The sequence below is a fragment of the Chromobacterium sp. Ag138 genome, assembly GCF_055181315.1.
Genome location: NZ_JBUPWA010000001.1, coordinates 3,530,593 through 3,583,132, shown reverse-complemented (window position 1 = coordinate 3,583,132; position 52,540 = coordinate 3,530,593). Strand labels below are relative to the sequence as shown.

Here is a 52,540-nt window from a genome sequence, read left to right as displayed (position 1 = left end):
AGCCAACTGCCGAAGGTTTCCGGATCGTGCGGGCCGATGTCCTGCACCATGCCCAGCCGCCAGGCCTGGCGCGCGCCGATGGGCAGGCAATCGCCGCACAGCCTGGCAGCCGTCTCGCCGCCCACGGCGCGCGGCAGGGTATAGGTCCAGTATTCGGAGCCGTACAGGCCCATGGTGGCATAGTGCGGATTCAGCACCACGCCCTGGCGCGCCAGCACCACGTCGGCGGCCAGCGCCAGCATCACGCCGCCGGCGCCGGCGTTGCCGGCCACGCCCGCCACCGTCAGCTGCGGCGCGGTGAGGATTTCCAGGCAGACGTCGTCTATCGCCTGGATGTTGCGCCACGCTTCCTCGCCCGGATGCTCCGCCGCCTGGATCACGTTGAGATGGACGCCATTGCAGAAGCTGCCGCGGCCGCTGCGTATCAGCAGCACCCGGGTGTCCTGCCGCTTCGCCCACTGCAAGGCCCGCACCAGCCGCTGGCAGTGCTCGGTGCTGAGCGCGCCGTTGTAGAACTCGAAGGTCAGCTCGCCCACCCGGCCCACCTCGCGGTAGCGGATGGGCTGATAGCTCTCCTCGCAGTGCGGGTGGGTATCCACCGCCCACTCCAGCCGGGGCGCGCCGTCCAGCAGGCCGCCCAGTTCGTGGCGGGCCGGCCGCTTGAAGGTTTCCTCGCCCGGCGCCGGCTGCCGCCGCACCGATCCGATCCACAGGCTGGCGTCGCCGCAGGCCACCAGCACCGCGTCGTCGTGCACCGCCAGGATGCGGCCGGGCTCGCCGGTCCGGTGGTCGAGATGGGCGTCGCACAGGAAATAGCGGCCGCCGGCCAGATCGGCCAGCACGCCGGGCTGGCCGTCGGCGGCGTCGATGCGGCGCTTGATATCGGCCGCCGGCTGGCGCCAGTCGAAGGCGCGGTCGGACTGCTTCATGTTCGGCTGCAGCCGGCCGGCCACCTGCGGATCAGCGTAGTCGACGTCCTGCGGCGGGTAGCCGCCGGCGAATTTCTCCACCACGTCGCGGATGCAGTACATCGCGGCGTCGCTGACCGGCCCGTTGTAGAGTTCGGACTTGCGGATGCCCGGCGGCAGGTCGAACTCGCGGCTGGACCACACCGGCCCGGCGTCCATCTCTTCCACCGCCTGCAGCGCGGTCACGCCCCAGCGCTTCTCGCCCTTCATGATCGCCCAGTCCAGCGCCGACGCGCCGCGGTCGCCGACAATGCCGGGATGGACGATCACCACCGGAAACGGGCTGTCCCGCCACAGCTCGGCCGGCACCCTGTCCTTCAGAAAGGGGCAGATCACCAGCTGCGGCCGCGCCTCCCTCACTTGGCGCGCCACCTCGTCGGCGTCGGTGAACAGCACCACGCTCGGCTTGTGGCCGGATTCGCGCAACTCCAGCCAGGCGCGTTGGGTCAGGCCGTTGAAGGCCGTGGACAGCAAAACGATTCTCAAGGCTTGCACTGCATTCTCCCGCGTATGGGCTCGGACAAGCGCCGCATGCTACGCAGCCCATCGGGGGAACAATTTGACTCAAAACAATTTAAATGCAGCCGTCATCGCATGCCTGACCCAAGGATCAGGTGCCGCCCACAGACGCCGATCTCGCCTCCTCCAGCCCGCCCTCGCTCCGCAGCCGCGCCGCCATTTTCATGAATGCCCGCGCCGGTCAGCGCAAACGGCGCCGCGCGCGCCTCGCCGATCGTCGCGCTCAATCCGGCCATGATCGCGCTGGCCTCCTGCCTGCTGCGGAAGGAGGCCTTGCCGCCGCTCAAGCTGGCCGGCGCGGCTGGCGGCGACCTGCTGATCCTGGGCCGCGTCGCCTGCTGGGCGGCTTACAGCGTCGGCTCGCGCAGCCTGTCGCAGGCGCAGGGACCGCTGCAGACGGCCACCTGATCCATCTTGCTGGGCACGGCGATGCTGTGGCTGGCCGCATGGCTGCGCGGCGACGCCAGCCTCGCCGCCATCGGCAAGCTGGGTGCCCTCCCGTTCAACCTGAGCCTTGTTTCCGTTGCCAGCCCGCCGGCGGCAACGGATAATCGCCGTCCGTTTGACAGGGGGTGGACCAATGGATGAGACAAGCGTGCGCCTGTCCAAGCGCATGGTGGAACTGGGCCTGTGCTCGCGACGCGAGGCCGACGCCTGCATCGAACAGGGCTTGGTGAAAGTGGACGGCAAAGTGGTCAATACGCTGGGCGCGCGGGTGCGGCCGGAACAGCAGATCACGCTGGCCGGAACGCCCCAGGCTCTGGCGACGCTGCCGGTGACGATGCTATTGAACCGCCCGGCGGGCGAGGACGCGCCGCCGGCGCAGCTGCTGGGGCCGGACAGCCGCTCGCCGCAGGACGGCGCGGAACAAGTCTGGCTGGCGCGCCACCGCCAGCACCTGAGCGTCCTCGGCGCCGTGGATGAGCGCTGCCACGGCCTGCTGGTCCTGACCCAGGATAAAAAACTGCCGCGCCATCTGGCCGAGTGCGAGATGGAATTCCTGCTGCAAGTGGAGCGGGCGCCGGCGGCCGACGAGCTGAAAGCACGCGTCGCCGCCATCCGCCTGGACGGCAAGCCCTTGCGCCAGTGCAAGATCAGCCGCCAGAGCGACCACCAGCTGCGCTGCGCGGTTTACGCGCCGCGCCTCGGCTTCTTCGCCGAAATCAGCCGCCAGCTCGGCGTCAGCCTGCAAAGCGCGCGCTGCATCCGCATCGGCCGCCTGGCCCTGGCCGGGCTGCAGCCGGGACAATGGCGCTATCTGCAGCCGTTCGAACGCTTCTGATCCTTGCCCGCGCCAGCCCGCCGGACACCCCCGCGCGGGCTGCCCGCCTCCGGTTTTCCATTCGACGGCGATGCGCATTGCCCCGTCGGCGCGGGCGCTTCATACCGAGCAGATCAAGGCGCGCGGGACGGCTTCGTGCCAAAATGAAAGTTGAATAAAAATAATAAATTTATCGGAACTCGGTTCCCGATATTCCGTCTTTATACCATCCAGCCATTCAACCGGAATTCCGCCCATGCCCCACGACACTCCCTTGATCACCACCATCGTCGGCGGCCTGGTCTTCGCCTTCGCGCTGGGCGCGCTGGCGCTGCGCCTCAGGCTGCCGCCGCTGGTGGGCTATCTCTGCGCCGGCATCCTGGTCGGCCCGTTCACCCCGGGCTTCCAGGCTGACACCGCGTTGGCGCCGGAGCTGGCGGAATTGGGGGTGATCCTGCTGATGTTCGGCGTGGGCCAGCATTTCTCGATCAAGGATTTGATGGCGGTGAAGGCCATCGCCGTCCCCGGCGCGCTGGTGCAGATCGCGGTGGCGACGCTGCTGGGCATGGGCCTGTCCCATTTCCTCGGCTGGCCCTTGGGCGAGGGCGTGGTGTTCGGCCTGGCGCTGTCGGTGGCCAGCACCGTGGTGCTGTTGCGCGCGCTGGAGGAGTACGGCTGGCTGGACAGCGAGGACGGCAAGGTGGCGGTGGGCTGGCTGGTGGTGGAGGACCTGGTGATGGTGCTCACCCTGGTGCTGTTGCCGGCCTTCGCCGGCGCGCTGGGCGGCGGACAGGCCGCGCCGTCCTGGGGCCAGCTGGGCTGGACGCTGGCGCTGACCGTGGCCAAGGTGGCGGCTTTCGTCGCGCTGATGCTGGTCGTCGGCCGCCGCTTCATTCCGTGGATGCTGGAGCTCATCGTCCATACCGGCAGCCGCGAATTGTTCCGGCTGGGCGTGCTGGCCACCGCGCTGGGCGTGGCCTACGGCGCCACCCAGCTGTTCCAGATCTCGTTCGCGCTGGGCGCCTTCTTCGCCGGCATGGTGATGGCGGAGTCGCCGTTCAGCCACCGCGCCGCCGAGGAATCGCTGCCGCTGCGCGAGGCGTTCGCCGTGCTGTTCTTCGTGTCGGTGGGCATGTTGCTGGATCCGGAAGTGCTGCTGAAGGACACCCCGGTGCTGCTGGCCACCGTGCTGATCGTCGTGGTCGGCAAATCGGCGGCCGCCTACGGCATCGTGCGCCTGTTCCGCCGCAGCCACCACACCAGCCTGCGCATCGCCGCCAGCCTGTCGCAGATCGGCGAATTCTCCTTCATCCTGGCCGGCCTGGGCATGTCGCTGGGCTTGCTCAGCGCGCGCGGCCAGGCGCTGATCCTGGCCGGCTCCATCGTGTCCATCCTGTTCAACCCGATGATGTTCGCGCTGGCCGAGCGCTACAGCCGCCGCGCGGAAGCGGCGGCCTGAGCCAGATCGCCAACGCCGCCCAGGACGAGATCGCCGCTTGGCGCCGAACATTTGGCCGGCTCGGCCGCCGGCTATGATAGAATCGCGCGCAACGCGTTCAATTTGCTATGAAAAAACTCATCGCCACGCTATGCCTCTTCTGCCTCGCCCTGCCGTCGTCCGCCGGCCGCTTGCTGCCCGACGGCCTGGTGATGGGCAGGCTGGCCGGCGTCGACGACTCGGGCATCGAGTTCGTCCGCTCCGACCGCACGCTGCTGCAACGGCTATCGGCGCTGATCGCCGTCGAACCGCAGCATTTCGCGCTCGCCGCCGGCCTGCGCGTGTTCGATGAGCACAACCGCTTCCTGCTGAGCGGGCAATTGAACGCTCTGCAAGGCCGCGCCATAGGCGTGACCTTCGATCAGCAAGGCAACATCAACCGCATCTGGGCGCTGGGCGACGACGAGATCGAGGCGCTGAAACAGCGCCAGGCCCAGATCCGACCCTGAAACCGAATATCAGCGGGAAACCGAGTAGCAATGAAGAAGGTATACATCAAGACCTTCGGCTGCCAGATGAACGAGTACGATTCCGACAAGATGGCGGACGTGCTGGGCAGCGCCGAAGGCATGGTCAAGACGGACAACCCGGAAGAAGCCGACGTCATCCTGTTCAACACCTGTAGCGTGCGGGAAAAGGCCCAGGAGAAAGTGTTCTCCGATCTGGGCCGCATCCGCCCGCTGAAGGAAGCCAACCCCAACCTGATCATCGGCGTCGGCGGCTGCGTGGCCAGCCAGGAAGGCGACGCCATCGTCAAGCGCGCGCCCTTCGTCGACGTGGTGTTCGGCCCGCAGACGCTGCACCGGCTGCCGGATCTGATCGAGAGCCGCAAGCAGAGCGGCCGCTCGCAGGTGGACATCTCTTTCCCCGAGATCGAAAAGTTCGACCACATCCCGCCGGCCAAGGTGGACGGCGGCGCGGCCTTCGTCTCCATCATGGAAGGCTGTTCCAAATACTGCTCGTTCTGCGTGGTGCCGTACACCCGCGGCGAGGAAGTGTCGCGCCCGTTCGAGGACGTGCTGACCGAGATAGCCGGCCTCGCCGCCCAGGGCGTCAAGGAAATCTCGCTCCTGGGCCAGAACGTCAACGCCTACCGCGGCCTGATGAGCGACGGCGAGATCGCCGACTTCGCGCTGCTGCTGGAATACGTGCACGAGATCCCCGGCGTGGAGCGCATCCGCTTCACCACCAGCCATCCGCGCGAATTCAGCCAGCGCATCATCGACTGCTACGCCAAGCTGCCCAAGCTGGTCTCCCACCTGCACCTGCCGGTGCAGAGCGGCTCCGACCGCGTGCTGATGGCGATGAAGCGCGGCTACACCGGCCTGGAATACAAGTCCATCATCCGCAAGCTGCGCGCGATCCGTCCGGACCTGTGCCTGAGCTCCGACTTCATCGTCGGTTTCCCCGGCGAAACCGAGGCCGACTTCGAGCAGACGCTGAAACTGGTGCGCGACTGCGAGTTCGACTTCAGCTTCGTGTTCATCTACAGCCCGCGCCCGGGCACGCCGGCGTCCAACCTGCCGGACGACACCCCCCATGCGGAAAAGGTGCGCCGCCTGGAGGCGCTGAACGAGGTGATCGAAGCCAAGGGCTTCGAGATCAATCAGGCGATGGTCGGCTCGGTGCAGCGCGTGCTGGTGGAAAACGTTTCGAAAAAAGACGCCGCGATGCTGGCGGCGCGCACCGCCAACAACCGCGTGGTCAATTTCGTCGGCCATTCGCGGCTGCTCGGCCAGATGGTGGATGTCAGAATCACCGAAGCCCGTCCGCACTCGCTGGCCGGCGAGGTGGTGGTCAACGAGATCGCCTGACCGTGCGCGGAACCGGCTAGCTATGCAATGCGCATCGCGCGGCGTATGCTGGGCCGGTTCTGATACGAAGGATTTCAAGATGTTCGTCGTCTCGCTGACCTATACCGCCCCGCTGTCCGATGTCGACGCGCTGCTGGACGCCCACGTCGCCTGGCTGAAACAGGCCTACGCCGATGGCGCTTTCCTGGCCTCCGGCCGCAAGGTGCCGCGCGAGGGCGGCGTGATCCTGGCGCGCGGCGAGCGCGCGGCGCTGGAGGCCCGCCTGCGCGACGACCCGTTCGCCCAAGGCGGGGTCGCTCGCTACGACATCATCGAGTTCCTGCCCAGCATGACGGCCGCCGGGCTGGAAAGCCTGAAAGAAGCATGAGCGCGAGCGGCATCAAGGCCCTGCTGCTGGACCTCGACGACACGCTGTTCGACGACAGCCATGCCACCTTGCAGGCGTTTTCCGCCTTCATCAGGCCGCATGCCGCCCGCTTCGCCGAATCCGAAACCGAGCTGCTCCGCCGCTGGCGCGTCTGCGTCGACCGCCACTGGCGGCGCTTCGAGGCCGGCGAGCTGACGCTGGAACAGCAGCGCCACGAACGGCTGCGCGACTTTCTCGGCCTGCCGCACCTCGCCGAGGATGAAGCCGCGCGGCTGTTCCAGCCGTATATGGACGCCTATCGCCGCCACCGCCGGCTCACGCCCGGCGCGGCGGACTTTCTCGACGCCACCCGCCGCCTGATCCGCATCGTGGTCAGCAACGGCGGCGCCGAGCAGCAACGGGCCAAGCTGGCGCATCTGGGCATCGCCCACCACTTCCGCCACGTCGTCACCGTGGAGGACGCCGGCGCCGCCAAACCGGACCCGCGCATCTTCCGCCACGCGCTGGCGCTGGAAAGCCTCGCGCCCGAGCATTGCCTGATGGTGGGCGACGACCTGGAGCGCGACATCGAGCCGGCGCGCCGGCTGGGCATGGCCGCCTGCCAGGTTTCACACGGCCGCCACGCCGCCGTTTTTCAACAGTTAAGCCAACAATTGCACACGCATGAGCACTAGCGAATTCCTCAGTTTCAACCCGGTGGACAACGAGCGTCTGGCCCGCCTGTGCGGCCCGCTGGACGAGAACCTGAAACAGGTGGAAACCGGCCTGGACGTCGTCGTCCAGCGCCGCGGCGAAGCCTTCCGCGCGCAAGGCCCGGCCGCCAAGCTGGCGGTGGAGGCGCTGACCCGTCTTTACCTGCTGGCGGAAAAACAGGACATCTCGATAGACGACGTGCAACTGACGCTGGTGGAGCTGCGCCAGCAGCAATCCACCGCCGAGCAGGAAGAGTCGCCGGTGCTGGCCACCCGCCGCGGCGATCTGAAAGGCCGCACGCCTAACCAGGCCCGCTACATCAAGGCCATCCAGCAGCACGACGTCACCTTCGGCATCGGCCCGGCCGGCACCGGCAAGACCTACCTCGCCGTGGCCTGTGCGGTGGACGCGATGGAGCGCGACGCGGTCAAGCGCATCGTGCTGGTGCGCCCGGCGGTGGAGGCCGGCGAGAAGCTGGGCTTCCTGCCCGGCGACCTGGCGCAGAAGGTGGACCCATACCTGCGGCCGCTGTACGACGCGCTGTACGACCTGATGGGCTTCGACCGCGTGACCCGGCTGTTCGAGAAGAATCTGATCGAGATCGCGCCCTTGGCCTATATGCGCGGCCGCACGCTGAACCACGCCTTCATCATCCTGGACGAAGCGCAGAACACCACGCCCGAGCAGATGAAGATGTTCCTGACCCGCATCGGCTTCGGCTCGCGCGCGGTGATCACCGGCGACGTCACCCAGATCGACCTGGCGCGCCATCAGAAGAGCGGCCTGGTGGAGGTGGAGCGCATCCTCGGCCATGTGCGCGGCATCCACTTCCATCATTTCAACAGCAACGACGTGGTGCGCCATCCGCTGGTGCAGAAAATCGTCGACGCCTACGACCATTACCAAAGCAAGCAAGATGAAAAAAGCTAAACGCAACCCGCTGCTGGCCCGCCTGGCCGAGCGGCTGGAGCTGACCCTGGACGTGCGCAGCGACGCCGGCCTCCTGCCCGAGCCGGCGCTGATCCGCCGCGCCTGCCAGGCCGCGCTGCGGCGCGACGTCAAACAGGCCCAGATCAGCATCGTCATCGTCGACGCCGCTGAAGGCCGTCAGCTCAACAACGACTATCGCGGCAAGGATTATGCAACCAACGTCCTCAGCTTCGCGCTGAACGAGGGCGAGCCGGTAGCCGGCCTGCCGCTGTTCGGCGACCTGGTGCTGTGCGCGCCGGTGGTGGAGCAGGAAGCCGCCGAGCAGGGCAAGGACCTGATGGCCCACTACGCCCACCTGCTGGTGCACGGCATGCTGCACCTGCAAGGCTTCGATCACGAGGAGGACGAAGAGGCCGAAGCGATGGAAGCGCTTGAAACCGTAATCGTTAAACAGCTAGGATATCCCGATCCCTACCACGAGGAGCACATCTAAGAAATGGAAGACCCCAGTAAACCGCGGCCCAGTTGGCTTGAACGCCTGTCCACCATGCTCTTGCGCGAGCCGGAAGACCGCGAGGAGTTGATCGAGCTGTTGCACAACGCCTTCGAGCGCAACCTGCTCGACGCCGAGGCCCTAGGCATGATCGAAGGCGTGCTGGAGGTCAGCGAGCTGACCGTGCGCGACGTGATGATCCCGCGCAGCCAGATGCACGTGCTGAACATCGACGACCCGATCGCCCGCTTCCTGCCCACCGTGATCGACTCCGGCCACTCGCGCTTCCCGGTGATAGGCGAAAGCAAGGATGACGTGCAAGGCATCCTGCTGGCCAAAGAATTGCTGCGTTACTTCCATGCGCCCTCCACCTTCAATCTGAAGAACGTGCTGCGCCCGGCGGTGTTCGTGCCGGAATCCAAGCCGCTGAACGTGCTGCTGCGCGACTTCCGCGCCACCCACAACCACATGGCGGTGGTGGTCGACGAATACGGCGGCGTCTGCGGCCTGGTGACCATCGAGGACGTGATCGAGCAGATCGTCGGCGACATCGAGGACGAGTACGACATCGACGACGACGAAGACGACATCGTGCCGGTGCGCGGCAACGAGCGTTACCGCGTCAAGGCGCTGACCGAGATCGAAGACTTCAACCACTACTTCGGCACCGACTACGCCGACGACGACGTCGACACCGTCGGCGGCCTGGTGATCTCGCTGACCGGCCACCTGCCCAAGCGCGGCGAGAAGATAGAAGCCGCCGGCCTGCGCTTCACCGTGCTGCGCGCCGACAGCCGCCGCCTGGACACCCTGCTGGTGGAGCGCATCCAGCCCTCCCTCGACATGGCCGAATAAGGCTATGCTGAATGCAGCCGGCAGCCGCCGGCTGCGACTCCCGTCTTCAACTGCAACAAGCCCCATGCGAATCCTGATCCTGCTATTGGCCGCCGCGCTGGCCGGCGCCCTCACCCTGTTTGCCTTCGCCCCTTATCGGCTGTTCTGGCTGATGCCGATCGCGCTTGCCGCGCTGGTCGAGCTGCTGCAGCGCGAGCCGCGCCGCGCGTTCTGGATAGGCTATGCCTGGGGCCTGGGCGCCTATGTCAGCAACTTCCGCTGGATCTACGACAGCCTGCACGACGTGGCCGGCCTGCCGGCCTGGATCGCCGCGCCGCTGGTGCTGCTGCTACCGGCCTACCTGGCGCTGTATCCCGGCCTGGCGTCCTGGCTGGCCTGCCGCATCGATCCGCGGCCAGGCGTGCGCTGGCTGCTGGCCTTTCCCACCGCCTGGGAGCTGGGCGAATGGCTGCGCGGCTGGGTGATGACCGGCTTCCCCTGGGGCGCCGCCGGCTACTCGCAAATCACCGAAAGCCCGCTGGCCGGCTACGCGCCGCTCGGCGGCATCCATCTGGTCAGCTATCTGGTGGCGCTGTCCGCCGGCGCGCTGGCGCTGCTGGCGCGCGCCGGCATGCGGCAGCGGATCGGCATCCTGATCGCCGCCGCGCTGGTCTGGGGCAGCGGCGTGTGGCTGCGCGGCATCGAGTGGACCCATCCGGTCGGCAAGCCGATCACGGTGGCGCTGGGCCAGGGCAATATCGCCCAGGAGCTGAAATGGTCGCCGGAGAACCTGGAAAACTCGCTGCTCACCTATTACCGCCAGGTGGCGATGACCCGCGCCGACCTGATGATCCTGCCGGAAACCGCGCTGCCCTTGTTCCTTGACGATCTGCCGTCCGGCTATCTGTCGATGATCCGCGGCGAGGCGTCCCGCGCCGGCATGGCGCTGGCCACCGGCATTCCGCGCCGCACCAACGACGGCCGCGGCTACCTGAACTCGGTGGTGGCGCTGTCCGACCCCAAGATGCCCTACTACGCCAAGGACCATCTGGTGCCGTTCGGCGAATTCATTCCGCTGCCGGGCCTGATAGGCTGGATCTACCAGCACATGGACATGCCGCTGTCCGGCTTCAGCCGCGGCGGCGCGGACCAGGCGCCGCTGACGCTGGCGGGCCGCAAGGTGGCGTTCAACATCTGCTACGAGGACAGCTTCGGCGAGGAATTGATCGGCCCGGCCGCCCGCGCCGACATGCTGGCCAACGTCAGCAATCTGGCCTGGTTCGGCAAGAGCGAGGCGATGAGCCAGCACCTGCAGCTGTCGCAGGCGCGCTCGCTGGAAACCGGCCGCTACATGCTGCGCGCCACCAATAACGGCATGACCGCCATCATCCGCCCGGACGGCGAGATTTCAGCGGTGGCGGCGCCGTTCACCGCCCAGGTGCTGACCGGCTTCGCCCAAAGCCGCCAGGGCCTGACGCCTTACATGCGCGTCGGCAACCTGCCGGTCGTCATCGGCTGCGGCGCGCTGCTGCTGCTGGCCCTGCTGCTGGGCTGGCGCCGCCGCGGCCAGCACTAGGCCGCATTGATCAAAAAGCCCGGCGCGTCTCCGCTGCCGGGCTTTCCGCATCCCGTCCCGCGCGGCCGCCGCGCGCCGCTCAGCCCCTCACCGAGAAGCGCGACACCAGTTGCCGCAGATTGGCCGCCAGCTGGTGCATATTGTGGATCGCCTGCGACGCCGACTGCGACGCCGACGCGTTGCTGGTGGCGCTGTGGGCGATCTGCTCCACATGCTGGGCGATGGTCTGGCTGGCCGCGCTCTGTTCCTGCAGCGCGTGGGAAATGTCGCCGATCACGGCCACCACGCCGCTGGCGCTGTCCTGGATGCGGGCGATCTCGGAACCCGCCTGCTCCGCCCTTCACCCGGGACACGCCTCCTCCATGCCGCCTGCTCCGCCCCCTGCTGCACATCCTGGATCATGGAGGCGATTTCCTGCGTCGCCTGCGCCGTGCGCTCGGACAGCTTGCGCACCTCGTCGGCCACCACCGCGAAGCCCCGGCCCATCTCGCCGGCCCGCGCCGCCTCGATCGCCGCGTTCAAGGCCAGCAGATTGGTCTGGTCGGCAATGTCCTTGATCACCTGCATGATGCTGGAAATGGTCTGGGTCTTGTCCGCCAGGCTGGTGATGATGCCCGAGGTCTGGTCCACCGCGTCGTTGATGCGCCGCATTTCGCTGACTGCCTCGGCGATCACCGCGCCGCCGCTCTTGGACAGCGTGCCGGACTCGTTGGCTAGATTCCGCGCGTCTTGCGAGCGGTCGGAAATGTGATTGACGCTGACGGTCAGCTGCTCGATCGACGCCGCCATCGCCGTGGCCGCCGCGCTCTGCTGCTCGGAGCCGCGCCCCACCGCCTCGGCCTCGCCGGTCACCTTGCTGCTGACCTGTGACAGCTGGTTGGCGCCGTCTATGATGTCGCGCACCAGCCGCTCCAGCTCGCGCTGCATCGCGCCCACCGCCGACATCAGGCTGTCCTGGTCGCCCTCCCTCACCGCCACGTCCTGGTCCAGATGGCCGGCGGCGATGCGCTTGACCACCGCCACCGTCTCCTGCGGATCGGCGCCCAGCTGGCCCAGCACATTGCGCAGTATCATGCCGCCCATGCCCAGCAGCACCAGCAGCGCCGCCGCCAGCACGCCGCCCAGCCACAGCAGCTCCCGATGGAAGGCCGCGGACACGTCGTCCAGATAAATGCCGGTGCCGACGATCCAATGCCACTTCGGCGTGGTGGTGACATAGGAAATCTTCGGCTGGGGCTGGTCGAAGCCAGGCTTGCTCCACACGTATTCGCCATAACCGCCGCCGCCCGGCGATGAGATCGCGTTCTGGAACAGCGTCTTCAACTCGACGCCGTTCGGATCCTTCACTCCGGCCAGGTTCTTGCCGATCAGCTCCGGCTTGGCGCCGTGGGCGACGTAATTCCAATCGGCGTCGTAGGCGAAGAAGTAGTCCGCCTTCTCGTAATGCATCGAGCTCAGCGCCTTGGACAGCATGCGCTTGGCGTCGTCCTCGCCGATCTTGCCGCTTTCCACCAGCTTCTCGTAACTGGACACCAGGCCCACCGCGCTCTGCACCAGATTGCGCACCTTGTCCTGCCTGTCCTGCAGCATCACCTGGCGCTGGTTGTACACCGATACCACGCCCAGGCCGCACACCACGACCACGACCAAAGCCATCAAACCGACCAGCCGGGCCTTCAGGCTCATGCCTGCGTTTGCCATTTCCCGCTCCTTCCCCAACCCCGCACGTATTCGTGCTTGTTTTGATAGTTCGACTACAAAATTAGTCTAGAAACGGATGCCCTCCGCCGCCACGCCGTTTTGCGGATCCCGATCAAGCTCAAGGCTCGCAGGCATGAAAAAGCCCGGACATGCCGGGCTTGAGGAAAGGGTCGATCAGACGCGGAAGCTGGAGAACAGCTGCCGCATGCTGCTGGCCGACTGCGACAGCTCGGACAGCGTGTCGCGCACGGTCTGCAGCGCGTCGTCGCTGTCGACGATGCGGCCGTTGATCTGCTCGGTGCTCTGGGCGATCATCGTGGTGGCCTTGTGCTGTTCGCTGGTGGACAGGGTGATTTCGTTCATCTTGGCCATCACTTCCTGCATCGCCTGCTGGATCTGCTCGATGCGCTGCACCGCGCCCAGCGTCAGCTCCACGCCGCCGTCCACCGAACTGACGGTGCGCTGCATATTGCTGACCGCCTGGCTGGTTTCCTCGCGGATGGTGCTGACCATACCGGAAATCTCCACCGTGGCCTGCCCGGTGCGCTCTGCCAGCTTGCGCACCTCGTCGGCCACCACGGCGAAGCCGCGGCCCATCTCGCCGGCGCGCGCCGCCTCGATCGCCGCGTTCAACGCCAACAGATTGGTCTGGTCGGCGATGTCCTTGATCACATTGGTGATGCCGCTGATCTGCTGCGAACGCTGATCGAGCGAGCCCAGCATGGTGGACAGCCCCTTCACCGCCTCGACGGTGCTGTTCATCTCCTGCGAGATCTGCTGCATGCCGTGCGCGCTCTCGCTGGACACCTGGCCGGTATGGTTGACCAGGCCATCCGCCTCGCGGGCCGCGTCGGCGATGTGCGAGATGCTGACGGTGATCTCCTCCAGCGTGGCGGCATTGGAGCTGGACACGTCGGAAATCTGGCGCGAATCGTGCGCCACCTTGTCCACGGTATCGGTCACGCTCTCGACGCCGCCGGTCACGCGCTCGGCCTCTTCCTTCACCGCGATGAACATCTTCTGCAGCTGGCCGATGAAGCGGTTGAACGCGGTGGCGGTTTCGGCGATCTCATCCTGGCCGGTCACCTGGATGCGGCGGGTCAGGTCGCCTTCACCCTGGGAGATTTCCAGCATCGCGTTGCGCAGGCGGCCGAGGCCGGCCAGCATCTTGCTCAGCATCACGCTCGCCACCGGGATCAGGATCACCACGCACAGCGCGCCGATGCCGATCACCGTCAGCAGCAAGGTGTTCAGCGGACCGGTGACCACCGACTCGTCGGTCACCACGCCCAGCAGCCAGTTGGTGCCTTCCACCGGCTGCACCTCGATCAGCTTGTTGTCGCCGCCGATGCTGATGCTTTCCATCGAGGTGCTGGCCGCCAGCTTGGTCAAGCGGTCGCTGGTCAGCTCCGGCACTTTCTCGGACAACGGCTTCAACGTGAGGCTGGCGTCCGGGTGGGCGATCACCTTGCCGCTCTTGTCGACCAGAAACGCGTAGCCGTTGCCGCGCAGCTTCACCGACAGCACGGTCTTGACCAGATCGTCGATGAAGATGTCGCCGCCGACCACCGCCTTCAGCGTGCTGCCGTCCTTGACCGGCGACACAAAGGTGACCACCAGTTTCTTGGTGTCGAAATCAACATAGGGATCGGACACGCCGGGATTGCCGCTGGCCGCCGCCTGCTGATACCACGGCCGCGCCACCGGGTCGTAGCCTTGCGGCTGCGGCTTCATGTCGGAGCGGATCATCACATGGTCGGCGGTGCCGATATAGGTCATGTCGAAGCCGCCCGCCTGGCTCATCCTGGCCAGGGTCTGGCGCGGATCCGGCGTGCCCACCAGCGGATTCGCCGCGATCACCACGCCCACCTTGCTCTTGTACCAGCTGCTCACCAGGGCCGAGTAGCCCTTGGAGGTGCCGCCCAATTCATTATCGACGCCCCGCACGATCTCATTCCGCATCTGGCCGTAGACCAGCACGGTAATCACCATACCCAGCAATATCAGCAGCAGGGCAATCACTGCAATCAGCTTGACACGCAAAGAGCGCATTGTTCTTCCTCCTCATCCCCAATTACTTGCCAGGCCGCATCGGCCGCGGCTTGCGGCATCGGGCGCTGTTATCTTGTAAACCTCTACTCAGGTTTAGTCCGAATAAGCATAAAGCTCAACGAACAATTCCCTTATCGCGAACTTTGCCCTCCATTTTTCCCGATGGCATCAAACATCCACCCCATCGGCAGCGCCGGCCATCGCACGACAGTCCGACAATAAGCGGCGGGCATCTCAATGTAAATGGCCGGTCGCAGATATGCAATGCCCGCGTTACAACTTGCCGCCTTCATTCAGGCGCCATGCTTGAAAATCGGCATGCGCCCCTCCCTGAGCGCGCTTGCCGTGCTAGCATGCCGCCAATACGACAACGGAGATCTCCATGCATCTGAGCGCCATGTTCGTCCATCCGGTGAAATCCTGCCGCGGCATCGCCTTCGACCGCGCCTACGCGAGCAAGCTGGGCCTGCTTCACGACCGCGAATGGCTGCTGGTCACCCCGGACGGCCAACAGATCACCGCGCGGACGCATCCTCAACTGGTCACCGTCCGCGCGGAACTGTTGCCGGGCGGCGTGCTGCTTCACCACGCCGGCAAACCGCCGATCTTCGCGATGGCCACCGTCTACACCCGGCCTCATCCGGCCCAGGTGTGGAAAGACGGCTTCCAGGCCTGGCACGGCGACGAGCGCGTCGACGCCTGGTTCGCCGACCTCCTCGGCTGCGAATGCCGGCTGCTGTGGCTGGGCGCGCAATCCAACCGCGCGTTCAAGGGCGGGCCCGAGACGATGAGCTTCGCCGATGGCTACCCTTTCCTGCTGGTCAACCAGGCCTCGCTCGACGATTTGAACCGCCAGCTCTCCGAGCCCGTCACCCTGCGCCACTTCCGCCCCAATCTCGTCGTGACCGGCGCCTATCCCTGGGAAGAAGACGATTGGCAGGTGATCCGCATCGGCCAGGTTGAATTCGACGTGATGAAACCCTGCGCGCGCTGCGTGCTGACTACCGTGGATCCGGATCTGGGCGAAAAACGCGCCGACGGCGAGCCGCTGCAGACCCTGGTCCGCACCCGCCGCCTGGATGAGGGCGTCTGCTTCGGCATGAACCTGCGCGCTCGCAACGAAGGCGTGCTGGAACTGGGCGCTGCGGTCGAGGTGCTGGAGCAGCGCTACAGCTTCTAGACTGCGCGGCCGGCAAATGCTTACAATCTGTCAATGAATCTGCAAGCGCTCATTGAAGATATTCGGCAGCAAGTACTGCCGTTTTACGACCGCGGCCAGGTCGCCGACTACATCCCGGCGCTGGCCTCGGTGCCGCCGCATCAGTTCGGCTTCGCCATCCACACCCTGGCTGGGCAGGAATATGGCTGCGGCGACGCCGACATTCCTTTCTCGATCCAAAGCATCAGCAAAGCCTTCATGCTGGCCCTGACGCTGCAAGCCGACGGCGAAGCGCTGTGGCGCCATGTCGGCAAGGAACCATCAGGCAATCCGTTCAATTCGCTGGTGCAACTGGAATACGAGCACGGCATTCCGCGCAATCCCTTCATCAACGCCGGCGCGCTGGCGGTCACCGACCGCGCGATCCGCCACTTCGGCGACGCGCACGCGCAGCTGCTGGCCTGGCTGCGGAATGAGGCCGGCAACCCCGGCCTGTTCGCCGACGAGGCGATCGCCGCCTCGGAACGCGAGCACGGCGACCGCAACGCGGCGCTGGCCCACTTCATGAAGAGCTATGGCAATCTCGACCATCCGGTGGAGACGGTGCTGGATCATTATTTTCACAACTGCAGCATCGCGATGAGCTGCCGCGAGCTGGCCCGCTCCGGCCTATTCCTCGCCAATCACGGCGCCTCGCCCCAGACCGGACGACAATACCTGACCCGCAGCCAGGCCAAACAGGTGAACGCCGTCATGCTGACCTGCGGCACCTACGACGCCGCCGGGGAATTCGCCTACCGCGTCGGCCTGCCGGTGAAAAGCGGCGTAGGCGGCGGCTTGCTGGCGGTGATTCCGGGCAAGATGAGCATCGCGGTATGGAGTCCGCAGCTGGATGCCCGCGGCAACTCGGTGCTGGGCCTGGAGGCGCTGGACCGCTTCACCACCCGCACCGGCCTGTCCATCTTCTAGACGCGGCAAAGCCGGGCCCGCTAGGCAAGCCCAGCTTTCCGGACATGAAAAAAGCCAGCTCCGAGGAGCTGGCTTTTTCTTTCAACTTCGTCGATTAATCGGCGGAGTTGTCTTCTACGGCAACGGCGTCTTCCGGACGGTCCACCAGCTCTACCAGAGCCATCGGGGCGTTGTCGCCCTTGCGGAAACCATACTTCAGAATGCGCACGTAACCGCCATTGCGGGTAGCGTAGCGCGAGCCGAGCACGTCGAAGAGTTTAACCACGATTTCGCGGTCACGGGTGCGGTCGAACGCCAGACGACGGTTGGCGAGAGACGGCTTTTTGCCGAGCGTGATGAGCGGCTCGGCCACACGACGCAGTTCCTTGGCCTTCGGCAGCGTGGTCACGATAACTTCGTGCTTCAGCAGCGAGTTGGCCATGTTACGCAGCATCGCCAGACGATGGCTGGTCGTGCGGTTCAGTTTACGATTACTGTAACGATGACGCATTGTTAATGTCCTTTAGTCTCAAACTTACGGCTTTTCCAGACCAGCCGGAGGCCAGTTCTCAAGCTTCATGCCGAGAGTCAGGCCCTTGGAAGCGAGAACTTCCTTGATCTCGTTCAGCGACTTGCGGCCGAGGTTCGGAGTCTTCAGAAGCTCGGTTTCGGTGCGCTGGATCAGATCGCCGATGTAATAAATGTTCTCTGCTTTCAGGCAGTTGGCCGAACGGACCGTCAGTTCAAGATCGTCTACCGGACGCAGCAGGATCGGATCGATCGGCGGCGCCTTTTCAACGACTTCTTCAACCGCTGTGCCCTGGAGGTCAGCAAAGATCGACAGCTGATCCATCAGGATGCGGGCTGCGTTGCGCACAGCCTGCTCCGGCTCGATCACGCCGTTGGTCTCGATGTCGAGAACCAGGCGGTCGAGGTCGGTACGCTGTTCCACACGGGCGCTTTCCACAGCGAAGCTCACGCGGCGAACCGGCGAGAAGGAAGCGTCCAGTTGGATGGTACCGATGGAACGGTTGTCGTCATGGCTGGTGCGAACGGACACCGGCTGATAGCCGCGGCCCTTCTCCACCTTGACCTCCATGTCGATCTTGCCGCCGGAGGAGATGTGACAAATCACGTGTTCCGGATTGATCACTTCCACATCATGCGGCAGCTCGATATCGCTAGCCAAGACAGCGCCCTCGCCTTCCTTTTTCAAGGTCAGCACGACACTGTCGCGACCATGCAGCTTAAGCACTACGCCCTTGAGGTTGAGGAGGATGTCAACGACATCCTCCCGCACGCCGTCAAGCGCGGAATACTCATGCAAAACGCCAGCGATAGTCACTTCGGTCGGAGCATAGCCCGGCATCGACGACAGCAGGATACGACGCAGCGAATTGCCCAGAGTATGGGCATAGCCGCGCTCGAACGGCTCCATCGACACGCGAGCGTGAGTGGCGGAAACCGGCTGTACGTCGATCAGACGAGGTTTCAGAAATTCCGAAGCGCTGTTTTGCATAGTCATTCCCTAAGAGCTAGCGATTACTTGGAGTAGAATTCCACAACGAGTTGTTCGTTGATATCGCTAGACAGTTCGGAACGTTCCGGAGTGGATTTGAAAACGCCTTCCATTTTCTTGGAGTCAACAGACACCCAAGACGGGAAGCCGCCTTGCTCGGCCAGAGCCAGGCCTTCGACGATACGGGCCTGCTTCTTGGCCTTCTCACGGACGGTCACTACGTCACCGGCTTTAACCTGGTAGGACGGAATGTTCACAACCTGGCCGTTCACAACGATAGCCTTGTGGCTGACCAGCTGGCGCGCTTCGGCGCGAGTGGAGCCAAAGCCCATGCGATATACAACGTTGTCCAGGCGGGACTCAAGCAGCTTCAGCAGGTTTTCACCCGTGGAGCCCTTGCGGCGGACAGCTTCCGCAAAGTAGTTGCGGAACTGACGCTCGAGTACGCCGTAGATGCGGCGGATTTTCTGCTTTTCACGCAGCTGGACGCCGTAGTCCGACAGACGGCCGCGACGGGCGCCGTGCTGGCCGGGGGCAGCATCCAGTTTGCATTTGGAATCCAGTGCACGACGCGCGCTCTTCAGGAAAAGGTCGGTGCCTTCACGACGAGCGAGTTTGCACTTCGGGCCAATATAACGTGCCATGTTCTCACACTCTCCGAATTAGATACGACGTTTTTTGGGCGGACGGCAACCGTTGTGCGGTACCGGCGTCACGTCGGAGATGCTGGTGATCTTGAAACCCAGCGAGTTGAGTGCGCGAACAGCGGATTCACGACCCGGGCCCGGGCCTTTAATACGAACTTCGAGGTTCTTCACACCATATTCTTGGGCAACTTTACCAGCGTGCTCTGCAGCTACCTGAGCGGCAAAGGGTGTACTCTTGCGCGAGCCCTTAAAACCAGCGCCGCCAGAGGTAGCCCAAGACAGTGCATTGCCTTGACGGTCGGTGATAGTGATGATGGTGTTGTTGAACGAAGCGTGCACGTGCACGATACCTTCGCTAACAGACTTGCGCACTTTTTTACGTACACGGACAGCTGTGTTTGCTTTAGCCATTCTCTGTGTTCCTTAGTTTACTTCTTGCCGGCAATCGCCTTGCGCGGACCCTTGCGAGTACGGGCATTGGTGCGAGTGCGCTGACCGCGGCACGGCAAGCCGCGACGATGGCGGAAGCCGCGATAGCAGCCCATGTCCATCAGACGCTTGATGCTCATGGTGATTTCACGACGCAGATCACCTTCTACGGTGAACTTGGCGACTTGATCACGCAGAGTCTCCATTTCAGCTTCAGTCAGATCCTTCACCTTGGTGGAAGGATTCACGCCAGCTGCAGCACAGATTTGCTGAGCGCGAGTCTGACCGACGCCGAAAATTGCCTGCAGGCCGATAACGGCATGCGCATGATTGGGGATGTTTACCCCTGCAATACGGGCCATACTCTTTCCTTAAGCCTTAAGACCTTGAAAAGTTTGCGATTGTATCACGCAAATCGAGGTCTAACAAATGTTAGCCTTGTTTTTGCTTGTGACGCGGGTCCGTGCAGATCACGCGAACTACGCGATTGCGACGGATGATTTTGCAATTACGGCAAATCTTCTTTACAGAAGGCTGTACTCGCATGTTCAGATCCTTTCAAATCCAAAAAAGAGCGAATGCGTTACTTCGCACGGAACACAATGCGGGCCCGGGACAGATCGTATGGGGTCAACTCCACAGTCACCTTGTCACCCGGCAGGATGCGGATGTAGTGCATCCGCATCTTCCCAGAGATATGCCCGAGTACCACGTGTCCATTTTCGAGCTTGATCTTGAAAGTTGCGCTGGGCAAATTTTCCAAGATCTCGCCTTGCATCTGGATAGTGTCTTCCTTAGCCATATAACCCAGTGTCAACTCGTGTGTCAGCGGGTAAGGGCGTTGCCTTTGAAGTTGGCCTTCTTCAGCAAGCTCTCGTACTGATGCGACAACACGTAGGACTGCACCTGCGCCATGAAGTCCATCGTCACCACCACGATGATCAGCAGCGATGTACCACCGAAATAGAACGGCACGTTCCACTTCAGGATCAGGAATTCCGGCAACAAGCAGACCAGCGTGATGTAGATCGCACCGATCAGCGTCAGCCGCAGGATGATCTTCTCGATATAACGAGAAGTTTGCTCACCTGGACGGATGCCCGGAATGAACGCCCCGCTCTTCTTCAGGTTGTCCGCCGTTTCCTTCGGGTTGAAAACCAACGCCGTGTAGAAATAGCAGAAGAAGATGATCGCCGCCGCGTACAGCAGCACATAGATCGGCTGGCCCGGGTGCAGCTTGTCAGCCACGCCCTTCAGCCAAGCCATGTGCTCGCCCTGGCCGAACCAACCGAGAACGGTGGCCGGGAACAGGATGATGCTGGAGGCGAAGATCGGGGGAATCACCCCCGCCATGTTCAGCTTGAGCGGCAGATGCGTGCTCTGGCCTTGCATGACGCGATTGCCCACTTGACGCTTGGCGTAGTTCACCAGCACCTTGCGCTGGCCACGCTCTGCGTAGACAACGAGGAAGGTGACCAGGATCACACCGACAAACAGCAAGACGGCAAACAGAATGGGCAAAGAGCCCTGGCTGGTCAGAGTCAGGGTCTTACCGATCGCAGCCGGAACACCCGCGGCGATACCCGCGCAGATGATCAGCGAGATACCGTTGCCGATACCGCGCTCGGTGATCTGTTCGCCCAACCACATCAGGAACATGGTTCCGGTGACCAGAGACACCACGGTTGTCAGATAAAACTCCCACTGAGCAGTCATCACCAGGTTAGGCTGCTTGTACAACATCACCGCGATGCCGAAACTTTGGAAAGTTGCGAGCGCCACGGTGGCATAACGCGTGTACTGGGTTATCTTGCGACGTCCCGCATCGCCTTCCTTCTTCAGCTGCTTCAGGCTGGGCAGAACCTCGGCCGCAAGCTGCAGAATGATGGAAGCCGAGATGTACGGCATGATGCCCAGGGCAAATACCGTAAACCTCGAGAGGGCGCCGCCCGAGAACATGTTGAACATGTCGAGCAGGCCCGTCTGCGATGTGTGGAACAACTTCGCTAGTTCGGCAGGGTTAATACCCGGGACCGGAATATGGGCGCCGATGCGATAAACGATCAGCGCGCCAATCAGGAACCAGATACGACGCTTCAGATCACCAAACTTATTGGCATTGGCCACTAGAGAAGTATTCGCCACAAATTTATGCCTTATTCAATGCTGCCGCCGGCAGCCTCGATGGCAGCGCGGGCGCCAGCGGTAACGCTGATACCACGCAGTTTGACCGCGCGCTCAACCTTGCCGGACAGGACCACTTTGGCAACGAGTGCCTGGGCAGCCACCAGACCGGCTTGCTTGAGAGCCAGCAGATCGATTTCATCGACCGGCAGCAGGTTCAGTTCGGACAGGCGAACTTCGCATACGAAGCGAGCCGTCAGAGACTTGAAGCCGCGCTTCGGCAGACGACGTTGCAGCGGCATTTGACCGCCTTCGAAGCCTACCTTGTGGAAACCACCGGCACGGCTCTTCTGACCCTTGTGGCCGCGGCCGCAAGTCTTGCCCAGGCCGGAACCGATGCCACGGCCTACACGGCGCTTGGCATGCTTGGCGCCGACGCCCGGTTGTACGGTGTTCAGCAGCATCTCTTAGCCCTCGAATTTGAGCAGGTAGCTGATCTTGTTGATCATGCCACGGTTTTCAGGGGTATCGAGCACTTCAACAGTCTGACGAATCTTCTTCAGACCCAGACCGCGGGCGCAAGCCTTGTGAGACTCCAGGCGACCGATCAGGCTCTTTACCAGAGTGACCTTGACAGTCTTGGCGTTACTCATGACCCACCCCCAGGATGTCCTCGATGCTCAGGCCACGCTTGGCGGCGATTTGAGCCGGGGTATTGATCTTGCTCAGGCCGTCCAGAGTCGCACGCACCACGTTGTACGGGTTCGTGGAGCCATGGATCTTGGCCGAAACATTGTGGATACCCATTGCGTCGAAGATCGCGCGCATCGGACCACCGGCCTTCACGCCAGTACCATCCTTTGCCGGCTGGATCAGGACGCGAGTCGCGCCGTGACGGCCTTCAACGGTGTGCTTCACGGTACCGTTGTAGAGCTTGATCTTCACCATGTTGTGGCGGGCTTGTTCCATTGCCTTTTGTACGGCAACCGGAACTTCCTTGGAACGGCCCTTACCCATGCCGATACCGCCGTCGCCATCACCAACCACGGTCAGGGCGGAGAAAGCCATGATACGGCCGCCCTTAACCACTTTGGTGACGCGGTTGACGCTGATCATTTTCTCGACCAGACCGTCGCCGCGATCTTCCATTTCGTGCTTAGCCATTCTTTACTCCGAATTAGAATACGAGGCCGTGTTCGCGAGCGGCGTCAGCCAGTGCCTTCATGCGACCGTGGTATTTGAAACCGGAACGATCGAAAGCAACTTGCTCGATGCCAGCGGCTTTTGCCTTTTCGGCAATGCGCTGACCGATCACGGCTGCAGCTGCCACGTTGCCACCATTGGCCATTGCGGAGCGAACATCGGCTTCCAGCGAGGAAGCGCTGGCCAGTACCTTGTTGCCGGTCTCGTCAATGATCTGGGCGTAAATGTGGCTGTTGGTGCGGTGTACAGAGAGACGCACCATCTTGAGCTCCGCGATCCGAGCACGGGTTTTACGTGCGCGGCGGAGTCGAGTCTGTTTCTTGTCCATGTCAGTGCCTCAGTTACTTCTTCTTGGTTTCTTTCAGAACCACAACCTCGTCGGCATAACGCACGCCCTTGCCCTTGTAAGGCTCCGGCGAACGGTAAGCGCGAATCTCGGCTGCGACCTGGCCCACGAGCTGCTTGTCAGCGCCCTTGACCAGAATCTCGGTCTGAGTCGGAGTCTCAACTTTGACGCCAGCGGGCATCTTGTGAGCCACCGGGTGCGAGAAACCCAGAGACAGGTTCAGGGTATCGCCTTGGGCTTGGGCACGATAGCCCACGCCGACCAGCTGCAGCTTCTTCTCGAAGCCCTTGGATACGCCGTTCACCATGTTGTTCAACAGGGCGCGCAGGGTGCCGGACATGGCACGAGCGAACTTGCTGTCGTTCTTGGCGGCGAAAGTCAGCTGGTTGTTGTCCAGCTTGACTTCCACGTCGTTGCACAGAGCGGTGCTCAGGGAGCCCAGGGCGCCCTTGACAGTCACATCTGCAGCGCCGAACTTGACTTCGACGCCGGCCGGAATGGCTACCGGATTCTTAGCTACGCGAGACATTTGACCCCCTTACGCCACGACGCAGAGCAGTTCGCCGCCGATACCGGCAGCGCGCGCCTTGCGATCGGTCATCACGCCGCTGGAGGTGGACAGGATCGCCACGCCCAGGCCGTTCATGACCTTCGGGATTTCGGTGGAGCCCTTGTACACGCGCAGGCCAGGACGGGATACGCGCTCGATGCGCTCGATCACCGGACGGCCAGCGTAGTACTTGAGCTGGATATCGAGAACAGGCATCAACACTTCGCCGGCGACGGCGAAGTCTTCGATGTAGCCTTCTTCTTTCAACACCTGCGCCAGCGCAACCTTCAGCTTCGAGCAAGGCATGGAAACCTTGATTTTGGAAGCTTGTTGGCCGTTGCGGATGCGGGTCAACATATCGGAAATAGGATCGTGCATGCTCATTTATGTGTCTCCTATTACCAGCTGGCCTTCACAACACCCGGAATCTCACCCTTCATGGCGATCTCACGCAGCTTGTTGCGACCCAAACCGAATTTACGGAACACACCACGCGGACGACCGGTCACGGCGCAGCGGCGACGCTGGCGAACCGGAGAAGCGTTGCGCGGCAGTTGCTGCAGTTGCAGGCGGGCGGCGAAACGCTCTTCTTCCGAGAGGTTCTGGTTGTTGATGGTGGCGATCAGGGCATCACGCTTGGCGGAGAATTTCTCAGCCAGCTTGACGCGCTTCTCTTCACGGTTGATCAGTGCAAGTCGTGCCATGTGCTTAACCCTTGAACGGGAACTTGAACGCGGCCAGCAGAGCGCGGGCCTCTTCGTCAGTCTTCGCCGAGGTAGTGATAGTGATGTTCATACCACGCAGAGCATCGATCTTGTCGTACTCGATTTCCGGGAAGATGATCTGTTCTTTGACGCCCATGTTGTAGTTGCCGCGGCCGTCGAAAGACTTGGCGGAAACACCACGGAAGTCGCGAACTCGCGGCAGCGCGATGGTGACCAGGCGGTCCAGGAACTCATACATGCGTTCGCGACGCAGAGTTACCTTGCAACCAACCGGATAGTCGTCGCGAATCTTGAAGCCTGCGATGGACTTGCGAGCGGTGGTGACAACCGGCTTCTGGCCGGCGATCTTTTCCATGTCGCCCACGGCGAATTCCATTACCTTCTTATCGGCAACGGCTTCACCCACGCCCATGTTCACGGTGATCTTCTCGATACGCGGAACTTGCATGATCGACTTGTAGCCGAACTGTTTCATCAGTTCCGGCACTACGCTGTCTTTGTAGAAATCGTAGAGACGTGCCATGTTTGCTCCTTAGGCGCCGATAACTTCGCCGCTGGACTTGAACACGCGCACCTTGCGGCCGTCTTCAAGAACCTTGAAGCCTACGCGGTCAGCCTTTTGGCTTGCCGGATTGAAAATCGCGACGTTAGAAGCGTCGATGGGCATGGTCTTCTCGACGATACCGCCAGCTACGCCACGTACCGGGTTCGGCTTCTGGTGTTTCTTGGCGACATTCACGCTTTCCACAACCAGCTTGGTTTCCAGAACACGCAGGACAGTGCCGCGCTTACCCTTGTCTTTGCCGGTGATTACTACGACTTCATCACCCTTGCGAATCTTGCGCATGCGACCTCTCCTTACAGCACTTCAGGAGCCAGCGATACGATCTTCATGAAACGCTCGGTACGCAGTTCGCGCGTAACGGGTCCGAAGATGCGTGTGCCGATCGGCTCAAGCTTGTTGTTGAGCAGAACAGCAGCGTTGCTGTCAAACTTGATCAAAGAGCCGTCGGGACGACGCACGCCTTTGGCAGTGCGTACCACGACCGCGTTGTATACGTCGCCTTTTTTGACGCGACCACGCGGAGCGGCATCCTTGATGCTCACCTTGATGATGTCACCTACGCTAGCATAGCGACGCTTGGAGCCACCCAGCACTTTGATGCACTGAACATGACGTGCACCAGTGTTGTCAGCGACCTCAAGCATGGTCTGCATTTGGATCATTTGAGATTACCTTTCTAATCCAACTTTATCCGTCACTTTCCACTGCCGTTAGCCTGGGCATGTGTCGCCAGACTCGAACAGCGGAAACGCCACAGAACATTCTGTGGCGTGTCAAACGGCCAGTTTTGGACCCCGTAAGGGCGGAACTCCTACGCAGTTAGCGCGTAGGAGATGGCCATTATACAGAGGGACACAGCCCTCTGCAAGCTTTATACCTGACGAGATTTCTCAACCAGGCCAGTTACCACCCACGACTTGGTCTTCGAGAGCGGGCGGGACTCGCTGATGATCACCAGATCGCCTGCCTTGAACTCGTTGTTTTCGTCGTGCGCGTGGAACTTCTTGGAGCGACGGATAATCTTGCCGTAGATCGGGTGCTTGACTTTGCGCTCGACCAGAACGGTCACAGTCTTATCCATCTTGTCGCTGACCACAACGCCGGTCAGCGTACGTACTACTTTGGTTTCGCTCATCTTAAACTGCCTTTTCTTTCAGAACGGTACGCACACGAGCAATGTCGCGACGCACTTTCTTCAGTTCAGAGGTCTTGGCGAGTTGCTGAGTAGCGTGCTGCATGCGCAGCGCAAACTGGGCCTTCAGCAGGCTCAGCAGTTCCACCTTCAGCTCGTCAACAGTTTTGGCTTTCAGTTCGGACGCTTTCATTACTGACCTACCTGTTTGGTTACGAACACAGTGGCGATCGGCAGCTTGGCGGCGGCCAGACGGAAAGCTTCGCGAGCGAGTTCCTCGGATACGCCATCCATTTCGTACAGCATCTTGCCAGGCTGAATTTCAGCCACGTAGTACTCCGGAGAGCCCTTACCCCCGCCCATACGGACTTCGGCAGGCTTGGAGGTGATCGGCTTGTCCGGGAAGATACGGATCCAGATGCGGCCGCCACGCTTGATGTGACGGGTCATCGCACGACGCGCAGCTTCGATCTGACGCGCGGTCAGACGACCACGACCAATAGCCTTCAGACCGAAATCACCAAAGCTCACCTTGTTGCCACGAGTGGCGATACCGGTGTTACGGCCTTTGTGCTGTTTACGGTACTTGAGTCTAGTTGGCTGCAGCATTGCGGGCACCCTTTCTCATTTTCTTCTCGGGAGCTGCCGGCGCGGCCACAACCTGGCCCGGCTTCAGCTCACCTTTGTACACCCATACCTTGATGCCGATGATGCCGTAGGTGGTCTTGGCTTCGGAGGTAGCGTAGTCCACATCGGCGCGCAGGGTATGCAGCGGCACGCGGCCTTCGCGGTACCACTCGCTGCGAGCGATGTCGATGCCGTTCAGACGGCCGGACGACATGATCTTGATGCCTTCGGCACCCAGACGCATGGCGTTCTGCATGGCGCGCTTCATGGCGCGACGGAACATCACGCGCTTCTCCAGCTGGGAAGCGATGCCGTCGGCGATGATTTGCGCGTCCAGTTCCGGCTTGCGAACTTCTTCGATGTTCACGTGGACCGGAACGCCCAGGCGCTTTTGCAGTTCTTGCTTCAGAACTTCAATGTCTTCGCCCTTCTTGCCGATCACGACGCCCGGACGGGCGCTGTGAATGGTGATGCGGGCGGACTTGGCCGGACGCTCGATGGTTACGCGGCCAACCGAAGCGTGACCCAGACGCCTCTTCAGGAATTCGCGAACTTCGATATCCTGTTTCAGCATTTCCGGGAAGTTCTGCGAGGACGCGAACCACTTGGAAGACCAGTTTTTGTTAACGGCAAGACGGAATCCCGTCGGATGAATCTTCTGACCCATTTCTTACCCCTTAATTGCCAACGGTCAAGGAAATGTGGCAGGTCTGCTTTTCGATGCGATTGCCACGACCCTTAGCACGGGCAGTGAAACGCTTCAGACTAGCGCCCTTGTCAACAAAGATGCTGGTGACACGCAGGGTGTCGATGTCAGCGCCTTCGTTGTGCTCGGCGTTAGCGATTGCAGATTCCAGCACTTTCTTGATGATTACCGCGCCCTTCTTCGGGGAGAAGGCCAGGATATTCAGCGCCTGGGCCACGGATTGACCGCGGACCAGATCGGCTACCAGACGGCACTTTTGAGCCGAAAGGCGAACACTTTTCAGATTTGCAGATACTCTCATCGCTTCACCTTACTTCTTCTTCGCCTTCTTGTCGGCAGCGTGGCCTTTGAAGGTTCGAGTCAGAGAGAATTCACCCAGTTTGTGGCCGACCATGTTTTCAGAAACATAGACCGGAACGTGAGTGCGACCGTTGTGCACAGCGATGGTCAGACCAATAAAGTCCGGCAGGATGGTCGAACGACGCGACCAGGTCTTGATCGGACGCTTGTCGCTGGTTGCCCGCACCGCATCCACCTTCTTCAGGAGATGCAGATCGACGAACGGGCCTTTTTTCTGCGAACGTGCCATTGTCAATTACCCTTTGTTGGAATAGCGACGGCGTACGATCATGTTGTCGGTACGCTTGTTGCGACGGGTACGGAAGCCCTTGGCCGGAGTGCCCCACGGGCTAACCGGTACGCGGCCTTCGCCAGTGCGGCCTTCACCACCACCGTGCGGGTGGTCGATCGGGTTCATCGCCGTACCGCGAACGGTCGGGCGAACACCGCGCCAACGGGATGCGCCAGCCTTGCCCAGCTTGCGCAGGGAGTGCTCTTCGTTACCCACTTCACCAACGGTCGCACGGCAATCGACGTGCACCAGGCGGATCTCGCCAGAGCGCAGACGCAGTTGAGCGTACACGCCTTCGCGAGCCAGCAGCATTGCAGAAGCGCCAGCGGAACGAACCATCTGAGCGCCCTTGCCGGGTTGCATTTCCACGCAGTGGATAGTGGTACCCACCGGGATGTTGCGGATCGGCAGAGCGTTACCGGCCTTGATCGGAGCCTCGGAGCCGGACAGCAGCACGGCGCCAACCTTCACGCCGCGCGGAGCGACGATGTAGCGGCGTTCGCCATCGGCGTAGCACAACAGAGCGATGTGGGCGGTGCGGTTCGGATCGTATTCGATGCGTTCCACTTTCGCCGGGATGCCATCCTTGTTGCGACGGAAGTCGATCAGACGGTAGTGCTTCTTATGGCCGCCACCACGATGACGCGTGGTGATGTGGCCATTGTTGTTACGGCCGCCGGTCGAGTTTTTCTTCTCAACCAGGGCAGCGTGCGGAGCACCTTTGTGCAGGTCAGGGTGTACCACCTTGACAACGGCACGGCGGCCCGCGGAAGTCGGTTTTACCTTAACGATAGGCATGCTCTATCTCCTTACTCCGCCGCGGCCGGGCTAGCGGTCAGGTCAAGTTCTTGACCCTCGACCAGGCTAACATAGGCCTTTTTCCAGTCACTGCGACGACCCGTGCTGCGGCCGAAACGCTTAACCTTGCCCTTGACGTTCACAGTGGACACGCCGTCAACTTTTACGTTGAACAGCATTTCCACGGCGGCCTTGATTTCCGGCTTGGTTGCGTTGGTAGCAACGCGGAACGCCACTTGCTGGTTCTTCTCAGCGATCATGGTGCTCTTTTCGGAAACGATGGGCGCAAGGATTACTTGCAACAGACGTTCTTGGTTCATGCCCACTGCTCCTCCAGTTGCTTCACGGCGTCGCGGGTGATCACGGTCTTCTTGAAGCGCAGCAGGCTGTACGGATCAGCCTGAACCGCCTCGATAACCAGCATGTTCGGCAGGTTACGCGAAGAGAGATAGAGGTTTTCGCTCAGTTCATTGGTGATGAACAGAGCTTGCTCCAGACCCATCGGCTGAACGGCGCCGACGAATTCCTTGGTCTTCGGGCTGGCAACCGACAGGTCGTCAACCACGATCAGGCGTTCGTCACGCACCAGCTGCGACAGGATGGTCGCGATGCCCGCACGATACATCTTGCGGTTAACCTTCTGAGTGAAGTTCTCGTCCGGCTTGTTCGGGAAGGCACGGCCACCACCACGACGGTTCGGGGTAGAGGTCATACCGGCACGAGCGTTACCAGTGCCCTTCTGACGGAACGGCTTCTTGGTCGAGTGCTTCACTTCAGCACGAGTCAGCTGGGCGCGGTTGCCGCTGCGCGCGTTCGCCAGGAACGCGGTCACAACCTGGTGCACCAGAGCTTCGTTGTATTCGCGGCCGAACAGAGCGTCGGACACTTGCAGGCTGCCAACAGCCTTGCCTTGGGTATTGATTACATTCAATTCCATCACGCACCCGCTTTCACGCTAGGACGCACGACCACGTCGCCGTTCTTGGCACCCGGGACTGCGCCCTTGACCAGGATCAGCTGACGCTCGGCATCGACACGAACGATCTCGAGGCACTGAACAGTGCTCTTCACGTTGCCGTATTGACCAGCCATGCGCTTACCCGGGAAAACGCGACCCGGATCTTGAGCTTGACCGATGGAACCCGGCGTATTGTGCGAACGCGAGTTACCGTGCGAGGCACGGTTGGAAGAGAAGTTGTGGCGCTTGATCACGCCAGAGAAACCCTTACCCTTGGAGGTGCCGGTTACATCAACCAGTTGACCAACGGTGAAGATTTCGACAGCGATAGCGTCGCCCGGCTTGAAGTTGGACAGCGCGTCGGCGGACAGAGCGAACTCAGCCAGACCCAGACCGGCTTCCACGCCAGCCTTGGCGAAGTGACCGGCAGTAGCCTTGTTGACACGATTGGCCTTCTTGGAGCCATAGGTAACCTGAACGGCAGTGTAGCCGTCGGTTTCAGCGGTTTTGATTTGCGTGACGCGGTTGGAGGACATGTCCAGCACAGTTACCGGGATGGTTGCGCCATCTTCGGCAAAAATGCGGGTCATGCCGACTTTGCGACCGACAAGACCTAAACTCATGTTTATTTCCCTTTTTCAGGCGCCGATTGCGATTGACCGGCATAAAAAACACGACATAAAAAACAAAAGCGGACTCGCCAAAATGGCGAGTCCGCTAATGTATCACAGAAAATTCAAGAATCGCAAGCACTTAGCCCGCAAACCCTTGAACTTGCGCGATTACTGCAGCTTGATTTCCACATCCACACCGGCCGGCAGGTCGAGCTTCATCAGAGCATCAACAGTCTTGTCGGTCGGGTCTACGATGTCCATCAGACGCAGGTGAGTGCGGATTTCCAGCTGGTCGCGGGAAGTCTTGTTCACGTGCGGGGAACGCAGAACGTTGAAGCGCTCGATTTTGGTCGGCAGCGGAACCGGGCCTTTGACAACGGCGCCGGTGCGCTTGGCGGTTTCAACGATTTCCTGAGCGGAACGATCGATCAGATTGTAATCGAACGCCTTCAGGCGGATGCGGATCTTTTGGCTAGACATGAGAAATCTCCGCTTCCGTTACTTGATGATCTTGGCAACGACGCCGGCGCCGACGGTGCGGCCGCCTTCGCGGATAGCGAAGCGCAGACCTTCTTCCATCGCGATCGGAGCGATCAGGGCAACGGTGATTTCCACGTTGTCGCCCGGCATTACCATTTCCACGCCTTCGGCCAGGCTAACTGCGCCGGTCACGTCGGTGGTGCGGAAGTAGAACTGCGGACGGTAGTTCGCGAAGAACGGGGTGTGACGGCCACCTTCATCCTTGGACAGAACGTATACGGAAGCAGCGAATTCGGTGTGCGGGGTGATGGAACCCGGCTTGGCCAGAACCTGGCCACGCTCCACGTCTTCACGCTTGGTGCCGCGCAGCAGCACGCCAACGTTGTCGCCGGCCTGACCTTGGTCCAGCAGCTTGCGGAACATTTCCACGCCGGTGCAGGTGGTCTTCACGGTAGCCTTCAGGCCCACGATTTCCAGCTCTTCGCCGACTTTCACGATGCCGCGCTCAACGCGACCGGTCACCACGGTGCCGCGGCCGGAGATCGAGAACACGTCTTCGATCGGCAGCAGGAACGGCTTGTCAACAGCGCGTTCCGGAGTCGGGATGTAGGAATCCAGAGCAGCAGCCAGACGGAAGATCGACGGTTCACCCATTTCGGACTGGTCGCCTTCCAGCGCCAGACGAGCGGAGCCGGTCACGATCGGGGTGTCGTCGCCCGGGAAGTCGTAGGAAGACAGCAGATCGCGCACTTCCATTTCCACCAGCTCCAGCAGCTCGGCGTCGTCAACCAGGTCAGCCTTGTTCAGGTAGACGATGATGTACGGCACGCCAACCTGGCGGGACAGCAGGATGTGTTCGCGGGTTTGCGGCATCGGACCGTCAGCGGCCGAGCAAACCAGGATCGCGCCGTCCATCTGAGCCGCGCCGGTGATCATGTTCTTCACATAGTCGGCGTGACCCGGGCAGTCTACGTGAGCGTAGTGGCGGGCTTCGGTTTCGTATTCAACGTGCGCGGTATTGATGGTGATACCACGAGCCTTCTCTTCCGGCGCGCTGTCGATCTGGGAGTAGTCCTTGGCTTCGCCACCGAACTTCTTGGACAGAATGGTGGTGATAGCAGCGGTCAGAGTGGTTTTACCATGGTCCACGTGACCGATGGTGCCGACGTTTACGTGCGGTTTGGTCCGCTCGAACTTTTCCTTAGCCATGGCAAATTTCCTGAATACGAAACAAGCAAATAAAATTGGTGGTGCCCATGGGCAGAATTGAACTGCCGACCTCTCCCTTACCAAGGGAGTGCTCTACCCCTGAGCTACATGGGCCCTTAAACAGGCTACAATCAGACGCTTGGAGCGGGTGAAGGGAATCGAACCCTCGTCGTAAGCTTGGAAGGCTTCTGCTCTACCATTGAGCTACACCCGCCTGGCTTTACAACAAGACAGCTTAACTTCACTGCCAAGCGCTTCATCTAATTCTGGTGGAGGGAGAAGGATTCGAACCTTCGAAGGCAGAGCCGTCAGATTTACAGTCTGATCCCTTTGACCGCTCGGGAATCCCTCCTGAAAGAGACCCGAATATTATAGATGGCCCGCCTGATCGTCAACACCTTTTGCAAAAAAAACTGCACTTTTTCGCCGAAAAATAAAAAACGCCCCGCAGGCTGCGGGGCATTCCATTTCGCATCAACAACTTAGCTCGATCAGGCCTTGCCCGAGATCTTCAGATATTTCTGGTGAAGCTGGTCCTGGGTCTCCTCGTGGGACGGATCCAGGGGGATGCAATCGACCGGACAGACTTGCTGGCACTGCGGCTCGTCGTAGTGGCCGACGCACTGGGTGCACAACTCCGGGTCGATCTGGTAGATCTCCTCGCCTTGGGAGATCGCGTTGTTCGGGCACTCCGGCTCACAGACGTCGCAGTTGATGCATTCGTCGGTAATCATCAAAGACATAGTAATTTCCTCAGGTATTCCACAACATGAATTCTGTCACCCGCCGCCTGGGGTCGCAAGTTCGCGCTGGTTATATCCATATAGGCGCAAACACCCCGCCGCGACGCTGCTATCCGGGCAGCCGGCTCAACAGGCCGTAATGGACCATGCCCGCCTTGTCGCGCCGCAGTACCGCCAGGCCTTCCGGCAATTCATCCGGCCATTGCCGCGCTTCGACATACAGCACCCCCTCCTCCGACAAGCGCTCCAAAGCCAGCGGCAGCGCCCGCGGCAGCAGATCGGAGTCGTAAGGGGGATCCAGGAAGATCACATCGAAGGTTTCGCGGCTGTTCTTCAGATACGGCAGCGCGTCGCCGGCGACCACGTCGAGCGCGCCGGCCTGCAGCAACTGGCGGTTGGCCTGCAACGACTCATAGACTTTGCGCGACTTCTCCACCATCACCACCCGCCGCGCCGAACGCGACGCCGCTTCGAAGCCGAGCGCGCCGCTGCCGGCGAACAGATCCAGGCAGCTCTTGCCGTACAGATCCTGGCCCAGCCAGTTGAAAAGCGTCTCCCGCACGCGGTCCGGCGTCGGCCGCAAACCTTCGGCTTCGGGGAAAGGCAACAGGCGGCGACGATAGTCGCCGCCTATGATTCTGACCTTATTACGTGTCTGACTCATGAAAGCTAAACTCTAGGGACAAGCGCGAGAGTTTAACCTGATCAGGACTTTAGCGCCTCATTCCCGCGCGCCGGGCGGCGATTCTGTCGCGCCGGCGGCGAAATTCGGCAATTATTCCTTATATATGTTTTCAACAGCGCCGCCGTTTTCGGCAAGCGCGTCGCCAGCCGATTCTGTGCTCGGCGGCGTTTGAGGATACAATCTTAGCCATTTACCGCTTTTCTGGCCCATTCACGCATGTTTAGCTTCTTCAAGAAAAAGACCAAGCCGGCGGAAACGCCGCAAATCGAAATGCCGGCGCAGGCCGCGCCGGAACAAGCGCCCGCCGCGCCCGAGATCCATGCCCCCGCCGCGGAGCCCCAACTCGACGTAACCCCGGCGGCGGCGGTAGAACCGCCCCCGCGTTCCGAACCGGCCCCGGCGGCGCCGATCGCGACCGCGCCCGCCGCGCCAATAGAGGAAGCGCCGGCGCCGCTGAAGAAAATGAGCTGGACCGAACGGTTGAAAGCCGGCCTGGCCAAGACCCGCGACCGGCTCGGCAAACAGTTGGCCGGTTTGTTCGGCGGCGGCAAGATCGACGAAGACCTGTACGAAGAGCTGGAAACGGTGCTGTTGACCGCCGACATGGGCATGGACGCCACCGTCCATCTGCTGCAGGACGTGCGCGAGCGCGTATCGCTGAAGGGGCTCAAGGATTCGTCCGAATTGAAGGGCGCGCTGAAGGATTCGCTGCAGGAGCTGATCGGCCCGCTGGAAGTGCCGCTGAACGTGGAAGGCAAGAAGCCGTTCGTGATCATGATGACCGGCGTCAACGGCGCCGGCAAGACCACCTCCATCGGCAAGCTGGCCAAGTACTACCAGAGCCAGGGCAAGAGCGTGCTGCTGGCCGCCGGCGACACCTTCCGCGCCGCGGCGCGCGAGCAGCTGATCGCCTGGGGCGAGCGCAACAACGTCACCGTGATCGCGCAGCAGGGCGGCGACTCCGCCGCCGTCTGCTATGACGCGATCCAGGCCGCCGTCGCCCGCGGCATCGACATCGTGCTGGCCGACACCGCCGGCCGCCTGCCGACCCAGCTGCACCTGATGGAAGAGATCAAGAAAGTGAAGCGCGTGATCCAGAAAGCGCTGCCGGACGCCCCGCACGAAGTGGTGCTGGTGCTGGACGCCAACATCGGCCAGAACACCGTCAGCCAGGTGAAGGCCTTCGACGACGCGCTGGGCCTGACCGGCCTGATCCTGACCAAGCTGGACGGCACCGCCAAGGGCGGCGTGATCGCCGCCATCGCCAAGCAGCGGCCGATTCCTCTGCGCTTCGTCGGCGTCGGCGAGAGCATCGACGATCTGCGGCCGTTCGACAGCCGCGACTACATCGACGCGCTGTTCGAATAAGACAATGATTCGCGGCCGCAGGCGCGGCCGCCTTTTCTCAGCCAACAAGCGGGAAACCTCTCAATGATACAGTTCGACCAGGTCACCAAGCGTTATCCAGGCGGCAACGAAGCCCTGAAGAACCTGTCGTTCACCATAGAAACCGGCGAAATGGTGTTCCTCGCCGGCCACTCCGGCGCCGGCAAGTCCACCTTGCTGAAGCTGATCGCCGGCATCGAGCGCGCCACCAGCGGCGGCGTGATCGTCAATGGCCAGAACCTGTCCAAGCTGCGCGCCAGCCAGGTGCCCTATGTGCGCCAGCACCTGGGCATGGTGTTCCAGGACCACAAGATCCTGTTCGACCGCAGCGTGTTCGACAACGTGATGCTGCCGCTGGACATCATCGGCTTCGACCGCCGCGACGCCGCCAAGCGCGTGCGCGCGGCGCTAGACAAGGTGGGCCTGCTGCCCAAGGAAAAAATGATGCCGATCCGGCTGTCTGGCGGCGAGCAGCAGCGGCTGTGCATCGCCCGCGCCGTGGTCCACCGCCCCAGCATCCTGCTGGCCGACGAACCGTCGGCCAACCTGGACCGCGCCTACGCGCTGGACATCATGGAGCTGTTCAAATCCTTCCACCAGGTGGGCGTCACCGTGCTGATCTCGGCCCACGACGAAACGCTGATGGAAGATTACGGCCGCCGCATCATCCGCCTGAGGGAAGGACAGTTCGCCGCATGAAACACTTTCTCTATCTGAACTGGCAAAGCGCCAAGCAGGCGCTGGCCAAGATCGTCCGCCAGCCCTTCGGCAGCCTGTTGACCCTGTTGATGCTGGCCCTGGCGCTGGCCCTGCCGCTGTCGCTGTACCTCGCGGTCAACAGCGTGCAGGAATGGGTGGGCCGCCTGACCGCCACGCCGCAGATCACGCTGTTCATGGAACAAGCGGCCGAACAGGCCGACATCGCCGCCGTCAACAGCACGCTGGCGCATCACCCCAAGGTGAAGAGCTTTTCCTTCGTCAGCAAGGGCCAGGCGCTGCAGGATCTGGAGAAGCGCAACGGCCTGTCCGGCCTGTCCGACGGGCTGGAAGGCAACCCGCTGCCCGACGCTTTCGTGGTGACGCCCAAATCGCTGGAGCCGCGCGAGCTGGACATGCTGCAGAAGGAGCTGTCCGGCCTGCCGATGGTGGAACTGGCGCAATTCGACGCCAGCTGGGCCAAGCGCCTGTACGGCATGGTGGAGATGGGCAAGAAGTTGACCTGGTTCCTGGCCGCCGCGCTGGGCCTGGCGCTGGTGCTGGTCACCCATAACGCGATCCGGATGCAGATCCTGGCGCGCCAGGACGAGATCGCGGTGTCCAAGCTGATCGGCGCCACCGACAGCTTCATCCGCCGCCCCTTCCTGTACCACGCGCTGTGGCAAGGCGTGCTGGCGGCGCTGCTGGCCTGGGGCCTGTCGTGCTGGCTGGCCGCGATGGCCAACCCGGCCATCAGCGAATTCGCGATGCTGTACGGCGAAAGGGTGGCGCTGCGCGGGCTGAGCCTGCCGGAGCTGGCGGCGCTGATCGGCATCTCCGCCGCGTTGGCGATGCTGGGCGCGCGTCTGGCGGCCGACCACCACCTGCGCAAAGTCGAGCCCAAATAAAATGACAAGCGAAAGGTTTCAGCTATCGAGCCGATTGTTAAATATCATTGACTCGGGAACCTTTCACTGCTAGCACTCTCAATATTCGAGTGCTAACATAGCACTACCCAAGGAGGTAGCCATCGCAATGAACACAACATTTGCCCTTCCGGTCCCGTCGACCAGCGGCAGCCTGGAACAATACATCCAGGCCGTGAACAGCGTGCCCATGCTGACGCCGGAGCAGGAAACCGAACTCGCGACCCGTTTCCAGCAGGAAAACGATCTGGAAGCGGCGCGGCAGATGGTGCTGTCGCACCTGCGCGTGGTGGTGTCCGTGTCGCGCGGTTACGCCGGCTACGGCTTGCAGCAGGCCGATCTGATCCAGGAAGGCAATATCGGCCTGATGAAGGCGGTCAAGCGCTTCGAGCCGGGCCGCGGCGTGCGCCTGTTCTCGTTCGCCATACACTGGATCAAGGCCGAAATCCACGAATTCATCCTGCGCAACTGGCGCCTGGTGCGCATCGCCACCACCAAGCCGCAGCGCAAGCTGTTCTTCAACCTGCGCAGCATGAAGAGCGGTTTCTCCGCGTTGTCCGAGCAGGAAGCCAAATCCATCGCCAACGATCTGGGCGTCAAGCCCGAGGAAGTGCGCGAAATGGAAATCCGCATGAACGGCCAGGACATCTCCCTGCTGGCCGACAGCGACGACGAGGACAGCTACGCGCCGATAGACTGGCTGGCCGACAGCCACAGCGAGCCGACCCGCGCGCTGGAGCGCCGCGCTTTCGACCATCTGCAGTCGGAAGGCCTGGAATACGCGCTGTCCACGCTGGACGCCCGCAGCCGCCGCATCGTCGAGGCGCGCTGGCTGGCCGACGACAGCGGCTCCACGCTGCACGAGCTGGCCGCCGAGTTCGGCGTGTCGGCCGAGCGCATCCGCCAGATCGAGGCCAAGGCGCTGACCAAGATGAAAACCGCGCTCAGCGAAGGCGTGGTGCTGGACAACTGATCCCGCGCCGCCGGACGCGAAAAAGCCGCTCGAAGATTCGAGCGGCTTTTTTATTGCCCGCCGCCAGAAGGCGGCGGGACGGCTCACTCCTGCAAGGTGCGGAACTTGGCCGGCAGCTTGTCGTAAGCCTCGCGGCTGACCCGGCGCAGCGGCGCCCATGCCGGTTCCTGGTCGCCAAGCGTCTCGAGGAACTGGCCGGCATAGGTCGGGAACGACGCCAGCGTGGTGCGCAGCGTCTGCTCGGCCTTGGCCTGCTGGCCGGCCAGGATTTCCAGCTGGGCGCGCTTCAGCATCACGTCGGGATAGGGGCGGAATTCGGTCAGCCTGTCTTCCAGCGCCAGCTTCTGCTTCAGGTTGTCCCGATTCACCGGCAGATAATCATCCAGCGTGTACAGCGCGTGGTAGGCGAACAAGGGCTTGGTTTCGACGATCTCGATCAGGCGCTCGGTGCGGACCTTGTCCTTGGCGGCGTTGCCGGTCGGCACGTACAGGTTCACCAGTTCCCAGAACATGGAGGAGGTGCTGATCGACAGCCAGCCCACCCATGCCAGCGCCGCCAGCAAGGGCAATCGCATCGGCCAGGCCAGCGGGCGCTCGCCGCGCGGTGCCATCGCCATGAACACCACCAGCATCGCCAGGAAGTAGTAGTACCACAGCGGATACTCCAGCATGCTGTGGGTCAGCGTCACCGCGATGCAACCCAGCGCCAGCACGCCCTCGGGCTCGGCCTTGCGGCGGAAGAAGGGCAGCACCGTCCAGACGAAGCCGGCCAGCACCAGCGTGGTCACCACGCCGCCCATCTCCGCCAGCAGCTGCATCAGCAGGTTGTGGGCGTTGGTGAACAGCCCGCTGTTGTAACCGGCCGCGGCGAACTGGGGCAACTGCTGCAGGCGCACGCTTTCCGCCGCGTACTGCGACCAGCCCACGCCCCACAGCGGGTGCGCCTGGAAGGTCATCCAGGCCTTATGCATCTCGGCGAAGCGGCGCGCGCCCATGTCGTCGCCGTTGGCCGCCAGCCGCGCGATGCCGGACGCGTTCTCGACATCGGAGTGGGTCAGCAGCGAAATCAGGTGGTTGAACAAGGGCAGCGCGAACTGGGCGGCCAGTATCGTAGCCGAAGCGGCCCACATCGCCAGCATCATCCGGCGCGAGGCCTCGTCGCGGCTGCGCCAGTGCCACAGCCCGGCCAGCGCGGACAGGGCCACCAGATACAGCAGAATGGTGCGGGAACCCGCCCAGCCCAGCATCAGCGCCATCCACAGCACCAGCGCCACCAGCCAGCCGCGGCCCAGGCGGCCGACGGCGAACAGGTAGACGCCGGACACCACCGACCACATCAGATAATGGGCATACTGGTTGCGTTGGCCGATGTGTCCGAAGATATTGCTGGTGGGGTGGGAGCCGTCATAGAACAACCCCAGCGCCGGCGCCAGGCCAGTCAGCTGGGCTGTGCCGATCAGCGACTGCACCAGGCCGCCGACGATGACCGCCCGCGCCAGCCACACCGCGAACTCGCGGTCGCCCAAGGCGCCGCGCAGCGATGCGGTGACCGAGGCCAGCAACGCCGTCGCCAGCCAGGCCAGCGCGGTGACGTAGCTCATGCCGGGGAACAATAGGTGGACGAACTGCGGCTGCAGCGCCCAGGCACCGGCCAAGGCCAGGCACAGCCAGCCGGCGCGCGGCATCGAATCGAACAGGCGTCCGCCGGGGATCAGGAACGCGCCGGCGGCCAGCAGCAGCCAAATCACGTTGATCTCGCCGAACCACTGCGGCAGCGGCACGAAGTGGACGCGGGAAGCGAAGGGCACGATGGCGATCAGGCACAGGGCCAGCAGCGCCAAGCGCTCGGAAATCTTCTGAAAAGTCATGGCAGATCAGATGTCGGAAAGCAGGAAGCGGGCAGCATACCGCATGCGCCGCCCCGGCAAAACCCATCAAGTGTGTCGGCGCGTTACAAAGCTCAGAACAGCGTCTTGCGCGTGACCGGTGACGCGACGGTCATCACGGCGGCGACGCGGCCAGCCTCCGCGCCTGAGCCATAGCGGTCATATTCCCCTGCCGCCTTATTGGCCATTTGAGTCAAAGGCTGCAATGCCGGATCCCCCCTGCCCTGCAAAAAAAGCGCGACCTTGGGAGCTTCGTCAGGAAAGTTGGCGATCAGCAAGGCCATGGCCTGCTTAGCCTCTTGCTCCTTGCCCATGAGCAGCCTTTGCATCGCAAGTTTAAGCAGCACGCCTGGGAAAGGTTGGCTCCTAGCCAGCTCCTCCATAAAGCTGATACGGGCGTCTGCCATATCCCTTGAGACATCAATATAATTCAATAGAATCAACTTCGCGCTGTCGCTCCACCATGGAACAATCATCACTTTCTGCAGATACGCGACTCGCTGCTGATTCTCCTCAAAGCTGATACTGGGATGATTGTAGCGTACCAGATTCTGGAAAATCCAGACCCCGGAAATCATATAAATCAGCATCAAGCCTCCTGCCGTCACTCCAACCCACCTTATCAGATCCGTTTCCAATCGCGCAACAATACAAGGACCAGGAGCCCGTGCGCAAATGATGATCAGCATTGCCAAAAAGGGAAGATACCACAAAGGAAATTCGAATAAACTATGTCCCAATATCATCAATGCGATAACGATTAGCATCAAATGCTCTGGCGTTTGCTGCCCTTTGAAAAAATAAGGCCATAAACAAAAAAGCAAACCAGCCATCACGATAAGCGTGCCAACAATCCCAGTCTCCGCCAGCAGTTGGAAGATCAAGTTATGACAGTGGGTGAATAACCAATTTTCCGGCGACTTAGGAAGGCCGCCAGACAACTCCAACCATTCCGACTGATAAGCATATCCGCCAACACCATAACCTGTCCAAGGATGAGTCTGGAACATGCTCCAGGCCTTGCTCCACTCGATGCGCCGTCGCAAGCCGAAACTATCGCCAAGCATTCTCTCCGCACCGCTTGACGCGTCGAAATACCAGCCTAGTGCTTGCATTCCTCTGACCAACGGACCACTGAACAGCTGCCACATAGCCAATGCCAGCAAGGCGAACGCCAACATTGCCACCATCTTCGTCACCCGTTCATCCGAACGAGCGCGCCTGTGCCAGAACCAGCCAAGCACCGCCATGGCCAATCCGTAAGCCAGAACCAGGCGCGAACCCGACCAGGTCATCAACATGGTCAGCATCAGCATGCAAGCAGCCCCCAATACTCTGGTCAAGCGCCCCGTGCCATATAGATAGCAACAAGCCATGATACTCCAGCCCAAATACTCCCCGTAATGATTGCGCTGCGCTAAATTACCGATAGGGATAGATGGATTGAGCGGATCATAGATGACAAAGCCATGCAGATAAGGCGCCCCTCCTGCAAGCTGTATCAAACCAATCACGCATTGCAACAGGCCACCGCCTAGCAATATCCACGCAAGCGCGCACAATGCCGACTCTTGCCTCAACCAGAGTCCAGCGCACAGGCTGAGAAGAAGCATGATGGCTAATACCCCTCCCCATTGGACCGCTGCAATGTAATTTCCCACCCACGCGCCGGAAGCGACAATCCATAACAAAAAAGCCAATAAAAATATGCTTGCGCGAGGAATAGCCAACGTCGCCATACGAAAGTGGAAAAACCAGCACGCAGCCATACCGATACCCAAGATTACCAGCGCGTGCGTCCACCAATCTTGTAGTGGGCTATAACGGGCATAATTAAGAAAGGGCGCGGCAAATAGCAAAATCCAAAACATGAAGATCGGCAGTTTTTTCATTGTTGGCATAGAATCAAAAAGAGGCGCTTGCGCGCCTCTTGGTCATAACAAAACAATCATAGCTATACGCGGCAATTTGTGGGCACCCAATTAGCCGATAGCTGATTAGCGGCTGCAATAGCGATCGCATTCGAAGCGACCGTGGTGCTCCCGGTATAGGTGCAAACCCAGGTCACCGAGCCGGTCCCCGAGGAGGGAACAAGTTCGAGCAACGCGCCATTTAAGACCGCGGAGGTGAACGTAACCGGAATAACGCCGTTCGCCAATACCGACACCTGGCTGACTGACGGCCCCGAGATCGAAGTCGGAGCAGCAAGGCCATAATTGGTATTGAAAGGCGCCGTACCACTGGCGTATGAGCCCTGCGCTGCATAATATTCCGCAACCGCCGTTTGCGCCGCAGACGCCAGGGACAAGCCCTCCGACACTCGCGCGCGCTTGGTGTAATCCTGATAAGCCGGAATCGCGATCGCGGCCAAAATGCCGACGATGGCCACCACGATCATCAGTTCAATCAGGGTGAAGCCCTGCTGCCGATGCTGTTTCTTCATGTTGAACTCCCAGTTTGAGCCAAGCTTAGCCAAAGTGGAGGGAGACGCGTCGCCTCGTCCCTCCTTCCCATCTTCAAAGGTCGCGGGTTTGCCCCGTCATGTTGTACCGAAACCGGCCAGCACGAAACATGCCAGCCCCGCGCAAGGCCGGCCATCGATGCCGGTCCGGGCACAGCCTTGTCAGCATAGGTCAGAAACTGCCGTTTTTCGTCACTCGGACTGCCCGTTCGGACTGTGCTAGCATCGCTTTCCCACCCGGACACACAGGAGCCGCCGCATGAGCAACCAAGCCTGGCTGGAGCGCAGTTTCGCCGCCGTCTGGCATCCCTGCACCCAGATGAAGCGCCATGAGCGGCTGCCCATCGTGCCCATCGCCAGCGCGGACGGCGTCTGGCTGACCGATTTCGACGGCAAGCGCTACCTGGACGGCGTCAGCTCCTGGTGGGTGAATTTGTTCGGCCACGGCCACCCGCGGATCAAGCAGGCGGTGCGCGAGCAGCTGGACCGGCTGGAACACGTGATGCTGGCCGGCTTCACCCACCGCCCGGTGGTGGAGCTGTCGGAGCGGCTGGCCAAGCTGTCCGGCCTCGGCCATGCCTTCTACGGCTCCGACGGCGCCAGCGCCACCGAAATCGCGCTGAAGATGAGCTTTCATTACTGGAAGAATGTCGGCCGGCCGCAAAAAAACCGTTTCGTCAGCCTGGAAAACAGCTACCACGGCGAAACCGTCGGCGCGCTGGCGGTCACCGATGTGCCGCTGTTCTCGTCCACCTACGCCGAGCTGCTGAAACCCGGCCTGCGCGCGCCCAGCCCGGACGCCCGGCAGGCAGGGCCTGGCGAAAGCGCGGCCGATATCGCGCTGCGCGCCGCCCGCTCGATGGAAAACCTGCTGGCCAAGCATGGCGGCGAGATCGCCGCGGTGATCGTCGAGCCGCTGGTCCAGGGGGCGGCAGGCATGGCGATGTACGATCCCATCTACCTGACCGAACTGCGCCGGCTGTGCGACCGCTACCAGGTGCATCTGATCGCGGACGAAATCGCCGTCGGCTTCGGCCGCAGCGGCAGCTTCTTCGCCTACCAGCAGGCTGGCGTCACGCCGGACTTCCTGTGCCTGTCCAAAGGCATCACCGGCGGCTTCTTGCCCTTGTCCTGCGTGCTGACCCGGGACGAAATATACCAGGCCTTCTACCACGACGACGTGGCGCGCGGCTTCCTGCACTCGCACAGCTACACCGGCAACGCGCTCGCCTGCGCGGCGGCGCTGGCGGTGCTGGACATCTTCGAAGACGAAAACGTGCTGGAAGCCAACCGGCTCAAGGCCGCCGACTTCATCGAACGGATGCGCCCGCTGATCGAGCGGCCCGAAATCCGCCACTTCCGCCATCAAGGGATGATCTGGGCCTTCGACGTCGAAACACCGCGCGCGGACTTTGCATTGGCTTATTTTTCGGCCATGCTGAAACGCGGATGCCTGTTGCGGCCGATTGGAAAATCGGTCTACTTCATGCCGCCGTACACGCTGAAACCCGAGGAGATGGACTGGCTGGTGGCGGCCGGCGTCGATGCGCTGGACGAGGTGCTGGCAGGAGAAAGCGCCGGCGGCGACGCGACCCCGCTGCCCTGAGCGTTTCCGGCCTTCTCCGCCCTTGCGCAGCGCCCGCCTCGGAGCCTCTCCCGAATGCCGCCACTCGTCTTGCCGAAGAAGGATATGGACCCGCAACTCGTCAACACCCAGCCTGCCAGCGTCGCCGCCTGGCTGGAGCGCTTGCCTTACACCGACCTGGCCGAATGCGGCAAGCTGCTCGGCCAGGGCCTCCACCAGCTGGGCCGCGTTCCGATGGACCCCATGCAGCGCTACAAGCTGCTCAAGCTCTATCTGAAAGCGCTGGATCGTTACTACCCGTTGCTGGAGAACGAAGCCCAGCACGGCGACGCGGTCGCCTCCCCCAAGATGCGGCTGCTGGCTGCTATCAGCGTCAAGCTGTTCGCCAACCTGTTCCTGGCCTTCAAGCAGACGCTCAACGAGAAGCTGGCCCGCCACGCGCTGCTGGAGCGCGAGCAGCCCAAGCAGGAGCTGCTGCTGTACACGATGATGGCCGCGCGGCAATACCTGAACATCAGCCAGCAAAACTATTACCCGCTCCCCGGCGGCTTCTGGCTGGACTGCCACCAGTTGTACGCTCTGGCGCTGCAGCGCGGCTGGCAGGACAAATCATTGGCCGGCGACGACACGCTGGCCGTCATCTACCGCCAATTGCTGCTGCTGGGACTCACCGCCACCAACCGGCTGTCGGCCAGCGACATGCAGCTGGCCAGGCAACTGGCTTACGATCTGGCCAAGCAGGTGGAACTGCTGCCGCTGGCCCGGTTGCCGGAAGGCCGCCAGGGCTATGTGCTGGATCTGCGGGAGGACGCCCCGCCTCGCTATCTCCCCGCCCGGCCGTCACCATCCCAGCCCGATTGCTTTCTCCTCGAGCTGTCCGGCGCGCTGGACTCGATGCGGAAAAGCCTGGCCCAGCTGCGCAAAACCGCCAGCGGCAGCGCCTCCCCCATGCTGAACGACGAAGTGCGGCTGCTCAGCGGCCTGGCGGAAGAGTGGCAGCGTCCGCGGCGGCGGCGGCACAGCCGGGAAGACACGCACGCGCAAGCCGAGATCACCGCCGGCGTGGCCGCCATCTGGCACCGCGTCAACGGCGGCAGCTGGCAGCCGGCCGGCGCCGATCCAGACGAGGACGGCTCCCATCTGCGCCCGCCTCCCGCGCCCAGCCTGCTGACCATCGCCAACCGCAGCGAATCCGGCTACCTGTTGCGCGGCCTGCCGCTGGAGCAGCCGCTGCGCGCCGGCGAGGTGCTGCTGCTGAGCCAGGACGGCGAAGCGCGGCTGTGCGCGGTGCGCTGGGTGCTGATGCAGCCGGCCGGCGCGGAAGTGGAATGCGGCGTGGAAATCCTGGGGCCGCAGCCGCAGCCGGTGCGGGCCATGCCCAGCATCACCCACAGCGGCGACAGTTTTCAGCGCGGCCTGAGGCTGCCCGCCAGCGCGGATGCCCCGGCGCTGCTGCTGTTGCCGGGCCATCCCTTCAGCCAGTTGCGCGAGTTCCGGCTGCGCGATGGAAACGGCGAGCAACTGATCCGCGTCTCCAAGCTGCACCAGCAATCGCCGCATTTTCAGCTGATGGAATACCGTCCCAGCGAGCACTTTTGACCTGGCGCAAGCGCCGGGCTTTTTCGGGTACACTGCCCTCTCTATAATTATTGGCTTTCATAGAGAGGTCCGTTGATGCACTCGGTGATTCACGCTTCCGACCGTATCGTGGTCAAAGTCGGCTCCAGCCTGGTAACCAACGACGGCAGGGGACTGGACCTGAACGCCCTTGCGCGCTGGGCGGAAGAAGTGGCCGAGCTCAAACGCCGCGGCAAGCAAGTGGTGCTGGTTTCCAGCGGCGCCATCGCCGAAGGCTGCCAGCGCCTGGGCTGGACCGTGCGTCCCAAGGGCGTGCACGAGCTGCAGGCCGCCGCCGCCGTCGGCCAGATGGGGCTGTGCCAGGCCTATGAGAGCGCCTTCCGCTCCTTCGGCCTGCGCACCGCGCAGATCCTGCTGACCCACGAAGACTTGGCCGACCGCACCCGCTACCTGAACGCCCGCTCGACGCTGACCAGCCTGCTCAACCTGAACGTGGTGCCGATCATCAACGAGAACGACACCGTGGTCACCAGCGAGATCCGCTTCGGCGACAACGACACCCTGGGCGCGCTGGTCACCAACCTGATCGAAGCCGACGCGCTGGTGATCCTGACCGACCAGCGCGGCCTGTACAGCGCCGACCCGCGCAAGCACCCCGACGCCGAATTCATCCATCAGGCCGAGGCCGGCGACGAGCGCCTGGAGGACATGGCCGGCGGCGCCGGCTCCAGCGTCGGCACCGGCGGCATGATCACCAAGATCCTGGCCGCCAAGCGCGCCGCCCGCAGCGGCGCCGCCACCGTGATCGCCAGCGGCCGCGAGCCGCATGTGCTGTCGCGGCTGGCCGACGGCGAATCCATCGGCACCCAGCTGGTCGCCGCCACCAACCGCATGGCCGCGCGCAAGCAATGGCTGGCCGACCACCTGAAGCTGGCCGGCCGCCTGCTGCTGGACGACGGCGCCGCCCTGGCGATACGCGAGCGCGGCACCAGCCTGCTGCCGGTGGGCGTCAGCGCGGTGGAGGGCGACTTCCTGCGCGGCGAAGCGGTGGCCTGCGTCGACGCCGCCGGCAACGAGGTGGCGCGCGGCCTGGTCAACTACAGCTCGGACGAGGCGCGCCAGATCATGCGCAAGAGCACCCGCGAGATCGAAGCCGCGCTCGGCTACATCGTGGAGCCCGAATTGATCCACCGCGACAATATGGTGGCGCTCTGACATCGCCCGGCCTGCGGCAAACGGTTTTCCCGACCCCTGCCCGGCAGGGGTTAGTTTTTGCAACACCAAAATAATCGACAAGGATTTTCCGTATATGAACAAGATCGCCCTGGCCGCCTTGTTGGCGGTGGCCTTCGGTTCGGCCGCAGCCGCAGACGTGCTGCACATCTACAACTGGAACAACGCGCTGTCGCCCGACACCGCCAAGCGCTTCGAGCAGTCGTGCAAGTGCAGGCTGGTGCAGGATTATTACGGCGACAACGAAGAGATGCTGGCCAAGCTGGCCGCCGGGGCCAAGGGCTACGACATGGTGTTTCCCACCGCCTTCGCGGTGAACACCTTGCTGAAGCAGGGCAAGCTGCAGCCGCTGGACAAGAGCAAGCTGCCCAACTGGAAGAACCTGAACAACGGCTATCTGGCGCTCAACCAGCCCTTCGACCCGGGCAACCGCCACGCCGCGCCCACCGTGGTGTCGCTGACGCTGATCGGCTACAACGCCACCCAGCTGAAGAAGGCCGGCGTCGAAAGCAAGGCCAACAGCTGGGCGCTGGTATTCGATCCGGCAGTGCTGGCCAAGATCAAGGGCAAGGTCACCGTGCTGGACAGCCAGCGCGAACTGATGGCCGCCGCGCTGATGTATCTGGGCAAGGACGCCAACTCCGCCAATCCGGCCGACTGGAAAGCCGCCGCGGACACCATCCGCAAGGCCAAGCCGTACTGGGCCGCGTTCAACAACCAGAGCTACATCAAGGAGCTGACCGTCGGCAACATCTGGGTAGCGCTGGGCTATTCCAACGACCTGTTCCAGGCGCAGCAGGACGCGAAGAACGCCAAGCGGCCCTTCGAGCTCGCCTACCGCCCGCAGCGGGAAGGCAATGTGCTGGCCATCGACAATATGACCATCCTGAAGGACGCGCCGCGCCCGGACCTGGCGCACAAGTTCATCAACTTCATGCTGGACGGCAAGAACGCGTCGGAGATCTCCAACCAGATCGGCGCGACCAATCCGGTCAAGGCGGCCGAGGCCTTCTTCAAGCCGCAGATCAAGGCCAACCCGGTGATCATGCTGGACCCGTCCAAGGGCAAGTATGTGGCGCTGAAGGACCTGGACGTGAAATCCCGCCGCGAGCTGAACCGGCTGTGGTCGCAGGTGAAGATCGGCAGCTGAGCGCCCGCGCCTTGAAAAACGCCAGCCTGAAGCTGGCGTTTTTCATTCATGGATCACCGTCACCCGCGGCCAACGCTCGGGATAGCGCTTGTCGGCCACCCTCCGGCGATAAATCTCAGCGCAGGCCCTGGCCGGATTGCGGCGCACCGTCATGCCGAACAGATCGTCCAGCCCGAACGGCGCGATGATGCGCAGACTGTCGTCTGCGTTCAGCGCGACGCCGACAGCCGTCGCGTACTCGGGCCAGGTCGCCACCGCCGCGTCCAGCGACGGCAAGGGCGCCACTTCGTAACCGAAATGCCCGGCGAACCACAAGTGCACCGCCGCCTGGTTGGTGAGCTCCCAGGGCAGGTCGGGATGGGCCGACGCCAGCCGGCGCTGCAGCGCGGCCTCGCGCTCGGCGGAAAGATCGGAAGCGTCGAAGTACGCCAGATCGATGTCGGACAGCGCCGACGGCGTGGATTCGAAGCCATGCAGCGCGTCCCACACCAGGCCGCGCACCACGCCGGCGCCTATGCACCAGTCGGCCAGGCCCAGCTCCCGCGCGGCGCGCAACGCGCGCATCAGCCACGGCGAGGCGCGGACCAGCTCCGCCAGCCGGCCGGCGTCACTCGTCCCCATGCCGGCGCGGGCCCGACTCCTCGCGGCGGTACTCCACCGCGCGCATGATCGCATAGGCCAACATCGCGCACAGGAAGAACAGCAGCACCACCCAGGCGATGGATTGCAAGGTGCTGATGAAGGCCTGGAACAGCTCCAGCAGCCAGCGCTCGCCGCTCAATTGCAGCTGGGTGGTGCCCTTGCCCGGCGCCGGAGGCAGGTATTGCTGCAGCGACCATTGGCGCACGCCGCCGGAGATTCCGCTGACCACGATGGCGAAGAACACGTACTTGCGCCAGGCGTCGGCCAGGTCTTGCCCCAGCGTGCGGCTGAGTATCTTGCCGACGGCGGGGTCGAAGAAACGGGCGGCGGCGGCGGCGGTAAGCACCACCACGATCAGGATGGTGGTGAACAACACGTAGAACATGATGGCTTGCTCGATCAAGGAATACTGTCATTGTACGCGCTTTGCATGCCCGCCACCCGGCCAGCCTTTGCGCGCGGACAAGCGCGGCCGCCTTCTGCCGCGTCCGGGATGCGAAAACGGCCCCGAAGGGCCGCTCAGCGGATCATGGGCAGAACGTCAGGCATCCTTCACCGGCAGGCCGAAATGCAGATAAGCCTGGGCGGTGGCCATCCGGCCGCGCGGCGTGCGCTGCAGATAGCCCTGCTGGATCAGGAACGGTTCGATCACGTCCTCGATGGTGTCGGTGGATTCGCCGATCGCGGCGGCGACGTTGTCCAGCCCCACCGGTCCGCCGGAAAACTTCTCCAGAATGGCCTGCAGCAGCTTGCGGTCCATCACGTCGAGGCCTGCCGGATCGACGTCCAGCATCGCCAGCGCGGCGTCGGCCACCGCCACCGTCACCACGCCGTCGGACTTCACCTCGGCGTAGTCGCGCACCCGGCGCAGCAGGCGGTTGGCGATGCGCGGCGTGCCGCGCGAGCGCTTGGCCACCTCGAAGGCGCCGTCGTCGGACAACTGCACATTGAGCAAGCCGGCCGAGCGGCTGACGATGCGGGTCAGCTCCTCGGCGTTGTAGAACTCCAGCCGGGCGACGATGCCGAAGCGGTCGCGCAGCGGGTTGGTCAGCATGCCGGCGCGGGTGGTGGCGCCCACCAGCGTGAACGGCGGCAGGTCTATCTTCACCGACCGCGCCGCCGGGCCCTCGCCTATCATGATGTCGATCTGGTAGTCCTCCAGCGCCGGATAGAGGATTTCCTCCACCACCGGGCTGAGGCGGTGGATCTCGTCGATGAACAGCACGTCGTGCGGCTCCAGATTGGTCAACAGCGCCGCCAGGTCGCCGGCGCGCTCCAGCACCGGGCCGGAGGTCTGGCGCAGATTGACCCCCATCTCGCGCGCGACGATATGCGCCAGCGTGGTCTTGCCGAGGCCGGGCGGGCCGAACAAGAGCACGTGGTCCAGCGCCTCGCCGCGCTTCTTCGCCGCCTCGATGAAGATCTCCAGCTGCTCGCGCGCCTTCTTCTGGCCGACGTACTCATCCAAGAGCTTGGGCCGCAGCGCGCGCTCCAGCGCCTCTTCCTGGTCGGACGCGCGTTGCGGGGTGACGATGCGGCGCTCCGGCGCGGCGCCGAACAGCTTGTCGGTTTCTATCATCGGGGAACTCTTGGGGTGAATCTTGCTGCCGACATTCTAACACCGCGCTATACTCGCCGCTGGCCGCGCTGTGCGGCCAACGTCTTCGGGGCGGGGTGCGATTCCCCACCGGCGGTATGGCGCGCAAGCGCCGAGCCCGCGAGCGCCTTCGCCGCACGGCGAAGGGTCAGCAGATCTGGTGAAATGCCAGAGCCGACGGTCATAGTCCGGATGAAAGAAGACGACGCCAGTCATCCGTCCGCGCCCGCGGCTGGAAAACTGTGTCGTATCCGCGCGTTTGTCGCGCCGGATAGCCGTACGCTATCCGCTTCACGCCCACGGGACGTGTTTCTCAATCCATTATTTGAGGACCGTTTCCATGAACGCCCACACCGATATCCTTTCCCTGCGCGTCCACGCCGCGCTTGACGCCTTGCGCCGCGGCCTGCCGGTCATCGTCGCCGACGACGCCGACCGCGAAAACGAGGCCGACCTGATCCTGGCCACCGACACGCTCACCGTGCCGGAAATGGCGCGGATGATCCGCGACGGCAGCGGCATCGTCTGCCTGTGCCTGACGCCCGAGCGCGCCGAGCGGCTGCAGTTGCCGCCGATGGCCGCCGAAAACGGCAGCCGCTACGGCACCGCCTTCACCGTCGCCATCGAGGCGGCCGAGGGCGTCACCACCGGCGTGTCCGCCGCCGACCGCGTCACCACCATGCGCGCCGCCATCGCGCCGGATGCCAAGCCCAGCGACCTGGTGCGCCCCGGCCACGTCTATCCCATCGTCGCCCGCGCCGGCGGCGTGCGCGAGCGCCGCGGCCACACCGAGGCCTCAGTGGAGCTGGCGCGGCTGGCCGGCTTCAGCCCGGCCGGCGTGCTGTGCGAGCTGATGAATCCGGACGGCACCATGATGCGCGGCCAGCAGGTGCAGGATTACGCCGAGCGCCATGGCCTGCCGCAATTGTCGGTCGCCGAGCTGGCCGAATGGCTGCAGCGCGAACAGGCTTGAGGAGGCGCGACATGTTCACAGGCATCACCCAGGCCATCGGCCGCATCGCCGCCATCGAAGAAGGCGAGGCCAGCCGCCGCATCGCCGTCGACTTTCCGCCCGGCTTCTGCGCCGGACTCATCCAGGGTTGCAGCGTGTCCGTCAACGGCGCCTGCCTGACCGTGGCCGCGCCGCCGCGGGGAGACCGCGCCGAGTTCGACCTGATCCTGCCGACGCTGGTCACCAGCACGCTGGCCGCGTGCAGCGTCGGCGATGAAGTCAACGCCGAGCGCGCGCTGCGCGACGGCGCCGAGATCGGCGGCCACGCGCTGTCCGGCCACGTCGACTATCAGGCGACCGTCGAGCAGCGCAAGGAATACGGCGACAACCTGTGCCTGCGGCTGTCGGTGCCCGCCGGCGCGCTGCGCTACCTGTTCGCCAAAGGCTACGCGGCGCTGGACGGCGTCAGCCTGACCATCGCCGACATCGACAAGCAGGCCGGCTGGATAGAAGTGTGGCTGATCCCGGAAACCCGCCGCGCCACCTCGCTCGGCGCCAAGCAAGCCGGCAGCCGGCTGAACCTGGAGATCGAACGCGATACCCAGGTGCTGGTCGACACCATGCGCGAAGCGCTGGAAGACAAGCTGGCGGCGCTGATGCCGCTGCTCGCGCCCAGGCTGGACGAGCTGGCGCCCGCGCTGCTGCCCGCCAGCCGCCACCGCCCGGCGCTGGCCGCGCGCTGAGCGCGGGCCGGCGGCCGCGAACCAATCGGCCGCCGGCCTGTCTGCTGAACAGGGGCGCATCCGCGCCCCTGTTTTCTTTATCGCCGACACCATGCTCCGCTTCCTTTCCTTCCGCGGCCTGCTGCTGGCCGGCTTTCTCGGCGTCGCGCTGATCCCCACCGCGGCGCTGGTGCAGCTGCGCCACGAGCTGGGCCTGGCCGCCGACAGCGCCCAGCTTCACCAGCGCCAGGCCCAACGCTGGCAGGACATCGCGCGCCTGTCGCAAGAGCAGGCGGTGCAATTCGAGCGCGCCAGCCGCCAGGCGGCCATCCTGCGCGATCGCAAGCTCGGCGAGACCGCCAGCCAGGCGCGCGGCGAGCTGCAGCGCGCGCAGCGGACGCTGCGGCAGGACGCGCCGGCCGAAGCGCAAGCCGGCATAGACAGCGCCCTCGCCCTCGCCTCGCAATTGCAGAGGCTGTCCCCCGATCGCCGCCAGCAGCGCGACGCGCTGTTCCGCCAACTGAACCGCGTGCTGGATCAACAGCAGCAGACGCTGGCCCAGGCCGGCGAAAAGCGGCAGGCCAGCTGGCGGGACGACATCGAACGGATGCGGCTGCAGGCCAACCGCCTGGCCTGGCTGGCGCTGGCCGCCGCCGTGCTGCTGGCCTTGATCGTCACCCTGCTGATCCACGCTCCGCTGCGCGGCCTGCAGCGCCGCATCGCCCGGCTGGCCGGCGGCGCCCGGCAGCTGAACTGGCGCCAGGCCGGCCCCGCCGACCTGCAGCGCCTGGGACGGGAGCTGGAACAGCTGGACCTGCGGCTGGTTGAGCTGGAACAGCAGAAAACCCGCTTCTTCCGCCAGGTGTCGCATGAGCTGAAGACGCCGCTGGCGTCGATACACGAGGCCGCCGCGCTATTGAAGGAGCAGGTGGCCGGCCCGCTCAATCCGCAACAGCGCCACATCGTCGACATCCTCGGCAACAACGCGCTGACGCTGCGCCAGCGGGTGGAGGCGCTGCTGAAGCAGGACGCCGGCCTCTGGCTGTCCACCACGCTGAACGTTTCCGCCTTTCCGCTGCGCCAGTTGCTGGAGGCCAGGCTGGCCAGCTGCCAGCCGCTGTGGCAAGCCAAGCGGCTGGACGTGGCGCTGGACGGCGCGCCCGGCGCGGTGCGCGGCGACGCGTCCAAGGTGGAAACCATCGTCGACAACCTGCTGCTCAACGCCATCCGCCACAGCCCCGCCGGCGGG

At 63.1% G+C, this 52,540-nt stretch carries 67 protein-coding genes, 3 tRNA genes and 1 riboswitch (1 of these 71 cut by a window edge); of the genes, 25 read left to right on the top strand and 45 right to left on the bottom strand.

Features of this window, described 5'->3' with window-relative positions; all coding sequences use genetic code 11:
• Positions 1-1,463, bottom strand: partial view of a hydrogenase maturation protein gene (locus ACY3GB_RS16770; protein WP_463089730.1) — the 5' portion only. Its footprint begins 235 nt before the window's first position; only the first 1,463 of its 1,698 coding nucleotides appear in the window; the start codon lies at positions 1,461-1,463; its stop codon lies off the left edge, out of view.
• A gap of 192 nt (positions 1,464-1,655) precedes the next feature.
• Here ACY3GB_RS16770 and ACY3GB_RS16765 point away from each other — a divergent pair, with 192 nt between their 5' ends.
• The 12 genes from ACY3GB_RS16765 to lnt all read left to right on the top strand — a co-directional run bounded on the left by ACY3GB_RS16765 (position 1,656) and on the right by lnt (position 10,953).
• Positions 1,656-1,895 (top strand): hypothetical protein, encoded by a 240-nt coding sequence (locus tag ACY3GB_RS16765; RefSeq protein ID WP_463089729.1) that lies wholly within the window; start codon positions 1,656-1,658, stop codon positions 1,893-1,895.
• Positions 1,896-1,916: 21 nt separating this feature from the next.
• Positions 1,917-2,075 carry a hypothetical protein gene (locus ACY3GB_RS16760; RefSeq protein WP_463089728.1) on the top strand — a complete coding sequence of 53 codons (159 nt, stop codon included), beginning with the start codon at positions 1,917-1,919 and terminating at the stop codon, positions 2,073-2,075.
• Positions 2,068-2,769, top strand: a complete 702-nt coding sequence (locus tag ACY3GB_RS16755; protein WP_463089727.1) for a S4 domain-containing protein — start codon at positions 2,068-2,070, stop codon at positions 2,767-2,769. Before ACY3GB_RS16760 ends, ACY3GB_RS16755 begins: the two co-directional genes overlap by 8 nt.
• 235 nt (positions 2,770-3,004) lie before the next feature.
• Positions 3,005-4,207: a cation:proton antiporter domain-containing protein gene (locus ACY3GB_RS16750; protein WP_463089726.1), complete on the top strand. Its 1,203-nt coding sequence runs from the start codon at positions 3,005-3,007 to the stop codon at positions 4,205-4,207.
• A gap of 107 nt (positions 4,208-4,314) precedes the next feature.
• Entirely contained in the window at positions 4,315-4,695 is a 381-nt protein-coding gene (locus ACY3GB_RS16745) for a hypothetical protein (protein ID WP_463089725.1), read from the top strand.
• Between the two features lie 30 nt (positions 4,696-4,725).
• Complete coding sequence (miaB, locus tag ACY3GB_RS16740; RefSeq protein ID WP_463089724.1) at positions 4,726-6,060, top strand: tRNA (N6-isopentenyl adenosine(37)-C2)-methylthiotransferase MiaB; 1,335 nt, start codon at positions 4,726-4,728, stop codon at positions 6,058-6,060.
• Positions 6,061-6,139: 79 nt separating this feature from the next.
• Positions 6,140-6,427, top strand: a complete 288-nt coding sequence (locus ACY3GB_RS16735; RefSeq protein ID WP_463089723.1) for a YciI family protein — start codon at positions 6,140-6,142, stop codon at positions 6,425-6,427.
• Positions 6,424-7,101 carry an HAD family hydrolase gene (locus ACY3GB_RS16730; RefSeq protein WP_463089722.1) on the top strand — a complete coding sequence of 226 codons (678 nt, stop codon included), beginning with the start codon at positions 6,424-6,426 and terminating at the stop codon, positions 7,099-7,101. The genes ACY3GB_RS16735 and ACY3GB_RS16730 overlap by 4 nt, the downstream gene beginning before the upstream one ends.
• Positions 7,091-8,050, top strand: a complete 960-nt coding sequence (locus ACY3GB_RS16725; RefSeq protein ID WP_463089721.1) for a PhoH family protein — start codon at positions 7,091-7,093, stop codon at positions 8,048-8,050. The genes ACY3GB_RS16730 and ACY3GB_RS16725 overlap by 11 nt, the downstream gene beginning before the upstream one ends.
• Positions 8,037-8,543 (top strand): rRNA maturation RNase YbeY, encoded by a 507-nt coding sequence (gene ybeY / locus ACY3GB_RS16720; protein WP_463089720.1) that lies wholly within the window; start codon positions 8,037-8,039, stop codon positions 8,541-8,543. The genes ACY3GB_RS16725 and ybeY overlap by 14 nt, the downstream gene beginning before the upstream one ends.
• Positions 8,544-8,546: 3 nt before the next feature.
• A complete protein-coding gene (locus tag ACY3GB_RS16715; RefSeq protein ID WP_463089719.1) occupies positions 8,547-9,398 on the top strand; it encodes an HlyC/CorC family transporter in 852 nt (283 codons plus the stop codon).
• Positions 9,399-9,462: 64 nt separating this feature from the next.
• Positions 9,463-10,953, top strand: coding sequence for an apolipoprotein N-acyltransferase (lnt, locus tag ACY3GB_RS16710; protein WP_463089718.1), 1,491 nt, complete (start codon positions 9,463-9,465; stop codon positions 10,951-10,953).
• A 79-nt stretch (positions 10,954-11,032) separates the two neighbouring features.
• On the opposite strand, the gene ACY3GB_RS16705 is transcribed toward lnt, so the two are convergent.
• From ACY3GB_RS16705 to ACY3GB_RS16695, 3 genes are all read right to left on the bottom strand, one after another.
• Positions 11,033-11,239: a hypothetical protein gene (locus ACY3GB_RS16705; RefSeq protein ID WP_463089717.1), complete on the bottom strand. Its 207-nt coding sequence runs from the start codon at positions 11,237-11,239 to the stop codon at positions 11,033-11,035.
• Positions 11,227-12,654: a methyl-accepting chemotaxis protein gene (locus ACY3GB_RS16700; RefSeq protein WP_463089716.1), complete on the bottom strand. Its 1,428-nt coding sequence runs from the start codon at positions 12,652-12,654 to the stop codon at positions 11,227-11,229. The genes ACY3GB_RS16705 and ACY3GB_RS16700 overlap by 13 nt, the downstream gene beginning before the upstream one ends.
• A 174-nt stretch (positions 12,655-12,828) precedes the next feature.
• Positions 12,829-14,706 (bottom strand): methyl-accepting chemotaxis protein, encoded by a 1,878-nt coding sequence (locus tag ACY3GB_RS16695; protein ID WP_463089715.1) that lies wholly within the window; start codon positions 14,704-14,706, stop codon positions 12,829-12,831.
• Positions 14,707-15,088: 382 nt separating this feature from the next.
• Here ACY3GB_RS16695 and ACY3GB_RS16690 point away from each other — a divergent pair, with 382 nt between their 5' ends.
• A complete protein-coding gene (locus tag ACY3GB_RS16690) occupies positions 15,089-15,886 on the top strand; it encodes an MOSC domain-containing protein (RefSeq protein ID WP_463089714.1) in 798 nt (265 codons plus the stop codon).
• Between the two features lie 33 nt (positions 15,887-15,919).
• Positions 15,920-16,834, top strand: coding sequence for a glutaminase (locus ACY3GB_RS16685; protein ID WP_463089713.1), 915 nt, complete (start codon positions 15,920-15,922; stop codon positions 16,832-16,834).
• A 94-nt stretch (positions 16,835-16,928) separates the two neighbouring features.
• On the opposite strand, the gene rplQ is transcribed toward ACY3GB_RS16685, so the two are convergent.
• From rplQ to rsmD, 35 genes are all read right to left on the bottom strand, one after another.
• The gene (gene rplQ, locus ACY3GB_RS16680) at positions 16,929-17,324 is read right to left on the bottom strand and encodes a 50S ribosomal protein L17 (protein ID WP_021478373.1); all 396 of its coding nucleotides are present in this window, start codon (positions 17,322-17,324) and stop codon (positions 16,929-16,931) included.
• 24 nt (positions 17,325-17,348) lie between these two features.
• A complete protein-coding gene (locus ACY3GB_RS16675; protein WP_021478372.1) occupies positions 17,349-18,332 on the bottom strand; it encodes a DNA-directed RNA polymerase subunit alpha in 984 nt (327 codons plus the stop codon).
• 23 nt (positions 18,333-18,355) lie between these two features.
• Positions 18,356-18,976 (bottom strand): 30S ribosomal protein S4, encoded by a 621-nt coding sequence (gene rpsD, locus ACY3GB_RS16670; RefSeq protein ID WP_021478371.1) that lies wholly within the window; start codon positions 18,974-18,976, stop codon positions 18,356-18,358.
• 18 nt (positions 18,977-18,994) lie between these two features.
• The gene (gene rpsK / locus ACY3GB_RS16665) at positions 18,995-19,390 is read right to left on the bottom strand and encodes a 30S ribosomal protein S11 (protein ID WP_011137709.1); all 396 of its coding nucleotides are present in this window, start codon (positions 19,388-19,390) and stop codon (positions 18,995-18,997) included.
• A gap of 17 nt (positions 19,391-19,407) precedes the next feature.
• A complete protein-coding gene (rpsM, locus tag ACY3GB_RS16660; protein ID WP_021478370.1) occupies positions 19,408-19,770 on the bottom strand; it encodes a 30S ribosomal protein S13 in 363 nt (120 codons plus the stop codon).
• 70 nt (positions 19,771-19,840) lie between these two features.
• Positions 19,841-19,954, bottom strand: a complete 114-nt coding sequence (gene rpmJ / locus ACY3GB_RS16655) for a 50S ribosomal protein L36 (RefSeq protein WP_011137711.1) — start codon at positions 19,952-19,954, stop codon at positions 19,841-19,843.
• Positions 19,955-19,991: 37 nt separating this feature from the next.
• Positions 19,992-20,210, bottom strand: a complete 219-nt coding sequence (gene infA, locus ACY3GB_RS16650; protein ID WP_031296780.1) for a translation initiation factor IF-1 — start codon at positions 20,208-20,210, stop codon at positions 19,992-19,994.
• Between the two features lie 23 nt (positions 20,211-20,233).
• Positions 20,234-21,553, bottom strand: a complete 1,320-nt coding sequence (gene secY / locus ACY3GB_RS16645) for a preprotein translocase subunit SecY (RefSeq protein WP_021478368.1) — start codon at positions 21,551-21,553, stop codon at positions 20,234-20,236.
• 11 nt (positions 21,554-21,564) lie between these two features.
• Complete coding sequence (gene rplO / locus ACY3GB_RS16640) at positions 21,565-21,996, bottom strand: 50S ribosomal protein L15 (protein ID WP_021478367.1); 432 nt, start codon at positions 21,994-21,996, stop codon at positions 21,565-21,567.
• 3 nt (positions 21,997-21,999) lie between these two features.
• Complete coding sequence (gene rpmD, locus ACY3GB_RS16635) at positions 22,000-22,185, bottom strand: 50S ribosomal protein L30 (RefSeq protein ID WP_011137715.1); 186 nt, start codon at positions 22,183-22,185, stop codon at positions 22,000-22,002.
• The gene (rpsE, locus tag ACY3GB_RS16630) at positions 22,178-22,696 is read right to left on the bottom strand and encodes a 30S ribosomal protein S5 (RefSeq protein WP_021478366.1); all 519 of its coding nucleotides are present in this window, start codon (positions 22,694-22,696) and stop codon (positions 22,178-22,180) included. The genes rpmD and rpsE overlap by 8 nt, the downstream gene beginning before the upstream one ends.
• Positions 22,697-22,709: 13 nt before the next feature.
• On the bottom strand, positions 22,710-23,063 hold the full coding sequence (gene rplR / locus ACY3GB_RS16625) for a 50S ribosomal protein L18 (RefSeq protein ID WP_021478365.1): 354 nt from the start codon (positions 23,061-23,063) through the stop codon (positions 22,710-22,712).
• 13 nt (positions 23,064-23,076) lie between these two features.
• Entirely contained in the window at positions 23,077-23,610 is a 534-nt protein-coding gene (gene rplF, locus ACY3GB_RS16620; protein ID WP_021478364.1) for a 50S ribosomal protein L6, read from the bottom strand.
• Positions 23,611-23,619: 9 nt separating this feature from the next.
• On the bottom strand, positions 23,620-24,015 hold the full coding sequence (gene rpsH, locus ACY3GB_RS16615) for a 30S ribosomal protein S8 (protein ID WP_463089712.1): 396 nt from the start codon (positions 24,013-24,015) through the stop codon (positions 23,620-23,622).
• 14 nt (positions 24,016-24,029) lie between these two features.
• A complete protein-coding gene (gene rpsN, locus ACY3GB_RS16610; RefSeq protein ID WP_082107071.1) occupies positions 24,030-24,335 on the bottom strand; it encodes a 30S ribosomal protein S14 in 306 nt (101 codons plus the stop codon).
• A gap of 4 nt (positions 24,336-24,339) precedes the next feature.
• Complete coding sequence (rplE, locus tag ACY3GB_RS16605) at positions 24,340-24,879, bottom strand: 50S ribosomal protein L5 (protein WP_021478362.1); 540 nt, start codon at positions 24,877-24,879, stop codon at positions 24,340-24,342.
• Between the two features lie 9 nt (positions 24,880-24,888).
• Entirely contained in the window at positions 24,889-25,203 is a 315-nt protein-coding gene (rplX, locus tag ACY3GB_RS16600) for a 50S ribosomal protein L24 (RefSeq protein WP_463089711.1), read from the bottom strand.
• 11 nt (positions 25,204-25,214) lie between these two features.
• Positions 25,215-25,583, bottom strand: coding sequence for a 50S ribosomal protein L14 (rplN, locus tag ACY3GB_RS16595; RefSeq protein WP_011137723.1), 369 nt, complete (start codon positions 25,581-25,583; stop codon positions 25,215-25,217).
• Between the two features lie 209 nt (positions 25,584-25,792).
• Entirely contained in the window at positions 25,793-26,056 is a 264-nt protein-coding gene (rpsQ, locus tag ACY3GB_RS16590; RefSeq protein WP_021478361.1) for a 30S ribosomal protein S17, read from the bottom strand.
• A gap of 1 nt (position 26,057) precedes the next feature.
• Complete coding sequence (gene rpmC / locus ACY3GB_RS16585; protein ID WP_021478360.1) at positions 26,058-26,246, bottom strand: 50S ribosomal protein L29; 189 nt, start codon at positions 26,244-26,246, stop codon at positions 26,058-26,060.
• Entirely contained in the window at positions 26,246-26,662 is a 417-nt protein-coding gene (gene rplP, locus ACY3GB_RS16580) for a 50S ribosomal protein L16 (protein WP_011137726.1), read from the bottom strand. Before rplP ends, rpmC begins: the two co-directional genes overlap by 1 nt.
• Complete coding sequence (gene rpsC / locus ACY3GB_RS16575) at positions 26,646-27,347, bottom strand: 30S ribosomal protein S3 (protein ID WP_463089710.1); 702 nt, start codon at positions 27,345-27,347, stop codon at positions 26,646-26,648. Before rpsC ends, rplP begins: the two co-directional genes overlap by 17 nt.
• 10 nt (positions 27,348-27,357) lie before the next feature.
• Positions 27,358-27,687, bottom strand: a complete 330-nt coding sequence (rplV, locus tag ACY3GB_RS16570) for a 50S ribosomal protein L22 (RefSeq protein WP_021478358.1) — start codon at positions 27,685-27,687, stop codon at positions 27,358-27,360.
• Positions 27,688-27,696: 9 nt separating this feature from the next.
• A complete protein-coding gene (gene rpsS, locus ACY3GB_RS16565) occupies positions 27,697-27,975 on the bottom strand; it encodes a 30S ribosomal protein S19 (RefSeq protein WP_011137729.1) in 279 nt (92 codons plus the stop codon).
• Positions 27,976-27,981: 6 nt separating this feature from the next.
• On the bottom strand, positions 27,982-28,815 hold the full coding sequence (gene rplB, locus ACY3GB_RS16560) for a 50S ribosomal protein L2 (RefSeq protein WP_104946070.1): 834 nt from the start codon (positions 28,813-28,815) through the stop codon (positions 27,982-27,984).
• A gap of 11 nt (positions 28,816-28,826) precedes the next feature.
• Positions 28,827-29,135, bottom strand: a complete 309-nt coding sequence (gene rplW, locus ACY3GB_RS16555) for a 50S ribosomal protein L23 (RefSeq protein WP_021478355.1) — start codon at positions 29,133-29,135, stop codon at positions 28,827-28,829.
• Positions 29,132-29,752 carry a 50S ribosomal protein L4 gene (rplD, locus tag ACY3GB_RS16550; protein ID WP_011137732.1) on the bottom strand — a complete coding sequence of 207 codons (621 nt, stop codon included), beginning with the start codon at positions 29,750-29,752 and terminating at the stop codon, positions 29,132-29,134. The genes rplW and rplD overlap by 4 nt, the downstream gene beginning before the upstream one ends.
• Positions 29,752-30,396: a 50S ribosomal protein L3 gene (rplC, locus tag ACY3GB_RS16545; RefSeq protein WP_021478354.1), complete on the bottom strand. Its 645-nt coding sequence runs from the start codon at positions 30,394-30,396 to the stop codon at positions 29,752-29,754. The genes rplD and rplC overlap by 1 nt, the downstream gene beginning before the upstream one ends.
• Before the next feature lie 159 nt (positions 30,397-30,555).
• Entirely contained in the window at positions 30,556-30,867 is a 312-nt protein-coding gene (gene rpsJ, locus ACY3GB_RS16540; RefSeq protein WP_011137734.1) for a 30S ribosomal protein S10, read from the bottom strand.
• A gap of 18 nt (positions 30,868-30,885) precedes the next feature.
• Entirely contained in the window at positions 30,886-32,076 is a 1,191-nt protein-coding gene (gene tuf, locus ACY3GB_RS16535) for an elongation factor Tu (RefSeq protein ID WP_463089709.1), read from the bottom strand.
• 39 nt (positions 32,077-32,115) lie between these two features.
• Positions 32,116-32,190: transfer RNA gene (locus ACY3GB_RS16530), tRNA-Thr, on the bottom strand.
• A 26-nt stretch (positions 32,191-32,216) separates the two neighbouring features.
• Positions 32,217-32,290, bottom strand: a tRNA-Gly gene (locus ACY3GB_RS16525).
• 53 nt (positions 32,291-32,343) lie between these two features.
• Positions 32,344-32,428, bottom strand: a tRNA-Tyr gene (locus tag ACY3GB_RS16520).
• A gap of 139 nt (positions 32,429-32,567) precedes the next feature.
• Positions 32,568-32,819, bottom strand: coding sequence for a YfhL family 4Fe-4S dicluster ferredoxin (locus tag ACY3GB_RS16515; RefSeq protein ID WP_463089708.1), 252 nt, complete (start codon positions 32,817-32,819; stop codon positions 32,568-32,570).
• A gap of 109 nt (positions 32,820-32,928) precedes the next feature.
• Entirely contained in the window at positions 32,929-33,483 is a 555-nt protein-coding gene (gene rsmD / locus ACY3GB_RS16510; protein ID WP_463089707.1) for a 16S rRNA (guanine(966)-N(2))-methyltransferase RsmD, read from the bottom strand.
• A gap of 237 nt (positions 33,484-33,720) precedes the next feature.
• Between rsmD and ftsY the strand changes: the two genes are divergently transcribed.
• From ftsY to rpoH, 4 genes are all read left to right on the top strand, one after another.
• Positions 33,721-34,872, top strand: coding sequence for a signal recognition particle-docking protein FtsY (gene ftsY / locus ACY3GB_RS16505; RefSeq protein WP_463089706.1), 1,152 nt, complete (start codon positions 33,721-33,723; stop codon positions 34,870-34,872).
• Between the two features lie 63 nt (positions 34,873-34,935).
• The gene (gene ftsE, locus ACY3GB_RS16500; protein ID WP_011137750.1) at positions 34,936-35,589 is read left to right on the top strand and encodes a cell division ATP-binding protein FtsE; all 654 of its coding nucleotides are present in this window, start codon (positions 34,936-34,938) and stop codon (positions 35,587-35,589) included.
• Positions 35,586-36,494, top strand: a complete 909-nt coding sequence (ftsX, locus tag ACY3GB_RS16495; RefSeq protein ID WP_463089705.1) for a permease-like cell division protein FtsX — start codon at positions 35,586-35,588, stop codon at positions 36,492-36,494. Before ftsE ends, ftsX begins: the two co-directional genes overlap by 4 nt.
• Before the next feature lie 127 nt (positions 36,495-36,621).
• Positions 36,622-37,485 (top strand): RNA polymerase sigma factor RpoH, encoded by an 864-nt coding sequence (gene rpoH, locus ACY3GB_RS16490; RefSeq protein ID WP_021478152.1) that lies wholly within the window; start codon positions 36,622-36,624, stop codon positions 37,483-37,485.
• An 83-nt stretch (positions 37,486-37,568) separates the two neighbouring features.
• Here rpoH and ACY3GB_RS16485 read toward each other — a convergent pair whose 3' ends face one another.
• From ACY3GB_RS16485 to ACY3GB_RS16475, 3 genes are all read right to left on the bottom strand, one after another.
• The gene (locus ACY3GB_RS16485; protein ID WP_463089704.1) at positions 37,569-39,353 is read right to left on the bottom strand and encodes a PglL family O-oligosaccharyltransferase; all 1,785 of its coding nucleotides are present in this window, start codon (positions 39,351-39,353) and stop codon (positions 37,569-37,571) included.
• A 92-nt stretch (positions 39,354-39,445) separates the two neighbouring features.
• Positions 39,446-41,263 carry a PglL family O-oligosaccharyltransferase gene (locus ACY3GB_RS16480; protein ID WP_463089703.1) on the bottom strand — a complete coding sequence of 606 codons (1,818 nt, stop codon included), beginning with the start codon at positions 41,261-41,263 and terminating at the stop codon, positions 39,446-39,448.
• Positions 41,264-41,325: 62 nt separating this feature from the next.
• Positions 41,326-41,814 (bottom strand): pilin, encoded by a 489-nt coding sequence (locus ACY3GB_RS16475; protein ID WP_463089702.1) that lies wholly within the window; start codon positions 41,812-41,814, stop codon positions 41,326-41,328.
• A gap of 277 nt (positions 41,815-42,091) precedes the next feature.
• Here ACY3GB_RS16475 and ACY3GB_RS16470 point away from each other — a divergent pair, with 277 nt between their 5' ends.
• The 4 genes from ACY3GB_RS16470 to ACY3GB_RS16455 all read left to right on the top strand — a co-directional run bounded on the left by ACY3GB_RS16470 (position 42,092) and on the right by ACY3GB_RS16455 (position 47,378).
• Positions 42,092-43,438, top strand: coding sequence for an adenosylmethionine--8-amino-7-oxononanoate transaminase (locus ACY3GB_RS16470; protein ID WP_463089701.1), 1,347 nt, complete (start codon positions 42,092-42,094; stop codon positions 43,436-43,438).
• An 84-nt stretch (positions 43,439-43,522) separates the two neighbouring features.
• A complete protein-coding gene (locus ACY3GB_RS16465) occupies positions 43,523-45,016 on the top strand; it encodes a hypothetical protein (RefSeq protein ID WP_463089700.1) in 1,494 nt (497 codons plus the stop codon).
• 75 nt (positions 45,017-45,091) lie between these two features.
• Positions 45,092-46,210: a glutamate 5-kinase gene (proB, locus tag ACY3GB_RS16460; protein ID WP_463089699.1), complete on the top strand. Its 1,119-nt coding sequence runs from the start codon at positions 45,092-45,094 to the stop codon at positions 46,208-46,210.
• Between the two features lie 94 nt (positions 46,211-46,304).
• Positions 46,305-47,378 (top strand): ABC transporter substrate-binding protein, encoded by a 1,074-nt coding sequence (locus ACY3GB_RS16455; protein ID WP_463089698.1) that lies wholly within the window; start codon positions 46,305-46,307, stop codon positions 47,376-47,378.
• A 42-nt stretch (positions 47,379-47,420) separates the two neighbouring features.
• Here the strand turns inward: ACY3GB_RS16455 and ACY3GB_RS16450 are convergent, their stop codons facing one another.
• The 3 genes from ACY3GB_RS16450 to ruvB all read right to left on the bottom strand — a co-directional run bounded on the left by ACY3GB_RS16450 (position 47,421) and on the right by ruvB (position 49,599).
• Positions 47,421-47,999, bottom strand: a complete 579-nt coding sequence (locus ACY3GB_RS16450) for a nucleotidyltransferase family protein (RefSeq protein WP_463089697.1) — start codon at positions 47,997-47,999, stop codon at positions 47,421-47,423.
• The gene (locus ACY3GB_RS16445; RefSeq protein ID WP_463089696.1) at positions 47,986-48,405 is read right to left on the bottom strand and encodes a hypothetical protein; all 420 of its coding nucleotides are present in this window, start codon (positions 48,403-48,405) and stop codon (positions 47,986-47,988) included. Before ACY3GB_RS16445 ends, ACY3GB_RS16450 begins: the two co-directional genes overlap by 14 nt.
• A 156-nt stretch (positions 48,406-48,561) precedes the next feature.
• Positions 48,562-49,599 carry a Holliday junction branch migration DNA helicase RuvB gene (ruvB, locus tag ACY3GB_RS16440; protein ID WP_463089695.1) on the bottom strand — a complete coding sequence of 346 codons (1,038 nt, stop codon included), beginning with the start codon at positions 49,597-49,599 and terminating at the stop codon, positions 48,562-48,564.
• Positions 49,600-49,676: 77 nt separating this feature from the next.
• Positions 49,677-49,825: riboswitch (FMN riboswitch) on the top strand.
• A gap of 132 nt (positions 49,826-49,957) precedes the next feature.
• On the opposite strand from ruvB, the gene ribB reads away from it, so the two are divergent.
• The 3 genes from ribB to ACY3GB_RS16425 form a co-directional block, all read left to right on the top strand.
• Entirely contained in the window at positions 49,958-50,590 is a 633-nt protein-coding gene (gene ribB, locus ACY3GB_RS16435; protein ID WP_463089694.1) for a 3,4-dihydroxy-2-butanone-4-phosphate synthase, read from the top strand.
• A gap of 11 nt (positions 50,591-50,601) precedes the next feature.
• The gene (locus ACY3GB_RS16430) at positions 50,602-51,312 is read left to right on the top strand and encodes a riboflavin synthase subunit alpha (RefSeq protein ID WP_463089693.1); all 711 of its coding nucleotides are present in this window, start codon (positions 50,602-50,604) and stop codon (positions 51,310-51,312) included.
• 91 nt (positions 51,313-51,403) lie between these two features.
• A partial coding sequence (locus ACY3GB_RS16425) for a histidine kinase dimerization/phospho-acceptor domain-containing protein (RefSeq protein ID WP_463089692.1) occupies positions 51,404-52,540 on the top strand: 1,137 nt, incomplete at its 3' end.

Excerpts from the sequence above, each read along its gene's own strand:
- ACY3GB_RS16765 (WP_463089729.1), top strand. The coding sequence starts at position 1,656 with ATGCCCGCGCCGGTCAGCGCAAACGGCGCCGCGCGCGCCTCGCCGATC.
- ACY3GB_RS16760 (WP_463089728.1), top strand. The coding sequence starts at position 1,917 with ATGCTGTGGCTGGCCGCATGGCTGCGCGGCGACGCCAGCCTCGCCGCC.
- ACY3GB_RS16755 (WP_463089727.1), top strand. The coding sequence starts at position 2,068 with ATGGATGAGACAAGCGTGCGCCTGTCCAAGCGCATGGTGGAACTGGGC.
- ACY3GB_RS16750 (WP_463089726.1), top strand. The coding sequence starts at position 3,005 with ATGCCCCACGACACTCCCTTGATCACCACCATCGTCGGCGGCCTGGTC.
- ACY3GB_RS16745 (WP_463089725.1), top strand. The coding sequence starts at position 4,315 with ATGAAAAAACTCATCGCCACGCTATGCCTCTTCTGCCTCGCCCTGCCG.
- miaB (WP_463089724.1), top strand. The coding sequence starts at position 4,726 with ATGAAGAAGGTATACATCAAGACCTTCGGCTGCCAGATGAACGAGTAC.
- ACY3GB_RS16735 (WP_463089723.1), top strand. The coding sequence starts at position 6,140 with ATGTTCGTCGTCTCGCTGACCTATACCGCCCCGCTGTCCGATGTCGAC.
- ACY3GB_RS16730 (WP_463089722.1), top strand. The coding sequence starts at position 6,424 with ATGAGCGCGAGCGGCATCAAGGCCCTGCTGCTGGACCTCGACGACACG.
- ACY3GB_RS16725 (WP_463089721.1), top strand. The coding sequence starts at position 7,091 with ATGAGCACTAGCGAATTCCTCAGTTTCAACCCGGTGGACAACGAGCGT.
- ybeY (WP_463089720.1), top strand. The coding sequence starts at position 8,037 with ATGAAAAAAGCTAAACGCAACCCGCTGCTGGCCCGCCTGGCCGAGCGG.
- ACY3GB_RS16715 (WP_463089719.1), top strand. The coding sequence starts at position 8,547 with ATGGAAGACCCCAGTAAACCGCGGCCCAGTTGGCTTGAACGCCTGTCC.
- lnt (WP_463089718.1), top strand. The coding sequence starts at position 9,463 with ATGCGAATCCTGATCCTGCTATTGGCCGCCGCGCTGGCCGGCGCCCTC.
- ACY3GB_RS16700 (WP_463089716.1), bottom strand. The coding sequence starts at position 12,654 with ATGGCAAACGCAGGCATGAGCCTGAAGGCCCGGCTGGTCGGTTTGATG.
- ACY3GB_RS16695 (WP_463089715.1), bottom strand. The coding sequence starts at position 14,706 with ATGCGCTCTTTGCGTGTCAAGCTGATTGCAGTGATTGCCCTGCTGCTG.
- ACY3GB_RS16690 (WP_463089714.1), top strand. The coding sequence starts at position 15,089 with ATGCATCTGAGCGCCATGTTCGTCCATCCGGTGAAATCCTGCCGCGGC.
- ACY3GB_RS16685 (WP_463089713.1), top strand. The coding sequence starts at position 15,920 with ATGAATCTGCAAGCGCTCATTGAAGATATTCGGCAGCAAGTACTGCCG.
- rplQ (WP_021478373.1), bottom strand. The coding sequence starts at position 17,324 with ATGCGTCATCGTTACAGTAATCGTAAACTGAACCGCACGACCAGCCAT.
- ACY3GB_RS16675 (WP_021478372.1), bottom strand. The coding sequence starts at position 18,332 with ATGCAAAACAGCGCTTCGGAATTTCTGAAACCTCGTCTGATCGACGTA.
- rpsD (WP_021478371.1), bottom strand. The coding sequence starts at position 18,976 with ATGGCACGTTATATTGGCCCGAAGTGCAAACTCGCTCGTCGTGAAGGC.
- rpsK (WP_011137709.1), bottom strand. The coding sequence starts at position 19,390 with ATGGCTAAAGCAAACACAGCTGTCCGTGTACGTAAAAAAGTGCGCAAG.
- rpsM (WP_021478370.1), bottom strand. The coding sequence starts at position 19,770 with ATGGCCCGTATTGCAGGGGTAAACATCCCCAATCATGCGCATGCCGTT.
- rpmJ (WP_011137711.1), bottom strand. The coding sequence starts at position 19,954 with ATGCGAGTACAGCCTTCTGTAAAGAAGATTTGCCGTAATTGCAAAATC.
- infA (WP_031296780.1), bottom strand. The coding sequence starts at position 20,210 with ATGGCTAAGGAAGACACTATCCAGATGCAAGGCGAGATCTTGGAAAAT.
- rplO (WP_021478367.1), bottom strand. The coding sequence starts at position 21,996 with ATGCTGCTGAACACCGTACAACCGGGCGTCGGCGCCAAGCATGCCAAG.
- rpmD (WP_011137715.1), bottom strand. The coding sequence starts at position 22,185 with ATGAGTAACGCCAAGACTGTCAAGGTCACTCTGGTAAAGAGCCTGATC.
- rpsE (WP_021478366.1), bottom strand. The coding sequence starts at position 22,696 with ATGGCTAAGCACGAAATGGAAGATCGCGGCGACGGTCTGGTCGAGAAA.
- rplR (WP_021478365.1), bottom strand. The coding sequence starts at position 23,063 with ATGGACAAGAAACAGACTCGACTCCGCCGCGCACGTAAAACCCGTGCT.
- rplF (WP_021478364.1), bottom strand. The coding sequence starts at position 23,610 with ATGTCTCGCGTAGCTAAGAATCCGGTAGCCATTCCGGCCGGCGTCGAA.
- rpsH (WP_463089712.1), bottom strand. The coding sequence starts at position 24,015 with ATGAGCATGCACGATCCTATTTCCGATATGTTGACCCGCATCCGCAAC.
- rpsN (WP_082107071.1), bottom strand. The coding sequence starts at position 24,335 with ATGGCACGACTTGCACTGATCAACCGTGAAGAGAAGCGCGTCAAGCTG.
- rplE (WP_021478362.1), bottom strand. The coding sequence starts at position 24,879 with ATGGCACGTCTCTACGATTTCTACAAAGACAGCGTAGTGCCGGAACTG.
- rplX (WP_463089711.1), bottom strand. The coding sequence starts at position 25,203 with ATGCGCAAGATTCGCAAGGGTGATGAAGTCGTAGTAATCACCGGCAAA.
- rplN (WP_011137723.1), bottom strand. The coding sequence starts at position 25,583 with ATGATCCAAATGCAGACCATGCTTGAGGTCGCTGACAACACTGGTGCA.
- rpsQ (WP_021478361.1), bottom strand. The coding sequence starts at position 26,056 with ATGAGCGAAACCAAAGTAGTACGTACGCTGACCGGCGTTGTGGTCAGC.
- rpmC (WP_021478360.1), bottom strand. The coding sequence starts at position 26,246 with ATGAAAGCGTCCGAACTGAAAGCCAAAACTGTTGACGAGCTGAAGGTG.
- rplP (WP_011137726.1), bottom strand. The coding sequence starts at position 26,662 with ATGCTGCAGCCAACTAGACTCAAGTACCGTAAACAGCACAAAGGCCGT.
- rpsC (WP_463089710.1), bottom strand. The coding sequence starts at position 27,347 with ATGGGTCAGAAGATTCATCCGACGGGATTCCGTCTTGCCGTTAACAAA.
- rplV (WP_021478358.1), bottom strand. The coding sequence starts at position 27,687 with ATGAGAGTATCTGCAAATCTGAAAAGTGTTCGCCTTTCGGCTCAAAAG.
- rpsS (WP_011137729.1), bottom strand. The coding sequence starts at position 27,975 with ATGGCACGTTCGCAGAAAAAAGGCCCGTTCGTCGATCTGCATCTCCTG.
- rplB (WP_104946070.1), bottom strand. The coding sequence starts at position 28,815 with ATGCCTATCGTTAAGGTAAAACCGACTTCCGCGGGCCGCCGTGCCGTT.
- rplW (WP_021478355.1), bottom strand. The coding sequence starts at position 29,135 with ATGAACCAAGAACGTCTGTTGCAAGTAATCCTTGCGCCCATCGTTTCC.
- rplD (WP_011137732.1), bottom strand. The coding sequence starts at position 29,752 with ATGGAATTGAATGTAATCAATACCCAAGGCAAGGCTGTTGGCAGCCTG.
- rplC (WP_021478354.1), bottom strand. The coding sequence starts at position 30,396 with ATGAGTTTAGGTCTTGTCGGTCGCAAAGTCGGCATGACCCGCATTTTT.
- rpsJ (WP_011137734.1), bottom strand. The coding sequence starts at position 30,867 with ATGTCTAGCCAAAAGATCCGCATCCGCCTGAAGGCGTTCGATTACAAT.
- tuf (WP_463089709.1), bottom strand. The coding sequence starts at position 32,076 with ATGGCTAAGGAAAAGTTCGAGCGGACCAAACCGCACGTAAACGTCGGC.
- ACY3GB_RS16515 (WP_463089708.1), bottom strand. The coding sequence starts at position 32,819 with ATGTCTTTGATGATTACCGACGAATGCATCAACTGCGACGTCTGTGAG.
- rsmD (WP_463089707.1), bottom strand. The coding sequence starts at position 33,483 with ATGAGTCAGACACGTAATAAGGTCAGAATCATAGGCGGCGACTATCGT.
- ftsY (WP_463089706.1), top strand. The coding sequence starts at position 33,721 with ATGTTTAGCTTCTTCAAGAAAAAGACCAAGCCGGCGGAAACGCCGCAA.
- ftsE (WP_011137750.1), top strand. The coding sequence starts at position 34,936 with ATGATACAGTTCGACCAGGTCACCAAGCGTTATCCAGGCGGCAACGAA.
- ftsX (WP_463089705.1), top strand. The coding sequence starts at position 35,586 with ATGAAACACTTTCTCTATCTGAACTGGCAAAGCGCCAAGCAGGCGCTG.
- rpoH (WP_021478152.1), top strand. The coding sequence starts at position 36,622 with ATGAACACAACATTTGCCCTTCCGGTCCCGTCGACCAGCGGCAGCCTG.
- ACY3GB_RS16485 (WP_463089704.1), bottom strand. The coding sequence starts at position 39,353 with ATGACTTTTCAGAAGATTTCCGAGCGCTTGGCGCTGCTGGCCCTGTGC.
- ACY3GB_RS16480 (WP_463089703.1), bottom strand. The coding sequence starts at position 41,263 with ATGAAAAAACTGCCGATCTTCATGTTTTGGATTTTGCTATTTGCCGCG.
- ACY3GB_RS16475 (WP_463089702.1), bottom strand. The coding sequence starts at position 41,814 with ATGAAGAAACAGCATCGGCAGCAGGGCTTCACCCTGATTGAACTGATG.
- ACY3GB_RS16470 (WP_463089701.1), top strand. The coding sequence starts at position 42,092 with ATGAGCAACCAAGCCTGGCTGGAGCGCAGTTTCGCCGCCGTCTGGCAT.
- ACY3GB_RS16465 (WP_463089700.1), top strand. The coding sequence starts at position 43,523 with ATGGACCCGCAACTCGTCAACACCCAGCCTGCCAGCGTCGCCGCCTGG.
- proB (WP_463089699.1), top strand. The coding sequence starts at position 45,092 with ATGCACTCGGTGATTCACGCTTCCGACCGTATCGTGGTCAAAGTCGGC.
- ACY3GB_RS16455 (WP_463089698.1), top strand. The coding sequence starts at position 46,305 with ATGAACAAGATCGCCCTGGCCGCCTTGTTGGCGGTGGCCTTCGGTTCG.
- ACY3GB_RS16450 (WP_463089697.1), bottom strand. The coding sequence starts at position 47,999 with ATGGGGACGAGTGACGCCGGCCGGCTGGCGGAGCTGGTCCGCGCCTCG.
- ACY3GB_RS16445 (WP_463089696.1), bottom strand. The coding sequence starts at position 48,405 with ATGTTCTACGTGTTGTTCACCACCATCCTGATCGTGGTGGTGCTTACC.
- ruvB (WP_463089695.1), bottom strand. The coding sequence starts at position 49,599 with ATGATAGAAACCGACAAGCTGTTCGGCGCCGCGCCGGAGCGCCGCATC.
- ribB (WP_463089694.1), top strand. The coding sequence starts at position 49,958 with ATGAACGCCCACACCGATATCCTTTCCCTGCGCGTCCACGCCGCGCTT.
- ACY3GB_RS16430 (WP_463089693.1), top strand. The coding sequence starts at position 50,602 with ATGTTCACAGGCATCACCCAGGCCATCGGCCGCATCGCCGCCATCGAA.